Origin of the sequence: Bradyrhizobium sp. CCBAU 45394, from assembly GCF_028128655.1 — a bacterium.
GTDB lineage: Bacteria > Pseudomonadota > Alphaproteobacteria > Rhizobiales > Xanthobacteraceae > Bradyrhizobium > Bradyrhizobium diazoefficiens.
The window spans coordinates 168,752-226,422 of the sequence record NZ_LBIX01000174.1 but is presented as its reverse complement, the minus strand read 5'-3'; the positions used below and the strand labels follow the sequence as shown (position 1 = coordinate 226,422).

The window sequence follows — 57,671 nt, the reverse complement described above, 5'->3', positions numbered from 1 at the left end:
GGCGCATCGCGGCCGAACTGCTGCTGGCGCGCCTGTCGGGCACGCAGCTTGCCGAACAGCGGCTCGCCGTCGACCTGTCCCTGATCGAGCGCGGCAGCGTCTGAGGATTGCGGCTTACGCGACGCTCTTGAGGTCCTGCTGGATCGCAGCCAGCAAGGATTCCAGCGCTGCGCTGTTCACCGGCCTCGCCTCGGCCATCTCGGGCTGTACATTGGCAGACTGGACGCCGGCGGGCTGCGCAGCTTTGAGCGGACGCTTCGGGAACGGCGGCGGTGTCGGCATCGCGGGCCGGGTCAAATCGCCCTCGTCCTCGGCATGGACGAACTTGCCATGGATGACGTCGTCGCGGCGGCCCATGACGAACATGGTCGTCCAATAGCCGGCGGCCAGGAGGATTACGCAGAAAATACCAATCTCTAACATCGTAGCACCTGAAATATGCCCGATGATTCAATGCCTTCGTCCGGACGTCAATGAACCGACGGTCACACCTGCGGGTTTTGCGGGCAGGTGTGACCGATCGGTGACACTTTCTTAACCATCCGCGCCGGGGCTGTGGCGCAGGTGCAACCAAGCCGTGCAGCTAGGCCTTATCTTGCCCGACCCGCACCAGCTGCTTGCCGAAATTGGCGCCCTTCAGGAGCCCCATGAAGGCACCGGGGGCGCTCTCCAGGCCCTCGGTGACGAACTCCTTGTATTTCACCTTGCCGTCGCGGACCCAGGTGGACATGTCGCGCAGGAAGTCGCCATGGCGCGCGGCGAAGTCGGAGACGATGAAGCCGCGGAAGGTCAGCCGCTTGGTCAGGGTCGCGCGCATCATGCTGGCGGCCCATTTCGGCGGCTTGGCCTCGGTGTCGTTGTAATGGGCGATCAGGCCGCAGACCGGCACGCGCGCGAACGGATTGAGCAGCGGGAACACCGCTTCGAACACGGCGCCGCCGACATTCTCGAAATAGACGTCGATCCCCTTCGGGCAGGCGTCCTTCAGCTTGGCCGCAAGATTGGGATCGCGGTGATCGATGCAGGCATCGAAGCCGAGCTCCCTCACCACGTAGTCGCATTTGTCCTTGCCACCCGCAATTCCGACCGCCCGCGCGCCCTTGATCTTGGCGATCTGGCCGACGGCGGAGCCGACCGCACCGGAGGCACCGGCGACGACGACGGTCTCGCCTTCCTGCGGCTTGCCGATGTCGAGCAGGCCGGTATAGGCGGTCATGCCGGGCATGCCGAGCACGCCGATCGAGGTCGAGATCGGACCGAGCTTGGGATCCACCTTGATCAGGCCCTTGCCGCTGGAGATCGCGTGCGTCTGCCATCCGGTACGGGCTCGCACGATGTCGCCTGCCGCGAAATCAGGATTGTTCGACGCCGCGACCTCGCTAACCGCCTCGCCCTCCATCACGCCGTCGATCGGCACCGGCGCGGCATAGGACGGACCGTCACTCATGCGGCCGCGCATATAGGGATCGAGCGACAGCCAGATCGTGCGCAGCAGGACTTCGCCCTGCCCCGGTGTCGGGACAGCGAATTCCTCAATGCGGAAATCGGACGGCTTGGGTTCGCCGACGGGACGCGCGGCGAGAACGATGCGTTTTGCTTGGGACATCATGGCTTCCTCCTGAATGCTTGTTGCAGTCATTTAGGAGGTAGGTGGGAATGAAGCAAATCCCACACTCGCTGTCATCGCCCGCGAAAGCGGGCGATCCAGTAGTCCAGGGGCGGCTGTGATTGAACCGAGAAGCCGCGGCGTACTGGATTCCCCGCATTCGCGGGGAATGACACCGTCATTGAGGCGAGCGCGCAAACCACTCATTGTCATTCCGGGGCGATGCGAAGCATCGAACCCGGAATCTCGAGATTCCGGGTTGCGCTTCGCGCCCCCGGAATGACGGCAGAAGCGACTAACCCCCGCCCGGATAGTTCGGGCTCTCGCGGGTAATCGTGACGTCGTGGACGTGGCTTTCGCGCAGGCCTGCACCGGTGATGCGGACGAACTGCGCCTTGTCGTGCAGCTCCTTCATGTCCTTTGCGCCGACATAGCCCATCGCGGCGCGCAGGCCGCCGGCGAGCTGGTGCATGACGTGGCCGACCGCGCCCTTGTAGGGTACCTGGCCCTCGATGCCTTCAGGCACGAGCTTGAGCGTGTCCTTGATGTCCTGCTGGAAGTAGCGGTCGGCAGATCCCCGCGCCATCGCGCCGACCGAACCCATGCCGCGATAGGCCTTGTAGGAACGGCCCTGCCACAGGAAGACTTCGCCGGGCGTCTCGTCGGTGCCGGCGAGCAGCGAGCCGACCATCGCGATGTCTGCGCCGGCGGCAAGCGCCTTCGCAAGGTCGCCGGAATACTTGATGCCGCCGTCGGCGATGACCGGGATGTCGGACTTCTTCGCAGCCTCCACCGCATCCATGATCGCGGTGAGCTGCGGAACGCCGACGCCGGCGACGATGCGGGTGGTGCAGATCGAGCCGGGGCCGATGCCGACCTTGATGCAGTCCGCGCCAGCATCGATCAGCGCCTGCGCGCCTTCGGAGGTCGCGACGTTGCCGGCGACGACCTGCACAGAGTTGGACAGGCGCTTGATCCGGTTCACCGCATGCAGCACGTGACGGGAATGGCCGTGCGCGGTGTCGACGACGACGAGGTCGACGCCGGCGTCGATCAGCCGCTCGGTGCGCTCGAAGCCGGTGTCGCCGACGGTGGTGGCGGCGGCGACGCGCAGGCGGCCCTGCGCGTCCTTGCAGGCGAGCGGATGGGCCACCGCCTTTTCCATGTCCTTCACGGTGACGAGGCCGACGCAGCGATATTGCTCGTCGACCACGAGCAATTTCTCGATGCGATGCTGGTGCAGCATCCGCCGCGCCTCGTCCTGGCTGACATTCTCGCGCACCGTGACGAGGCCTTCATGCGTCATCAGCTCGGAGACTTTTTGCCGGCGGTCGGTGGCGAACCGCACGTCGCGGTTGGTGAGGATGCCGACCAGCTTGCCCGGCGTGGACTTGCCTGCGCCGGTGACGACGGGAATGCCGGAGATGCCGTGATCGCTCATCAGCTTGAGCGCATCGTCGAGCGTCGCCTCGGGGCTGATGGTGAGCGGGTTCACCACCATGCCCGACTCGTAGCGCTTGACCTGGCGTACCTGGGCCGCCTGCCCTTCGGGATCGAAATTGCGGTGGATGACGCCGAGGCCGCCGGCCTGCGCCATGGCGATCGCCATGCGGGCCTCGGTGACGGTGTCCATGGCGGAGGCCATGATCGGGATGTTGAGCGGAATGGCGCGGGTGACGCGGGAGCGGATGTCGACCTCGCCCGGCATGACGTCCGAGAGGCCTGGCTTCAACAGCACGTCGTCGAACGTAAGGGCTTCGCGGATGCCTTGAACTTGCACCGTGGCCATCTGCCAACTCCTTCCTGCGGCCCTGCCGCAAATAGCTATGGATGAGCGCCGCCCTCGGCGTACCTTGCGGCATCGCCGGAGAATCGGAGCCCATCGGTGGGGTTGACGCGGGTCGATAGCACGGCCGCGTGACGAATCAAAGCAAATCGAGCCGCTGGCCAGCCATGCACAGGCTGTTTACCCAAATTCAGCGGGGATAGCCGGGCGGCGGCCACCCCTCGTCATTCCGGGGCGCGACCAAGGGCGCGCCCCGGAATGACGAGGGAGCGAGTGCAACCGCCGTCGAGGGTCACATGGTTATTACCCAGGATTTAGGTGCCATGCGTTGATCCGCAATGGTCGCCGCCGGGCGGCGGTGTTAAGCCGCAAGCCTCGCCCTTCCTTCCGATTTTCGTTACCAATCCGTCATGGTCGACAAGCAACGCGTCATTCCGCTGATCGTGGCCACTGCTCTCTTTATGGAGAACATGGACTCGACGGTGATCGCCACCTCGCTGCCGGCGATCGCGGCCGACATCGGCACCAGCCCGCTGACGCTGAAGCTCGCGATCACCTCCTATCTGCTGTCGCTCGCGGTGTTCATCCCGGCGAGCGGCTGGACCGCGGACCGGTTCGGCGCGCGGATGGTGTTCGCGATCGCGGTCGGCGTCTTCATGGTCGGCTCGGTCGGCTGCGCGCTCTCGACCTCGGTCACCGATTTCGTGTTCGCGCGCATCCTCCAGGGCATGGGCGGAGCGATGATGACGCCGGTCGGGCGCCTCGTGCTGCTGCGCTCGGTGGACAAGAGCGCGCTGGTCAATGCGATGGCCTGGGTGACGGTCCCTGCCCTTATAGGCCCTGTGATCGGCCCGCCGCTCGGCGGTTTCATCACGACCTACGCGTCCTGGCACTGGATCTTCCTGATCAACATCCCGATAGGGCTGCTCGGCATCTTCATGGCCCTGCGCTTCATCGATCCCATCAAGAGCGAGGAACGCGAGCCGTTCGACCTCTACGGCATGGTGCTCGCGGGGATCGGGCTCGCCGGCATCGCCTTCGGCCTGTCGGTGGCCGGCCTCAACCTGCTGCCCTGGAGCACGGTCGCCGCGCTGATCGCCGGCGGCGCGATCTCGATGACGCTCTATGTCATTCATGCCCGGCGCACGGGATCGCCGGTGCTGGACTTCTCGCTGCTGACCTTGCCGACGCTGCGTGCGGCCGTGCTCGGCGGCTTCCTGTTCCGGCTCGGCATCGGCGCGCTGCCGTTCCTGCTGCCGCTCCTGATGCAGATCGGCTTCGGCCTGTCGCCGTTCCATTCGGGCCTCGTCACCTTTGCCTCCTCGCTCGGCGCCATGGGCATGAAGACGCTGGCGGCGCGGATCATCCGCACCTTCGGCTTCCGCAATCTGATGACGGTGAACGCGATCGTCAGCGCGTTCTTTCTCGGCGTCTGCGCGCTGTTCACGGTGACGACGCCGCTGCTGATCATCATGGTGATCCTGGTGGTCGGCGGCTTCTTCCGCTCGCTCGAGTTCACCGCGATCAACACGGTGGCCTATGCCGAGGTCGAGACTGGGCAGATGAGCCGCGCCACCACGCTCGTCAGCGTCAACCAGCAGCTCGCGGTCTCCGCCGGCGTCGCCGTCGGCGCAGCGTCCGTGGAGACGACGATGTGGCTCAGCCATGTCAGCGAGCTCAACGCCACCGTGTTCGCGCCGGCCTTCGTCGTGGTCGCGCTGACCTCGGCGGCGTCGAGCTGGTTCTTCTGGCAGATGCCCGCTGATGCCGGCCACGAGATCTCCGGCCGCAAGGCGACCGAAATCGCGAGCCGCAAGGGCGCCGGCAAGGGCGCGGCCAAGGCCGCCGTGAAGGCAGCGACGGAGGATACGCAGGACGTGCGCGACCAGCGGCTGGGGTAAAAAACGCGCTCCGTCATTCCGGGGTGATGCCACGGGACCGCGCAAGCGCGGCCCGGAGCATCGAGCCCGGAATCCATTGTCCCGCAAGAGTCCTGGGAGAAATGGATTCCGGGCTCGCCTCTTCGAGGCGCCCCGGAATGACGGAGTTCGTTGCTACGCCTTCGCCCCGCCGCGAAACCCGGTCGCCAGCACGTAACGTTCCGACGAATCCTGCCGGCTCGCCGCCGGCTTCACATGGCGCACTGTGGCGAAGTCGCGCTTGAGTTGGGCGAGCAGATCGGCATCGGCGCCGCTCTGGAACGTCTTGGCGAGGAAGGTGCCACCGGGCTTGAGCACGTCGCACGCAAACGCCGCCGCGGTCTCGATCAGGCCGACGATGCGGAGCTGGTCGGTCTTGCGGTGACCGGTGGTGTTGGCGGCCATGTCGGACATCACGACATCGGCGCCGCCCCCCAGCATCGCGGTAAGCTTTGCCGGCGCGTCATTGTCCATGAAGTCGAGCTGCGCGAACTCGACGCCGGCAATCTCGGGCATCTCCAAAAGGTCGATCGCAACGACCTTGCCCTTGCCGTCCACCGAACCGACGCGCTTGGCGGCGATCTGGCTCCAGCCGCCCGGCGCGGCCCCCAGATCGACCACGGCCATGCCGTGCTTCAGCAGCCGAAACTTGTCGTCGATCTCGAGCAGCTTGAATGCCGCACGCGAGCGATAGCCCGCCGCCTTGGCTTTCGCCACATAGGGATCATTGAGTTGCCGCTCCAGCCACAGCTTCGACGACAATTTGCGCTTGCCGCCGGTCTTGACCTGGACGTGCAAGCGGCCGGTGGTGTCCTTGGCCATCTCACCAGCTCCTGAGCGCGCCGTCCTCGCGCATCATCTCGACCAGCATGCCTTCGCGCAGGCCGCGGTCGGCGACGCGCAGGCGCGGCAGCGGAAAGGCGCGGCGGATCGCGTCGAGGATGGCGCAGCCCGCAAGCACGAGATCGGCGCGCTCGACGCTGATGCAGCTGTTGTTCGCGCGCTCCTCGTAGCTCATGCCGAGCAGCTTGTTGATGGTCGCGGTGATGTCGGAATCGTTCATCCAGATGCTGTCGATGCGGCGGCGGTCGTAGCGCGCCAGATTGAGATGGATGCCGGCGAGCGTCGTCACCGTGCCTGAGGTGCCTAGCAGGTGCATGTCGGCGAAATCGACGCCGTGCTGTTCGGCGAACGGCGCGACGTGGTGTGCGACCTCCCGCTCCATCGCGGCGTAGATCTCCGGCGTCACGTCGCGGCCGCCGAACTGCTCGGCGAGCGTGACCACGCCGAACGGGATCGACATCCAGGCCTTGATGCGCGGCTCCGGATTTTCCGGATCGCGCTCGATCCGCACCAGTTCGGTCGAGCCGCCGCCGATGTCGAACAGGATCGCGCCGCGCCCCCTGGGGTCGACCAGCGGCGAGCAGCCGAGCACGGCGAGCGAGGCCTCGGTCTCGCGGTCGATCACCTCGAGCTCGATGCCGGTCTCGGCCGCGACGCGGCTGCGAAAGCCCTCAGCGTTCGAGGCCGCGCGGCAGGCTTCGGTCGCGATCAGCCGCAGCCGGCGCGCTTTCCGCAAGTTGATCTTGTCGCGGCAGATGCTGAGCGCCGCGATGGCGCGCTCGATCGCGGCCTCGCTGATGGAACCGGTCGCCGAGACCCCCTCGCCGAGCCGGATGATGCGCGAGAAGGAATCGACCACGCGAAAGCCGTCGCTGGTCGGACTGGCGATCAGGAGCCTGCAATTGTTGGTTCCGAGGTCCAGCGCCGCGTAGACGCCGGTTCCCGGCGCTTGCGCGGCGACGGCCGGTTCAGTGGCCAACGCCACCGCCGCCATCGACCCCTCGAGCTCACCGTGCGGCCCATGGCCGTCGCGGAGCCGCGTGTGGTCATTCATACAAACTGTCTTTCCGCGGCCCGCTGGGCCGAGCTGGAATTGCTTTTTTCGCCTGAAACATTAGCAGCGCGGCAGGCCTGCGCAACAACGCATCACATGGCACCATGCCCATTCGTGCGTTGTCGTGAACGGGACCGTGGGTTATTTTTGAGGGGTCCGGCCCCCCCAAGCGCCCCCCAAAACGCGCAATGGCCGGCTTTTCAGGTCAATTCCATGCAAGAACACACCAAATCGTCCACGCTCGAAAACGCTATTGCACTGCAAAAATACGGCGTCGGGCAGCCCGTCCGCCGCAAGGAGGACGACACGCTGGTGCGCGGCAAGGGCCGCTACACCGACGATTTCAACCTGCCCGGCCAAGCCTACGCCGTGGTGGTCCGCTCGACCCACGCCCATGGAATCATCCGTGGCATCGGCCTCGATGCCGCCAAGGCGATGCCGGGCGTGCTGGGGGTCTGGACCGGGACGGACCTCGATGCCGCCGGCTACGGCCCCTTCACCTGCGGCCTGCCGCTAAAGAGCCGTGACGGCTCGCCCCTGCTCCAGACCAACCGCCAGCCGCTGGCGACCGACAAGGTTCGCTTCGTCGGCGATCCCGTCGCCTTCGTGGTGGCGGAGACATTGGCCCAGGCGCGCGATGCGGCCGAGGCGGTCGAGCTCGATATCGAGCCGCTGCCGGCTGTGACCGACCCCGAGGAGGCCGCCAAGCCCGGCGCGCCGCAGCTCTACGACCACATCCCGAACAACGTCGCGCTCGACTACCATTATGGCGACATGGAGCAGGTGAACGCGGCCTTCGCCAGCGCCGCTCACGTCACCAAGATCGACATCGAGAACACCCGCGTCGCCGTGGTCTCGATGGAGCCGCGCGTCGGGCTCGCCTCCTACGACAAGAAGGCCGAGCGCTACACGCTCCAGGTTCCGATGCAGGGTGTCGCCGGCAACCGCGCCAACCTCGCCAAGAACCTGAAAGTGCCGAACGAGAAGGTGCGCATTCTCACTGCCAATGTCGGCGGCTCCTTCGGCATGAAGAACATCAACTACCCCGAATACATGTGCATCCTGTACGCGGCCAAGGCGCTGGGACGGCCGGTGAAGTGGTTGGACGAGCGTTCGACCAGCTTCCTGTCCGACAGCCACGGCCGCGCGCAAAAAATCCATGCCGAGCTCGCGCTCGACGCCGAGGGGCACTTCCTCGCGGCCAAGCTCGAAGGCTACGGCAATCTCGGCGCCTACATCACCGGCGTTGCGCCGGGCCCGCTCTCGCTCAACACCGGCAAGAACTTTTCCAGCGTCTACCGCACGCCGCTGATGGGCATCGACATCAAGACGGTGCTGACCAATACCACGCTGATGGGCGCCTATCGCGGCGCCGGCCGGCCCGAGGCGAACTACTACATGGAGCGGCTGATCGACCGCGCCGCCGACGAGATGGGCATCAACCGGCTGACGATGCGCAAGCGCAACTTCATCAAGCCGACCCAGATGCCGTTCCCGGCGTCCTCCGGCGTCACCTATGACAGCGGCGACTTCCAGGCCGTCTTCAACAAGGCGCTCGAAATCTCCGACCACGAGAATTTCGCCAAGCGCAAGAAGGAGAGCAAGAAGGCCGGCAAGCTGCGCGGCATCGCCGTCGGCTCCTATCTCGAGGTCACGGCGCCGCCGAGCCCCGAGCTCGGCAAGATCGTGTTCGATCCCGACGGCAGCGTGCAGCTCATCACCGGCACGCTCGACTACGGCCAGGGCCACGCCACTCCGTTCGCGCAGGTTCTGTGCGAGCAGCTCGGCGTGCCCTTCGAGAGCGTCAAGCTCGTGCAGGGCGACAGCGACATCGTCCACGCCGGCAACGGCACCGGCGGCTCGCGCTCGATCACCGCGAGCGGCATGGCGATCGTGGGAGCCGCCAAGCTCGTGATCGAGAAGGGCAAGCGCGCCGCCGCGCACATGCTGGAGGCGTCCGAAGCCGACATCGAGTTCGAAGGCGGCAGCTTCACCATCGCCGGCACCGACCGCAGCATCGACATCATGGAGCTCGCCAAGAAGCTGCATGACGGCAAGGTGCCGGACGGCGTGCCTGATAGCCTCGACGTCGATCACACCAGCGAGCCGGTGCCCTCTGCCTTCCCGAACGGCTGCCACGTCGCCGAGGTCGAAATCGATCCCGATACCGGCGTGGTGCAGATCGTGCGCTACAGCGCGGTGAACGATTTCGGCACGGTGATCAACCCGCTGCTGGTCGCAGGCCAGCTCCATGGCGGCGTCGTCCAGGGCATTGGACAGGCGCTGATGGAGCACGTCCGCTACGACGAGAGCGGCCAGCCGATCACGGGCTCGCTGATGGACTACGCCCTCCCCCGCGCCGAGGACGTGCCGTTCATGACGGTCGGCGATCACCCGGTGCCGGCCACGACCAATCCGCTCGGCAGCAAGGGCTGCGGCGAAGCCGGCTGCGCCGGCAGCCTGTCGACCGTGGTGAACGCCGTGCTCGATGCGCTCTCCGACCACGGCATCAAGCACATCGACATGCCGCTGACGCCGGAGCGCGTGTGGCGTGCGATCCAGGATGCGAAGGGCAAGGCGGCGTAGGAGTTGTTTGTCGTTCCGGGGCGATGCGAAGCATCGAACCCGGAACCTCGAGATTCCGGGTTCGGTCCTGCGGACCGCCCCGGAATGACGACGCTGGATGTTACGCCGCAGCCTCCTCGCGCGGCTGGTAGATCGCGGTGTGCTGGCAATGCGCCAGCGGTGTCGTGCCGTTGGCGACGACCAGCGCGTCGAGCTCGACGAAGCGGTGGCCCTTCTTCTCGTAGTTCGCGGTGACCTTGGCCCGCGCAACGATCTCGTCGCCGGCACGCGCGGGCGACAGCAGCTGCATGCGGCTGCCGACGTGGATCCACGGGCCCAAAATGGTATTGTCGACGAGGACGCGATTCATCACGCGCTGGATCAGGCCGGGATGGCCGAGCCCCTCTCGCGCGAAGATCGGATCGGTTTCCCTGATATCGGCGAGATAGTCCGCGGCGGCCTGCCCGATCCATCGGCGCGGCTCTGTGCCAAGCCATTTGCCGGTCTCGAACGTCGCCGGGCTGACCGGCTTGCGCTCGGCGACCGCGGGGACCGCGCGATAGTCGCTCAAATCCACCGCAGGCGCAGCCGCCGGCAGCGAAGCCGTCCCGGTGGCGCAGAGCTCGGTACGGCTGAACACCTCGATCGTGAGCAGGCCGTTGTGCTCGGTCGCATCGACATCGGCGCTCTCGCCGTCATAGACCGGCTTGATGAAGCGGGCCTCCACCAGTCCGCGGGTGAGGAAATCGCGGCCCCAGCGCGCCAGCGGCACATGCATCATGTAGGCGAAGACGTCGACGCCGGGCACCAGCCCGCCCGAGAAGCCGAAGCGGCGCGCCACCTTGTCGTCATGCATCTTGTTCTCGGATTGTTTGGCGGTGTTGTAGGCCTCGACGCGGTAGGTTTCGAGCCGGTTCGGCATGGCTGGCCTTCCCCAAAATTCCTGTTGTTTCGGATCGATCGTAGGCCCCGGGGAACACCGGTCAATCCCCTCGCCTTTGCGGCCCGAATGGGGTACCACCCCGCCAATGACTGACACGCCCACCCGCATCTATGTCGACGCCGACGCCTGTCCGGTGAAGGACGAAATCTACCGCGTCGCGCTCCGGCACGGCGTGCCCGTAAGCGTGGTGGCCGGCAACTTCATCCGCGTGCCGCAGGACCCCTTGATCGAGCGCATCGCGGCGGGAGCCGGCATGGATGCCGCTGACGACTGGATCGCCGAACGCGCCAGGCCCGGCGACGTCGTCGTCACCTCCGACATTCCGCTCGCCAGCCGCTGCGTGAAGGCGGGCGCCGACGTGATCGCGCCGAACGGCAAACCGTTCACCGAAGAGTCGATCGGGATGACGCTGGCGGTACGTAATCTGATGACGGATTTGCGCTCGGCAGGCGAAGTCACCGGCGGCCCGCGATCGTTCGCGCCGCGCGACCGTTCGACGTTCCTCTCGGCGCTCGACCAGACGCTGCGCCGGATCCAGCGGCGCCGCACCGATGCGGCCGCAACGAGCCAGAATTCAAGTCAGGTCTGACGATGGCGCCGCCGCTGATCCAACTCAAGGACATCAAGCTGACGTTTGGCGGCACGCCGCTCTTGAACGGCGTCGAGCTCAACGTTGCGACTGGCGAGCGGGTCTGCCTGATCGGCCGCAACGGCTCGGGCAAATCGACATTGCTGAAGATCGCAGCCGGCCTGGTCGAGCCCGACGGCGGCACGCGCTTCGTGCAGCCGGGCGCCACGATCCGCTATCTGCCGCAGGAGCCTGACTTCGGCGACCACAAGACCACGCTCGCCTATGTCGAGGCGGGACTTGCGCCCGGCGACGACCAGCATCAGGCGCGCTATCTGCTCGAGCAGCTCGGGCTGACCGGCGACGAGAACCCGCACAACCTCTCCGGCGGCGAAGCTCGCCGCGCGGCGCTCGCGTGTGTGCTTGCGCCCTCGCCCGACATCCTGCTGCTGGACGAGCCGACCAACCATCTCGATCTCTCCACCATCGAGTGGCTGGAGCAGGAGCTCGACAGCCGCCGCAGCGCGCTGGTGCTGATCAGCCACGACCGCCGCTTCCTCACCAACCTCTCGCGCTCGACCGCCTGGCTTGACCGCGGCCGGATCAAGCAGATCGACCGCGGTTTTGCCTCGTTCGAAGCCTGGCGCGACGAGGTGCTGGCGGAGGAAGAGCGCGACCAGCACAAGCTCGACCGCAAGATCGTCGACGAGGAGCACTGGCTGCGCCACGGCGTCTCCGGCCGGCGCAAGCGCAACGTCAAGCGGCTTGCCAATCTGCACACGCTGCGCGACCAGCGCCGCAACTATCGCGGCACCGCCGGCAGCGCCAATCTCGCAGCCGCCGAGGCCGAGCAGTCCGGCAAGCTGGTGATCGAAGCCAAGGGCATCACCAAGGCCTATGGCGAGCGCAAGATCGTCGACAATTTCTCCACCCGCATCCAGCGCGGCGACCGGCTCGGCATCATCGGGCCGAACGGCGCCGGCAAGACCACGCTGGTCAATCTGCTCACCGGCGGCATGCAGCCTGACAGCGGCACCGTGCGGCTCGGGGCCAATCTGGAGATGGCAACCCTCGACCAGCACCGTGAAAGCCTCGACCCCAAATCGACGCTGGCGGAGGCGCTGACCGGCGGCCGTGGCGACCAGATCATGGTCGGCGGCAAGCCGAAGCATGTCGTCGGCTACATGAAGGACTTTCTGTTCGCGCAGGAGCAGCGCGGCACGCCGCTGGAAGTGCTCTCGGGCGGCGAACGCGGCCGGCTGATGCTGGCGCGCGCACTGGCCAAGCCCTCGAACCTGCTGGTGCTGGACGAGCCAACCAACGATCTCGACCTCGAAACGCTGGACGTGCTCGAGGACATGCTCGGCGACTACGAGGGCACCGTCATCCTGATCAGCCATGACCGCGACTTCCTCGACCGCGTCGTCACCTCCGTGATCGCGCCTGAGGGCAACGGCAAATGGATCGAATACGCCGGCGGCTACAGCGATATGCTGGCGCAGCGCGGCGCGGACTTGAAGCGCGAGACGGCGAAGGCGCAAGCCCCCGCGGAGAAGAAAGAGGAGCGGATCGCTATTCCCGCTGCCGCGCCAAAGCGGCGATTGAGCTTCAACGAGAAGCACGCGCTGGAAACACTTCCGAAGAAGATGGAGACGTTGCAGGCCGACATCGCCAAGCTGCAACGCGTGCTCGACGATCCCAACCTCTACACCAAGGATCGCAAGACATTCGACGACACCTCCGCCGCCATCGCCAAGGCGCATGACGAATTGTCCGCCGCCGAAGAGCGCTGGCTCGAACTGGAAATGCTCCGCGAAGAAATCGAACAGGCTTGAACCGTAGGATGGGTAGAGCGAAGCGAAACCCATCGACACTTGCCCGGTTGCTGCAAATGATGGGTTTCGCTGCGCTCTACCCATCCTACAGGACCGAATATAGAGACATCACATGACCACTCCTCTCGCCGCCAAGATCGCCCGTGAATACGGCACCCCCTGCGCCGTCATCGACATGGACAAGGTCGAGCGCAACATCGCGCGGATCCAGAAAGCCTGCGACGAGGCCGGCGTCGCCAATCGTCCCCACATCAAGACGCACAAGAACCCAACGATTGCGAAGATGCAGATCGCGGCCGGCGCCAAGGGCATCACCTGCCAGAAGCTCGGCGAGGCGGAGATCATGGCCAATGCCGGCATCGACGACATCCTGATCAGCTACAATCTGCTCGGCGAAGAGAAGATGGCGCGGCTCGGCGCGCTGCAGGCGAAGGCGAACATGACGGTTGCCGCCGACAATTCGACCGTGGTTGCCGGTTTGCCCAAGGCGGCCGCAGCGTCAGGCCGTCCGCTCTCGGTGGTGGTCGAATGCGATACGGGCCGCAAGCGCGCCGGCGTCGAGACGCCGGCCGAGGCGATTGCGCTGGCGCGCGAGATCGCAGGGTCCAAGGGGCTCGCGTTCGCCGGCTTCATGCTCTATCCGACCGAGACCGGCTGGGCCGACGCGCAGAAATTCTACGACGAGGCGCTGGCCGGCGTGCGCGCGCACGGGCTGGATGCAAAGATCGTCTCCACCGGAGGCACGCCGAACCTCGTCAACATCGGCAAGCTCAAGGGCGGCACCGAGCATCGCTTCGGCACTTATATCTACAACGACCGCATGCAGGTCGCGGCCGGCTCCGCCACCTGGGACGACTGCGCGCTGCACATCTATTCGACCGTGGTGAGCCGCGCCGCGCCGGAGCGCGGCATTCTGGACGCCGGCTCGAAGACGCTGACGACGGACACCGGCGGGCTGGACGGCCACGGCCTGATCCTGGAGCACCCCGAAGCCAAGATCGCGCGCTTTGCCGAAGAGCACGGCTTCCTCGATCTCTCCCGCAGCAACACACGCCCGAACGTCGGCGACGTCGTGCGGATCATTCCCAATCATGTCTGCGTCGTCGTCAACATGATGGACGAGGTCGTGATGGTGCGTGGCGAGGAGATCATCGGCACGCTGCCGGTGGCGGCGCGGGGGAAGCTGCGCTAACTCCCGATCAGCGCCTGGAGCTCCCGGTCCAGTCCATCGCGGAACAGCTTGATCGGCCGCTCCAGACGGCCGGCGGGCGCACGATGGACCATCCAGGCGCGCACGGCGGGTTTGAAGTCGCGCGCCACCACCGGCTTGAGCTTGTCGCGAAACGCGCTGCGTTTTAGGGCGATCGGAGTGACCAACCCGACGCCGAGGCCGCGCGACACCAGCGACAGGCGGAGCTCGCTGTCCAGCGCCTCCACGGCGATGCTGAACGGCAGATGCTCGGCGTCGAATTTTCGTTTCAGCGTGTCGCGAAAGCCGCAACCGTCCTGGTTGATCACCCACGACAGCTGCGACAGCCGTTCAAGATCGACGATGCGCGGGATCTTCATGTCGCGCGCAACGACGAACACGACGGGCTGCGCGCCGAGATCGTCGGCGGCGAGATCGGAAGGCGGGACCGCGCCGTCGGGCAGACAGATCGCGGCCGCATCGAGCTCGTTGCGGCAGACACGTTCGAGCTGGTTCGGCGACCAGCCGGAGACGACACGCACGGCCAGCGCGGGAAATTCGGCACGCACCGCGTCGAGCGGTCCGGTCAGCCCCGGCTCCGAGAGGAACGGCGTCAGGCCGAGCCGGAATTCGCCGCGCACCACGCCGTCATTGGCGACCCCTGATTTGAGATCGTCCAGCATCCGGAGCAGGCGCCGGCCCTGCTCATACGCTTCATGGCCCGCCGCTGTCGGTTTCAGCGGCTTGGAGAGCCGGTCCAGAAGCTTCGCCCCCAGCATCTCCTCGAGGTTCTGGATACGCCGCGTCACGCCGGGCTGCGTGAGATTGAGGCGCGCCGAGGCCGCCACGATCGATCCGGTCTCGACCACCGCAACAAACGCGACAAGGTCATGGGTATTCATAACTAACTCGCATATTCTTTATAGGCTTATTTGAATTGTAGCATATTGGACCCGCGGCTTAAAGGGACCTGCACTGAGCCCCGCGAGGTCCCATGACGATTTCAGAAACCCCCACGCTTGCGTCGCGAAACCAACTCGCCGAACGGCCCCTGATCTGGCTTGGCGCCATCACTGCCGGTGTCGTCGTCACCAACCTGTTCGCGCCGCAGATCCTGCTCGGGCAGATCGGGCGCTCCTTGTCCATGCCGGCGTGGCAGGCGGGCCTGATCAGCACGTTGACGCTGCTCGGCTATGCCCTCGGCCTGTTGCTGCTGGTGCCACTGGTCGATCTCGTCGAGAACCGGCGCGTCATCCTGCGCACGCTCGGCTGCGCTATCCTTGCCGCGCTCGCCACGGCGTTTGCGCCGAAGCCGTTCCTGCTCTTGCTTGGCACCTTCGCCCTCGGCGCCTCCTGCGCGGCGATTCAGATGATGGTTCCGCTGGTTGCGTCCATGGTGGCGCCGGAGCGGCGCGGACAGGCCATCGGTGAGGTGATGAGCGGATTGATGATCGGCATTCTGCTGTCGCGGCCTGCGGCGAGCCTGATCGCCGATCTCTGGAGCTGGCGCGCCTATTACGTCGTCTCCGCCGCCCTGATGGCGCTGCTGGCCGGCGCGCTCGGCCGCTACCTTCCAGCCCTGCAATCGCCGGCGCGCGCAAGCTACGGCGAATTGCTGCGCTCATTTCCCAGGCTGCTGCGCGAAGAGCCCGTGCTACGCGTGCGCGCCTGGACCGCATCGCTGGTCATGGCCTCCTTCACCGCCTTCTGGTCGGCGGTCGCGCTGCGACTGCCGGAGGCGCCGTTCGGCCTCGATGCCAAGGGAATTGCCGCTTTCGCGCTGATTGGCGTCGTTGGCGCCGCCGCGACGCCGATGGCCGGCCGGTGGGGGGACAAGGGATGGGCACGCTCGATGTTTGTTGCGGCCCATCTGCTCATCATCGGCTCGCTCGCGCTCTGCGCCTGGGCCGGCGCGCTGGAGTCCCGCATTGCCGCCCTCCTCGTGCTCAGTCTGGGCACCATCCTGCTCGATGTCGGCATCACCACCGACCAGACGCTCGGCCGCCGGGCAATCAACCTGTTGCGGCCCGAGGCACGCGGCCGCATCAACGGCCTGTTCGTCGCGCTGTTCTTCATCGGCGGCGGTGTCGGTGCCGCCGCGGCATCGCTGGCATGGACCCTCGGCGGCTGGACGATGGTCTGCGCGGTGGCGGCGAGTTTTGGGGTGCTCGGCCTGGTCACGGATCTCGTCAGCCGGACGGGGACGTCATGAGCGCCTCTATCAGCGAGCCTCGACAGGGTTCTATGAGCGCTTCAGGCACCCCAGCACACCCCTGCCCGCGGCAGCGCCGGTCGCGAACGACGCCTGCAGCAGATAGCCGCCGGTCGGCGCCTCCCAGTCCAGCATTTCGCCGGCGGCGAACACGCCCGGCAGCTTGCGGATCATGAAGTCCGCGTCGAGCTCGTCAAACGAAAGGCCGCCTGCAGTCGAGATCGCGCGATCGATCGGGGCAACGCCGGTGAGCTGAACCGGAATTGCGTTGATCAGGTGTGCGAGCTCGGCCGGCGAGAACGATGCCAGCGGCCGGCCGGATGCGATCGCGGCCTCCTGCATCAGGCCGATCCCGACCGGCGATACTTGCGCGGCCTTGCGCAGGAAGTTTGCGAGCGATTGCTTGCCGCGCGTACCTGACAGGCGCGTGGTCAGCGCGGCGGCGCCGAGGTCGGGCCGCAGTGCGATGGTCAGCGTCGCCTGCCCGATCCCCAGCACCGCCTCGCGCAGCTCCGCCGACAGCGCGTAGATCGCGCCGCCTTCGATGCCGCTGCGGGTGATCATCGCTTCGCCGCGCACCGTGTGTGCACCGATCGTCAGCGCCACGCCCTTGAGCGGCTGGCCCTCGAAACGGTCACGGAACAATTCGGACCAGGCGACGGTGAAGCCGGAATTGGCCGGCCGCAGCTTTGAGATGGCAATGCCGTTGGCCGCAAGGATATCGACCCAGCCGCCGTCCGACCCGAGCCGCGGCCAGCTTGCGCCGCCGAGCGCAAGGACCGTGGCATCGGCCGCAACGACGGAGGCGCCGCTCCGGGTTTGGAACAACAGCCGCCCTTCCCCATCCCACCCGGTCCAGCGATGGCGAAAGGCGAACCGTACGCCGCTGGCGTCCAGTCGCCGTAGCCAGGCGCGCAGCAATGGCGAGGCCTTGAATGCCTTCGGAAACACGCGGCCGCTGGTGCCGACAAAGGTCGGCTCGCCCAGCGCCTCGCTCCAGGCGCGTAGCGCGTCGGGTGGAAACGCTTCGATCGCGGCCTGCAGCTTCGCCGCCGCCTCGCGATAGCGCGGCATGAACTGCGGCAGAGGCTCGCTGTGAGTGAGGTTGAGCCCGCCGCGGCCCGCCATCAGGAATTTGCGGCCGGCGGATGGCATCGCGTCGTAGACGGTGACGCGCGCGCCACCCTGCGCCAGCACCTCGGCCGCCATCAGCCCGGCCGGACCTGCGCCAATGATGGCAACGTGGGATTCGGGTGCGGTCATGGTGGGAATTTAGGCCAGATTCTAGCGCCCAGCTCGTCGTTCCAGGGCGCGCCTTCTTGGGCGCGAACCCGGAATCCATTAGACGACGGATTCTGAGGCACGATGGATTCCGGGTTCGCGCTACGCGCGCCCCGGAATGACAACTCAGAGCTTGATGCCGGCCCTGGCCGCGGCCTGCGCAACATACTTCTGCGTCTGCTCGAAGGCGCCCTGCAAAGCCTTCGCCTTCGACATGTCGCTGATCTCGGCGAAATGCGCGGCGACCGCGTCCGGCGTCCATTCGGACTCCGGCAGGTTGATGCCTTCGCTCTCGACAATCTTGATCACGGCGAAGGAGCCGGCACCGGCGCCCATGATGGTGCGGGTGGGCGCATCCTCGCTCAGCATGTACTCGACCGCCGGCGTGATCGCGTTCGGCTTCATCAGTTGCAGCGCCTGCGGCGGCAGCAGCTCTTCGGTCATGCGGGTCGCCGCGGTCGGCGAGATGATGTTGACGCGGATGTTGGTCTTGCGGCCCTCTTCCGCCAGCACATTCATCAGGCCGACCATGCCGGACTTCGCCGCGCCGTAATTGGCCTGGCCGAAATTACCGTAAAGGCCGGAGGACGACGTGGTCAGCACGATGCGGCCGTAGTTGCGGTCGCGCATGCCGGCCCAGGCCGCCTTGCAGCAGTAGAAGGTGGCGACGAGGTGCACGTCGAGCACCTTCTGGAAATCGGCCGCCTCCATCTTGCCGAACGACTTGTCGCGCAGGATGCCGGCATTGGCGCACAAGAGGTCGACGCTGCCCCATTCCTTCGTGGCACGCTCGACCATCGCGGTGACCTGCTCGAAGTTCGAGACGTCGGCACCGTCGGCCATCGCGGTGCCGCCGGCTTTGCGGATCTCCTCGACCACGGCTTCCGCTGGCGACAGCGAGCCGCCGGTGCCGTCGCGCGCACCGCCGAAATCGTTGACCACGACCTTGGCGCCGCGGCTCGCCAGCCCCAGCGCATGCGCCCGTCCGAGGCCATTGCCCGCGCCGGTGACGATGGCGACGCGTCCGTCAAACCTGATTGCCATTGTGCTTCCTTTCTTCCTTCTCCCCTCGTGGGAGAAGGTGGCGCGAAGCCACCCTCTCCCACAGGGGGAGTGGGTAAGAGAGCTCCGCGAGAGATCGGACAGCTTTTGAGCAGCGTTGAAGGACCGGGTCAAGCCCGGCCAGACCTACGCGAAATAGATCAGGCCCAGCCACTCGGCGACCAGCGCGGGCTTGTCCTCGCCCTCGATCTCGACAGTGACATTGGTGCGGGACTGCAGCTCGTTCGGCTTGCGCAGCTTGGCTTCCGCCAGCACGAAACGGCCACGGACGCGCTTTCCCGAGCGCACCGGCGAGATGAAGCGCAGCTTGTCGAAGCCGTAATTGACGCCCATCGTGGTGCCGGCGATGACCGGCATCACCTCATAGGACATGATCGACAGCAGCGACATGGTCAGGAAGCCGTGCGCGATGGTGGTGCCGAACGCGGTCTCCTTCTTTGCCCGTTCAGGGTCGACGTGGATAAACTGGTGATCCTCGATCACGTCGGCATAGGTGTCGATGCGGGGCTGGTCGATCAGGTGCCATGACGACACGCCGATCTCCTTGCCGACCATGGCCTGATAGGCGTCCAGCGTAATCGGCGGCTTCTTCCAGACTTCGTTCATTGATAGCTCCAGATGGCGTCATTCCGGGCCGATGCGCAGCATCGAGCCCGGAATCCATTGTGCCACAGAGCTTGTCGCCGAATGGATTCCGGGTTCGCGGTCCGCGCGCCCCGGAATGACGAAGGTACCCACTTAACTCTCGCCCCGGGTTTTCGACAGCTCCGGAAAATCCTCCTCGCGGAATTCCCGGCCACGCAGCGGATCGCCCCGATCATCGTCGCGCTCGAGACGTCGTAGCTGCACGCGGCGGATTTTGCCAGAGATCGTCTTCGGCAGCTCGGTGACGATTTCAAGGCGGCGGATGCGCTTGAACGGCGCAAGTCGGGTGTGCAGGTGCTTGAAGATCGACAGCGCCGTCTCCGGCGTTCGCTCCGCACCCGAAGTCAGCAGCACGAACGCCTTGGGGATTGCCAGCCGGATCGGATCCGGGCTCGGCACCACGGCAGCCTCGGCGACGAGTTCATGCTCGAGCAACACGCTTTCCAGCTCGAACGGACTGATGCGGTAATCGGACGATTTGAACACGTCGTCGGAGCGGCCGACGAAGGTGAGATAACCATCTTCGTCTTCGAACACGACGTCGCCGCTGCGATAGAGTGCGCCCTCGGCACCCGAGAGCTTGCCGTCGTCGCCCTGATAGCCCTGCATCAGGCCGGCGGGACGGTTCGCCCCGAGCACCAGCGTCACCTCGCCTTCCTTCGCCGGGTTGCCGTCGGCATCGCTGACCTGCACGCGATAGCCCGGCAGCGGGCGGCCCATCGAGCCGACCTTGATGTTTTGCCCCGGCGAGTTGCCGGCAAGCGCGGTGGTCTCGGTCTGGCCGTAGCCGTCGCGGATGGTGAGGCCCCAGGCCGCCTGCACCTGGTCGATCACCTCGGGATTGAGCGGCTCGCCGGCGCCGCAGACCTCGCGCAACGCGACCTTGAACGAGGCAAGGTTCTCCTGGATGAACAGCCGCCACACCGTCGGCGGCGCGCACAGCGTGGTGACACCGCAGCGGCCGATGGTGGCGAGCAGCGCCTTCGCGTCGAAGCGCGGCTGGTTCACCACGAACACGGTGGCGCCCGCGTTCCACGGCGCGAAGAAGCAGCTCCAGGCGTGCTTGGCCCAGCCGGGCGATGAGATGTTGAGATGGACGTCGCCGGGCTTCAGCCCGATCCAGTACATGGTGGAGAGATGGCCGACGGGATAGCTGCGCTGGCTATGCAGCACCAGCTTCGGCTTTGCCGTGGTGCCCGAGGTGAAATAGAGCAGCATCGGGTCGTCGGCGTGGGTGGGGCCGTCGGGCGCGAAGCTATCCGGAGCCTCTGCCGCTTCATCGTAAGCGAGCCAGCCATCGGAGGCCGCGCCGACCACGATGCGGACGACATTCTCTGCACCGAGGCTCGCGAACTTCGCGACCTGGTCCTGCGCGGCCACCACGGCCTTCGCCTTGCCGCGATCGAGCCGGTCGCGCAGCTCGTCGGCGGTGAGCAGCGTGGTGGCGGGGATGACGACGACACCGAGCTTCATCGCAGCGAGCATGGTCTCCCACAGCGGAACCACATTGCCGAGCAGCAGCAGGAGATGGTCGCCACGCCTCAAGCCCTGCGCGCGGAGGAAGTTGGCGACCTGATTGGAGCGGCGCGACAGCGCCGCGAAGGACAATTTCGTCTGCCGGTCCTGCGCGGCATCGACGATCCAGAGCGCGGGGCGATCCTTGCTCTCCGCATTCGCCGCCAGCTCGGCGTCGAACCAGTCGAGCGCCCAGTTGAAGGGGGCCGGATCGGGCCAGCGGAAGCCTTTGACCGCTGCCTCGTAATCCGTGCGGTGTTGTAGAAGAAACGCGCGCGCTTCCTGAAATGTCGTCATGGTCCGGGCCCGTCCAATTGACCTGCGAGCGTAGCCCGGATGGAGCGAATCGCAATCCGGGGCCGGCTACGCAATTGGCAGAGCCTGTCCCGGATTTCGCTTCGCTCCATCCGGGCTACGGGCAAAGCCTCGCTATTTTCCAGCGAGGCCGCGAACGTGCTTGATAATTCCGGAAAAATCCACCCCGCCCTGCCCCGCCTTGTCGAAGGCCTGGTAAATCTCCTGCGCATGCTGCCCGAGCGGCGTCGCCGCGCCGGCGGCCTTGGCGGCATCCTGCGCCAGGGTCAGGTCCTTCACCATCAGTGCCGAGGCGAAACCCGGCTTGTAGTCGTTGTTCGCCGGAGAGGTCGGCACCGGGCCCGGAACCGGACAATAGGTCGTCAGCGACCAGCACTGGCCCGACGAGGTCGAGGCGACGTCGAACAGCGCCTGATGCGAGAGGCCGAGCTTCTCACCCAGCGCGAAGGCCTCGCTCACAGCGATCATGGAAATGCCGAGGATCATGTTGTTGCAGATCTTGGCCGCCTGGCCGGCGCCGGCGCCGCCGCAATGCACGATCTTCTTGCCCATGTTTTCGAGCACGGGCTTTGCCGCGGCGAACGCCTTGTCCTCGCCGCCGCACATGAAGGTGAGCGTCGCCCCCTTGGCGCCGCCGGTACCGCCGGACACCGGCGCATCCACCGAAAGCACGCCGTTCTTGGCGGCCAGCGCGTGTGCCTGCCGCGCGCTCTCGACGTCGATGGTGGAGGAGTCAATGATCAGCGCGCCCTTGGTCATGACAGGGACGACCTCGTTCCAGACGCCGAGCACATGCTTGCCGGCCGGCAGCATGGTGACGACGACATCGGCGCCCTTCACTGCGCCCGATGCGCTGTCGGCAATGCCGGCGCCATCGGCCTTGGCTTGCGCGCGCGAGGCCTCGACGAGGTCGAACGCGACGACCTTGTGGCCGGCCTTGACCAGATTGGCCGCCATCGGGCCGCCCATGTTGCCGAGACCGATGAATGCGATCGTGGCCATTGTCGTTTCCTCCGCTTGAGACTGTTGTTAGTTGAACTTGAGTTCGTCGGCGCCAATCTCGGCGAGATACGGCGCAAGCAATTCCGGCGTCACATCCTCGATCCGCGGCGGCGACCAGATCGGATTGCGGTCCTTGTCGATCACGGCGGCGCGTACGCCCTCGCGGAAATCGTCGCTGCGGAAGACCTCCAGCGCGGCGCGATATTCGCGCACCAGACATTCTTCCAGGCTCGACGCGGCGCGTGCCAGCCGCAGCAGCTTCAGCGTCACCACCATGCCGCGCGGCGATTTTTCGCCGAGCGTCTTCAGTGTCGCCAGAGCAAATTCGGAACCGTCGCGCTTGAGCGCGGCGACGATGTCCTCCATCCGGTCGAAGCCGAACAGCGCATCGATCATCGGCTCCTTTGCCGCGACCGGCCCGGCGGTCTCGCCGGTCGCAAAGCCGTTGATGAGCTTGCCGACCTCGGCCGCGGTTGCACCGGAGCGCAGCTTCGTCAGCGCATCCCGCAGCTCCGGCCATTTCGCCGCCGGCACCACCCAATCGGCGAACTTCGCGTGGATCGCGTCCGGCCCGTTCATGGTCTGGCCGGTCAGGCCGAAATAGGTGCCGATCTCGCCCGGCGAGCGCGACAACAGATAAGTGCCGCCGACGTCCGGGAAGAAGCCGAGCCCGACCTCGGGCATCGCGAGTTTGGTGCGATCGGTGACGACGCGGTGGCTCGCATGCGCGGAGAGCCCGACGCCGCCGCCCATCACGATGCCGTCCATGAAGGCGACATAGGGCTTTGGAAACCTCTTGATCCGGGCGTTGAGGATATATTCCTCGCGCCACAGGATCTTGCCGAGGTCGCCATGAACCTTCGAGCTTTCCCAGAGCGTGCGGATGTCGCCGCCGGCACACAGGCCGCGCTCGCCGGCGCCCTCCAGCACGATCACGGCGACGGCCGCATCGGTCTCGAAGCGGTCGAGCGCGGTCTCGATGTCGCGAAACATCTCGAGCGTCACGGCATTGATGGCCTTGGGACGGTTGAGCCTGATGACGCCGGCCGATCCCTCGACGCGGGCGACCAGATCGCCCTCTTCCGCTGCCGTCATCGCGCGCCCTCGATCAGTTTGCGCGCCACGATGAGCCGCATGATTTCATTGGTGCCTTCGAGGATCTGGTGCACGCGCAGATCGCGCACGATCTTCTCGATGCCGTATTCGCTGAGGTAGCCGTAGCCGCCGTGAAGCTGGAGCGCTTGGTTGGCGACCTCGAAGCCGACATCGGTGCCGAAGCGCTTGGCCATCGCGCAGAGCATGGTGGCGTCAGGATCCTTGCGGTCGAGCGCCGCCGCGGCCCGCCACAGGAACGTGCGCGCGGCCTCGAGCTCAATCGCCATGTCGGCAAGACGGAATTGCAGCGCCTGGAATTCGTCGAGGCGTTTTCCAAACGCCTTGCGCTCCTTCATATAGTTGCGCGCCTTGTCGAGCGCGGTCTGCGCGCCACCGAGCGAGCATGCCGTGATGTTGAGACGGCCGCCATCGAGGCCGGCCATCGCGATCTTGAAGCCGACGCCCTCCTCGCTCAGCCGGTTGGCGACCGGCACGCGGGCGTTCTCGAACATGACGGCGCGGGTCGGCTGCGCATTCCAGCCCATCTTGCGCTCGTTGGCACCGAAGGAGACTCCCGGTGTGTTGCCGTCAATGACGAGCGTCGAGATGCCGCCGGGGCCGTCGCCGCCGGTCCTGACCATCGCGACCAAAAGGTCGGTGCCGCCGGCGCCCGAGATGAACTGCTTCTGGCCGTTGAGCACATAATGGTCGCCATCGCGCACCGCGCGGGTGCGCAGCGCCGCCGCATCGGAGCCGGCGCCCGGCTCGGTCAGGCAATAGCTCGCGATCAGCTCCATGGTGCAGAGCTTCGGCAGCCATTTGTGGCGCTGGGTGTCGCTGCCGTAGGCATCGATCATCCAGGACGCCATGTTGTGGATGGAGATGAAGGCCGACGTGGTCGGACAGCCCGTCGCCAGCGCCTCGAAGATCAGCGCCGCGTCGAACCTGGTCATAGCGGAGCCACCGACATCCTCGCGGATGTAGATACCGCCCATGCCGAGCGTCGCCGCCTCGCGCATCACGTCGACGGGGAAATGCTTCTCCTCGTCCCAGCGCAGCGCGTGCGGCGCGATCTTTTCCGCCGCAAACGCCAACGCCATGTCGCGAACCGCGATCTGATCCTCGTTCAGAGCGAACTGCATGCTGGGCTGCTCATTTTTCTCGTCATTGCGAGCGAAGCGAAGCAATCCAGACTGTCTCCGCGGAAAGATCCTGGATTGCTTCGTCGCAAGAGCTCCTCGCAATGACGGCTGAGGAGATCACTTCATCAGCGGGATCGAGAACTCCGCGCCTTCCTTGACGCCGGACGGCCAGCGCGAGGTCACCGTCTTGGTCTTGGTGTAGAAGCGGACCGAGTCCGGGCCGTGCTGGTTGAGGTCGCCGAAGCCCGACTTCTTCCAGCCACCGAAGGTGTAATAGGCGATCGGCACCGGGATCGGCACGTTGATGCCGACCATGCCGACATTGACCTTGGCCGCGAAGTCGCGCGCCGCGTCGCCGTCGCGGGTGAAGATCGCAACGCCGTTGCCGTAGTCATGCTCAGATGGCAGCGCCAGCGCTTCCTTGTAGTCGTGCGCGCGCACCACCGAGAGCACCGGGCCGAAGATCTCTTCCTTGTAGATCCGCATGTCCTTGGTGACGTTGTCGAACAGCGAACCGCCGAGATAGAAGCCCTTCTCGTAGCCCTGCATCTTGAAGCCGCGGCCGTCGACGGCGAGCGTCGCGCCTTCCTTGATGCCGATGTCGATGTAGCCCTTGACCTTCTCGACCGCCTCGCGCGTCACCAGCGGACCGTAATCGGCCGACGGATCGATCGAGGTGCCGATCTTGAGGCTCTCGACGCGCGGGATCAGCTTTTCCATCAGGCGGTCGGCGGTGGACTTGCCGACGGGCACCGCGACGGAGACGGCCATGCAGCGCTCGCCGGCCGAGCCGTAGCCGGCGCCGATCAGCGCATCGACCGCCTGGTCCATGTCGGCGTCGGGCATGATGATGGCGTGGTTCTTGGCGCCGCCGAAGCACTGGCAGCGCTTGCCGGTCTGCGCGGCGCGCTCATAGATGTACTGCGCGATCGGCGTGGAGCCGACGAATCCGACGGCCTTGATGTCGGGGTCGTCGAGGATGGCGTCGACCGCTTCCTTGTCGCCGTTGACGACATTGAGGATGCCGGCCGGCAGGCCCGCTTCCATCATCAGTTCGGCGAGCAGCATCGGCACGCCGGGATCGCGCTCGGAGGGCTTGAGGATGAAGGCGTTGCCGCAGGCGATCGCGGGCGCGAACTTCCACATCGGGATCATCGCCGGGAAATTGAACGGCGTGATGCCGGCGACGACGCCGAGCGCCTGGCGCATCGAATAGATGTCGATGCCGGGGCCGGCGCCCTCGGTGTACTCGCCCTTCATCAGATGCGGGATGCCGCAGGCGAACTCGGCGACCTCGAGGCCGCGCTGGATGTCGCCCTTGGCGTCCGGCACGGTCTTGCCGTGCTCGCGGGCCAGCAGCTCGGCGAGCTTGTCGTAGTCGCGCTGGACCAGCTCGACGAATTTCATCATGACGCGGGCGCGGCGCTGCGGGTTGGTCGCGGCCCATTCCGGCTGCGCGGCGCGGGCGTTCTCCACGGCAGCGCGGACCTCGGCCTTGGACGCCAGCGCCACCTTGGCCTGCACGTCACCGGTCATCGGCTCGAAAACGTCGGCGGTGCGGCCCGAGGTACCCTTGACCTCCTTGCCGCCGATGAAATGTCCGATTGAACGCATGGAAATATCTCCTTCAGGCCAGCCTCTTCGCTTTGACAAATCCTATCGACCTGCATTTTATAGGATTCAAGTCTGATATATTGCACCATAGATGTGCGAAAATGCTGGATCAAGGCGCTATCGACTGGGACGACTTTCGCTTCGTGCTGGCCATCGTGCGGGGCGGCTCGGTTTCGGCTGCGGCAAAACAGCTCGGAGTCGACCATGCCACCGTGATCCGGCGCGTGGACCGGCTGGAGAAGCACCTGTCGGCCAAGCTGTTTGACCGGCGCAAGACCGGCTATCTCCTCACCGAGGCCGGCCAGCGCGTCGCCGACAGCGCGGAAGCGATGGAATCGACCATCGTCGCCAACCAGGAGCAGGTCGGCGGCTCCGTGGCGCGGCTGACCGGAACGGTGCGGATCGGTGCGCCCGATGGCTTCGGTACCGCCTTCCTGGCGCCGCGGCTGGCGCCCTTCGCGGACCGGTATCCCGATCTCGATCTGCAACTTGTGGCAACTGCGCGGCTGTTCAGTCTCTCCAAGCGCGAGGCCGACATCGCGATCAGCCTGACCATGCCGAAGGAGGGCCGCATCGTCGGCCGCAAGCTGCTCGACTACCGCCTCGGGCTCTATGCCGCCCCCGCCTATCTCGACCGCTTCCCGCCGATCGTCTCGCGCGAGGTGCTGCCGCAGCACCGCTTTGTCGGCTACATCGAGGAGCTCCTGTTCACGCCGGAGCTCGACTATCTGCCGCAGGTGTCGCCGCGGATTTCCGCACGCTTCCGCAGCGCCAATCTGATCGCACAGCTCAACGCCACGCTCTCGGGCTTTGGCATCGCGGTGCTGCCGCATTTCATGGCGAGCGACTATCCGCACCTTGTCGCGGTGCTGCCGGAGGAGATCTCGATCACGCGGACGTTCTGGATGCTGATGCACGCCGACAGCAAGGACCTCGCCCGGATCAGGGCCGTGGCGGACTACATCGGCGAGATCGTGGAGCGCGAGCGGGCGTTGTTTGCGGGGCGGTAAGCACCGATCCCGTAGGTGGGCAAAGCGAAGCGTGCCCACCATGCCAACTACGATCACGGAGAGACGGTGGGCACGGCGCAAGAGCGCCTTTGCCCACCCTACGGCATCTCGGCCTAACTCTGCTTCGCCTTCTTCACCGCCGCCACCTTCGGCTCACGCTTCGCACCATCCAGCGCGCTGTCCCTGCCCGCCTTCAGCACCTCGTCCGACAGTTCGCTGGAGCCGGCGATGCGCGCCAGCAGCATGGTGCCGGCCATCGTCGCCAGCGTCGCGATCGCCTGCTTGCGCGCCGCCTTGCGCGGCAGGTTCGGGATGTAGTCGGTCATCATCTCGATCATCTCGTCGAGCTTGCCGGCGAAGGCCTTTCGCGTCTTCGGGCTCTCGCGGGCGATCTCGGCGCCCAGCGCGGGAATCGAGCAGCCATGGCCGGGATTGTCGCGATGCAGCGCGGAGAGATAGGTCTCTGCGATCAGCGCCAGCCGTTTCTCGGGAGAGACCTCGCCACTGATCTTGCGCCAGTGCTCCATCGAGCGGTCCATGGCGTAGGCAAAGGCCTCGATCACCAGCGCCTCGCGGGAATCGAAATGCGCGTAGAAGCCGCCATGGGTCAGGCCCGCCTCCTTCATGAGGTCGGCGACGCCGATGCCGTGCGCACCCTTTTCGCGCAGCCGCACGGAGGCCTTCTTCACGATGCGGTCGTGGGTTTCCTGCTTGTGTTCCCGGGAATAGCGCATGCGGGTCTCATTGGATGTCGGAGATCATTTCATAACACAAGAATGGACCGGACGGTGAATTAATTCATGTTAAGATATTGCCAATCATGGAAAAGGTTGCAGTTGCATGGACTGCGAGCGCCCCCTTGCCGTCGCGGACGAACCCCTCGGTGTAGCTGGTCTGCCGTCCCAGCTTGATGATCTTGCCTTCGGCCGTGATCAGCCCGGACCGGACCGACAGCGGACGCAGGAACGTCATTTTCAGATCGAGGGTCACGGACGACTGCCCGGCCTCCAGCCGGGTCGAAATGGCGCATCCCATGGCGGTGTCGATCAGCGCCGCGGCCGTCGCGCCATGCAGAAGGCCGATGGTATTTTCGAGATCCTCGCGCGGCTCCAATTGCATCACGATCCGGCCCGGCTCGACCACCGCCATGGTGAAGCCGATCAGCTTTGCGAAGGGCGGCGGCGGCAGCCGGCCATCGCGAATGCCCAGCATGGCGTCCATGCCCGACAGGCCCATCGCCGCTTTCGCGACCGGCGCAGGGACCTGCCAGTCCACCACACGCTCGCGCCGCTGCGTGGGCGAAAACAGGTCGAGTTGATCGATGTCGGTCATGGCAGCCTCTTTGTATGACATACATCATACTATGCCACGAACTTCGCGCTGGCAACTCCGTCTCCCCGGCCCGCTTGACAAGCAACGCGTTTCGGCCCGGAAGTGACCCCGACCGGTGCGCCCGCGCACGTCCAACAAAGGTCGAGATCCCACGATGGAAATGCTCAACAACCACTGCGGCGTGACGCGCGATGCGCGCGGCGTCGTTCACGTCGCGATCTGCAACGCCGGCTCGCTCAACATCCTCGGCTCGCCCGTCACCGACGCGGTGCGCGAAGGCCTGCAACAGCTCGCCTCCGATCGCAGCATCCGCGTCGTGGTGCTGCGCGGCCAGAGCGAGAAGAGCATGATCGGCGGCGCCGACATCAAGGAGATGGCCAAGCTCGAGCAGGCATCGGCCGAAGCCTTCATCAGCCGCCTGCGCGATCTCTGCGAGGCCGTGCGCCAGTTCCCCGCCCCCGTGATCGCGCGCATGCCCGGCTGGTGCCTCGGCGGCGGGCTCGAGGTGGCGGCCGCGTGCGACTTCCGCATCGCCGCGCATGATGCGCATTTCGGCATGCCGGAGGTCCGCGTCGGCATTCCCTCGGTGATCCACGCCGCGCTGTTGCCGCGCCTGATCGGCTGGGCCCGCTCGCGCTGGCTGGTGATGACGGCAGAGAACATCGACGCGCCGACGGCGCTCGCTTGGGGCCTGGTCGACAAGGTGGCGCCCGAGGGCGGGCTGGATGCAGCCGTCGAGCACACGGTGAAGGCGCTGCTCGAATGCGGCCCCGAGGCGTTGCGGTCGCAAAAGGCGCTGCTACGGCAATGGGAGGAACTGCCGCTGACGGAGTCGGTGAACCTCAGCGTCAAGGTGTTCGGCGAGTCGTTCCTGACCGACGAGCCGACGCGCCTGATGCAGGCGTTCGTGAACAGGAAGCGGTAAGCGCTGGACGGGGTGCTTCGTTCCGCATGACGCTGTCATCGCCCGCGCGGCGGGAGATCCAGTATTCCAGAGGCTGCGGTGATTGAGCCGAGAAGCCGCGGCGTTCTGGATGCCCTCGCCTTCGCGGGGCAGACATCGTCATTGGGGGAGCGCTTTCGTTCCTAGAGTCACAGCCCCTCCTCCGATCGCAGGAGGAAATCTCATGCGAACCACAAGATTTTCTCATCCCAGCCGCCGTTGCATTTTTTGCGCCGCATCATATGATGCGCATAATCTTACTCAACCGTCATCGCAGGGAGTCCCGTCATGGCCGAAGCCGCCGATCCCGTCGTCATCGTCTCCGCCGCCCGTACCCCGCTCGGCCGCTTCATGGGCGAATTGTCGCCGCTGGCCGCGCATAAGCTTGGATCGCATGTGATCGGCGCTGCGCTGGAGCGCGCCAAGCTCGCGCCTGAGAAGGTCGATGAGGTCTTCATGGGCTGCGTGCTGCCCGCAGGACAAGGCCAGGCCCCGGCACGCCAGGCTGCCCGTGCGGCCGGCCTGCCCGATGCGACCGGCGCCACCACGGTCAATAAGGTCTGCGGCTCCGGCATGAAGGCGACCATGCTGGCGCACGACATCATCCGCGCCGACTCCGCCGAGATCGTCGTCTCCGGCGGCATGGAGAGCATGAGCAACGCGCCCTATCTTCTCGCCAAGGCACGCGGAGGCTATCGCGTCGGCCATGACCGCATCATCGACCACATGATGATGGACGGGCTGGAGGACGCCTACGAGACCGGACGATCCATGGGCGATTTCGGCGAGGCCACGGCAGAGGCCTACCAGTTCACCCGCAAGGACCAGGACGCCTATGCGATGGAGACGCTCAGCCGCGCCCGCAGGGCGGTCGAGGGCGGCGCGTTCAAGGCCGAGATCGCGCCGATCACGCTGACCGAGAAGGCTGGCCCACGCGTCATCGCCAATGACGAGCATCCGCTGAAGGTCGATCCGGCCAAGATTCCCGGACTGAAGCCGGCGTTCCGCGCCAATGGCACGATCACGCCGGCCGCCTCCTCCGCCAATGCCGACGGTGCCGCCGCGCTGGTGCTGACGAAGCGGTCGCTGGCCGATCGCAACGGCCTTCCGGCGCTTGCCGTGATCAAGGGCCACGCCACCCACAGCCAGGAGCCGCAATGGTTCACCACGGCGCCGATCCCTGCGATCCGCAAGCTGCTCGACAAGATCGGCTGGAGCGCCGGTGACGTCGACCTGTTCGAGATCAACGAGGCTTTCGCCGTGGTGGCGATGGCGGCGCAGCGCGATCTCGGCATTCCCCGCGACAAGCTGAACATCAACGGCGGCGCCTGCGCGCTCGGCCATCCGATCGGCGCCACCGGCGCGCGGCTGATCGTGACGCTGCTGCATGCGCTCGAGGCGCAGAACCTCAAGCGCGGCGTCGCCGCGCTCTGCATCGGTGGCGGCGAAGCCACGGCCATCGCGGTGGAGCGGCTGCCGCACTAGTCGTTATGTCCGAAATTGAGGGAAGTCTGACATTTTAGACTTCCGACGAATATGCCAGATTATAACGATGACGCGTGTCCCGGGAGGGACCGCCAACCATGATTGAGGCCCAATGATCTCGAACTGGCTCGCGGCAAGGCTCAGCCGCCGCAATATCCACTACGGCTGGGTGATGGTCGGCGTGACCTTCCTGGCCGCGCTGATCAGCGCCGGCACGGTCGGTGCGCCCGGCGTGTTCATCGTTCCCCTGCAAAAGGAGTTCGGCTGGAGCACGGCGGAGATTTCTTCCGCGCTGTCGATCCGCTTCATCCTGTTCGGGCTGATGGCGCCATTCGCCGCCGCCCTGCTCAACCGCTACGGCCTGCGCAACGTCACGCTCACGGCGCAGCTGATCGTGGTCTCGGCGCTGGTCGCATCGCTTGGCATGACCGAGGTCTGGCAGCTCATAGCCCTGTGGGGCGTCGTGATCGGTATCGGCACCGGCATGACCGCGCTGGTGCTGGGAGCCACCATCGCCACGCGCTGGTTCGCGGCGCGACGCGGCCTCGTCGTCGGCATCATGACCGCGAGCGTCGCCACCGGTCAGCTCGTGTTCCTGCCGCTGCTTGCAAGCCTCACCGAACGCTTCGGCTGGCGACTGGCACTCGGCTTCGTCTGCATCATGCTCGGCGTTTCCGCACTCGCGGTCCTGCTCGCGATGCGCGACCGTCCGAGCGATCTGGGCCTGCGCCCGTTCGGCGACGAGGGCACCGAGCCCCTGCCCGCGCCGCCCGTCAACAATGGCTCGATCACGGCGGTAGCGCTCGGCACGCTGCGCGATGCCTCGAAGTCGAGCGCGTTCTGGATCCTGTTTGCGACCTTCTTCGTCTGCGGCGCCTCGACCAACGGCCTCGTCCAGGTCCACCTGATCCCGATGTGCCTCGATTTCGGCATCCCGCAGGTGCAGGCCGCAAGCCTGCTGGCTGCGATGGGTATTTTCGACTTCTTCGGCACCATCTTCTCGGGCTGGCTGTCGGACCGTTACGACAATCGCTGGCTGCTGTTCTGGTACTACGGCCTGCGCGGTCTCTCGCTGATCTTCCTGCCCTTCAGCGATTTCTCGTTCTACGGCCTATCGATCTTCGCGATGTTCTACGGCCTCGACTGGATCGCCACCGTGCCGCCGACGGTGCGCCTCACCGCGCAGAAGTTCGGCCCAGAGCGCGCCAATCTGGTGTTCGGCTGGATCTTCGCCGGGCATCAGCTCGGCGCCGGCACCGCGGCCTTCGGGGCGGGCCTGTCGCGGACGCTGCTCCAGAGCTACCTGCCCGCCTTCTTCATCGCCGGCGCGCTCTGCGTGTTCGCCTCGCTGATCGTGCTGGCGCTGTCGCGGCAGCCGAAGCCGAAGACGCAACCCGCAATGGCGTAAGCTGCCCTAGTACCGGATCGTGGTGGTGACGCCGAAGACTGCGGCGTCACCGATCCGCGAAGTCCCGCTCGGATCGTTCGGAATGGGGACGCCGCCCGAGGGGCGGAACACGTACTGGAAATACGGCGCCACCAGCCAGCCCGGCTTGATATGCGCCTCGTAGATCATCTCGATCAGGGTCTCGTTGCTGCGCACCGGGCTCTGCACGCCGGTGAAGGCCTGCGTATCGAGATCGAGCGTGCGGGCGGTATTCGAAATCCGCATATAGGCCATCGCCACGCCGAAGCGGTCGAGCGGACGGCCTGGCGTGAAGCCGACGAAGCCGATGCCGCCGTCGAGATAGAGGTCGATCAGATTGCGGTCCGGCGGGCTGTAGGCGATGCGGCCGAACGCGGTGATGCCCGGGATCGAAGCTGACGTGGTGTTGTCCTTCACCTCCGGCGGCCGGTACAGCACCTGCTCGATCACCGCGAAGATGCCGTAGTTGCCGCGAAGCTTTGCCGGAACGCCGCTTCCGGAGGGATCGGCGATCGACAGTCCCTCCGCGGTAAACCGCTGGCTGTCGAACGAGCCATAGTGCTTCCAGGCGCCCGGCGTAAAATTGCCGGCGAGCGAGCGGCCGCCGATATCGATGTCGTAGTTGAAGCGGACCTGCCCGATCACCCAGGGCGGATCGTTGACGCGGAATGCGAGGCCGTGATGATCGCGAATCTGCGGATCGGCGTCGCCCGGACCGGACGGATCGCCGTTGAACACCGCACCAAACGCGGTGATCTGGTCTGACAGCGCCGCCTTGATGCGAATGCCGGGCACCGCGATCGGCGGGGCCGGGCCGCCGGCCGGAAGGTTGCTCGCCTTGATCGCCGGCCAGCCGAAGGTGCCGTTGATGAAGAGGTCGTCGGTCTGGCTGTCGAAGAACTCGACATCCGCGGCCTGCTGGCCGGCCCTGATGTTCAGCCTGTCGCCAAAAAAGCTCTGCTCGAAATAGGCGTTGTAGAGCCGCTGGTCCGGCAGCGCCTCGATCTCGCTGATGGTGGCGAGGTTCTGCACGTAGTTGCGCGAGAGCCCGCGGCCGTAGATCACGAAGGCGTTGGCGTAGAAGCGGCCGCCGCTCCAGCCGACGAGCTTGTCCAGATCGGCATCGACCGAGAGATCGAGGCGGCCGAAATGGATCGCGCCGCGCGCAACACCGCCGGACACATTGCCGATGTTGTCGGCGATATAGGTGGCGCCGAAATTCAGGCCCTTGTTGGCGAGCCCGTCATGCCATTCGTTGAACCATTTTGGCGCCAGCCATTCCGCCGCGCTTTCGTCCTTGGCGCCGGCGCGCGCGCCCGTGCTCGCCAAGGTGCACGCCAGCGCAATTGCAGCCATGCTTCGCAGCAGAGAGCTATCGGCAGTCGCGTTCACGGCTGGGTACGCTACTTGAAAATGCCCGTGCGCCGCATGAACAAATAGGCCGCGCCGACCGACGAGGCCATCAGCGCCGCCGCCCAGAGGAATCCGGTCTCGACGTCGGTGAGCGGCAGGCCCTTGGTGTTCATGCCGAAGATGCCGGTGATCAGCGTCGGCGGCAGCAGCAGCGACGTCACGATGGAGAGCGTGTGGAGGTGGTGGTTGCTCTCCTCCTCGTTCTTGAAGCGCAGCTCCTCCTCGAGCAGCCGGCTGCGCTCGCGCAGCTCGACGATGTCGTGATCGAGGCCATCGAGCCGCTGCGCCAGCTTGCCGGCGTGGATCCGCAAGCCCGGCGAGAGATGGTCCGTGTTCTTCTGGTCGAGCCGGTGAAACAGCACGCGCAGGCCGGTGAGCTGACGATGCAGCCTGACGCAGGTGCGGCGCAGCCGGCCGAGATTGCGGCGCATCTCCGGCTTGGCATCGTCGGCGAGGATCCGTTCCTCGATGCCGTCGATCTCCTGCCCGAGCTTGTCGGCCATCCGATCAAGCGTGTCGGCGACCTCGTCCACGATCTTTTCCAGGAGATGGGCGACGTTGTCGACGCGGTAGCCGCCTTCGAGCACCCGGCGCGTCGCATCCGCCGAGCACAGCGCCTGCTGGCGGCCGCTGACCAGCAGGTGCTCGGTCATGGCGAAGCGCAGGAACGCGGTCTCCTCCGTGGCGCTGTCGATGTCGCGCACGAGGTCGGAGAACACGCCGTAGACGCAGTGGTCGATGACATGGAGCTGCTGGAACGTGTCGTTGGACAGCAGCAGCTCGCGCGCAAGCGGCGGCAGCGTCGATGCCGCAATCCACGGCCGCGCCCGCGCATCGGTCAGGTTGAAATGCAGCCAGAGCCGGCCGTCATGGCTGAACTCGATCGGCCGGTCGATCGGCAGCGCCTCGGCGCTGCCGTCGCTGTGCAGGCGGAACGCCCAGACCAGGCCCGGAATGGCAGGCTCAGCCCCCGATATCGCGCTGACAAGCTTTGCCGGCTCAGCCATGGTCGCCCCAACCGTCAACAAATGCCCCGTCTCCGGAAGATGGCTGACGGCATCGTCCGGATCCACGCGGGTACTCAATTACGCCTTTGTTACAGTTTGATGATGGCGCCGCCCTACTCCGCGGCCAGCCCCGTCGCGGCCGCCGCCTCGGCTTCCCTGATATAGTCGTGCACGACGCGGCCGAACGGCAACGTCAGATCGGCGATGTAGTGATGCGCGCCGCACGCACAATCTCAAGGTCCTGCTCTACAAGGCCCTGGCGAAGCTGCCGGAGGAACAACTGAGCGAGGAAGAGCGCAAGTTGAAAGCGAGCCTGTGCCACATACCCGAGATCGCGATCCTGCATCTGATCTACCAGCAGAAGGCCTATGAGGGCGACGCCAAGGACCACGAATTCTCGGGCACCTCGATGCGCGAGCACTGGCAGAGCGGCTTTGAGGACACCAAGCGCACGCTGAAGTGGCGCGACTGGATCAAGATGCCCGAGCAAGGCATGGGGCTGGTGGTGCACGACGTGCACCGGGAGACGGAGAGCGCGTAAGGGGCACTGGAGCGGGGGCGCAAACAAAAACCGCGAAAACAACCCCATGCACAGTAGCCGAGGCACGGCGGATCAATGACTTACGCGTCCGCAAGGCGATTTGACTCGTCGGGCAAGACACCGGCATGATGTGATCATGGCGGGATACACAAGTCGCCGATGCCCTGCCCGACATTGTTGCAGGAAGCCTTGCTCAAAGCGTCGCGACGCGCGGGTTGACGACCGTATACCCCCGCAAGGAACGCGCGTGCATTCTTGTTGCGTGTCCGCCCGAGTTGGCGTCATACGCCATCCAGAGGTCTCCCCCGAGGTGCTGCTCCAGGACGAACACGTGGCCGCGTCGTGCCGCCACCATTCCCGGCGCTGGCGATGTACGCGGAAAACGTAGCCAGTTAGCCGCGAGATTCAATTCCGGCACCATGCGACCAAACACGCGCAGGGCTGCGCCGCAACCGCAGAAGGATGAAGGGCAACCGGCCGGTCGGCCGCCGACGATCCGATCGCCAGTGACATTCGCCGCCGGAACGGCATTGCCAGCGGCGACCATTGTGAGTTGTCTTGAATGGGGCGTCTGTGACGAGTAACTGGAAACGCGCTCGCGGCGCGTTTGCGAAGACGAGAAGTCGCAGGGCATGATGACATTGCACTCGGGCGCGTGATCAATGCGGTAGGGTCGTGCTTCCGAAGCAATAGAGCTGACGGCAACAAAGAGACACGCAGAAAGAACTAGCTTGAACATCGCAGGACTCCAAATTGAAAGGTCCTGCCCCGGTCGACGAGCAACTGATAACAGTTTGGCTGAAATGGGCCTAAAGAGCGGCCGAAAATGGCTGCATTTGCGGGCGGCCCTCTTCAATCCCCATAAGCCACACGTTGCGACCGATATGATTAACCCGCAGAGTACGAACTCTTGCCTTGCCAGCACCAAGCGGTGGCCTCGCGCCAGATGCCACGTGCACCTATCGGACCGTTTGACACGTCGGACAGCGGCATCACGCCAGCATTGCCCGCCTGCATCCCGGTTAACCGGCGCCGCGTCGCGACGCTAGCAGGTCTTCTGCTGCAGATGCTGGACGCATGTGCACGTCGTCGTCGCCGGATACTTCACGTCGTAGTATGGGAAGCTCGAGTTGGCCGGGCTGTTGGTCGAGCAGCGCGGGAACAGGTAATAGCTGTCGGTCAGCTGCACGGTGCCGGCGATCGTATAGCCGAGGTTGGGCGTGTAGTCATAGGCCACCTCGCTCAGGATGAGCGAGATGTTGGCGTTGTTGGGATTCTTCGGATCGGTGGCGGTGAACTGGGACAAGGTCATCTGCTGACCCACGGTTCGCGCTGCCCCCGATTTGGTCGACGTGCTCCATTGCACCGTCGCATTGCCCTTGCTGTCGGTCGAGACTCCGGAGACCGTGATCGTCATCAGGGAGGTACTGCCGCTCTTGACGGCATAAGGCGCCATGATGGCGGTCGAAGCGGCAAGGATGCCGGTCATCTGGGACGCTGTGACCTGGGTGTTCTGCGAAACCATGTCCGCAACACTGTGCGCGGTCGCGGAGACCTTGACGTTCATGGCCAACCCGTTCCCGAGCTCGACGCCGCCGATATAGAGCAGCAGCATGAACGGGCTCACGATGGCGAACTCCGTCGCCGCAACGCCGCGAGCGTCGGTCCACAGGTCCCGTGCGCGAAACGACAGGCCGGCGATCATCAGTCAGCTCCCTGGCTCATTCTGGAACGCGGCGGACGCCATGATCAGCCGGTTGCCGTTGGAAAGATTCGACAGATTGAAACCGAGTGGCCCGAGCATGACAGGCCAGACATACATCACCCGGAGGACGACGATATCGCCGGAGTCGCCGGGATTGAACTGCCAGGTGTTGGTGACCGCACCCGTAGCGTCGAAGGTCAGGGAGGGCATGGCCGTGTTCGCGGAAGTCCACGACGTGGCGACCTGCATGTCCACCATGATGCCGCTGCAGTTGAACAAGATCACGATCTGGTCGCAGACCTTCTGCTTGAATGCGGACTGCGTCATCTGCGCGGACTGAACCTGTCCCGTCATGACCAGGCGCGCCGATTGACGCACCACGGATTCGAGCAATTCCTGCGCAAAGAAAACGATGAACGTCTGAATGAGCGCAATGATGAGGGCGAGGAACGGCGCGGCGACGAGCGCGAATTCGACGGCCGTGGCACCCCTGCTGTCCCGGGCGAAAGCTGCGCAGCGACCGCCGCGCCTCGTTCTCGTTGTAGCCTTTGGACCAGTCATGGCGCTTGCTCTACTGCACGAGGCTGGCAGTGCTTGACGCCACCTTGATGAAGAGGTTCGTCAGCGCGTCGGAAATGTCGCCACCGGTTTGGACGGAGGCATAGAAGCCAGGCGAGGCGCATGATTGCAGTTTTTGCGCGATGGTCCCGGTCAAGGAAGTAGGCTCGTTGTACGGGTCCACCCAGCTCATGTACCAGCTGTTCGTGACCGGGATATTGGGGGTCTTAAGTTGCAAGTATTCCGTGTAGAGGACAGCGATCTTAATGCCCCGGTTCTTGATGGTCGTGCAGATCGTCGTGTCGAGCGGCTGCTGGCATCGATTGTTGGAGGCGAGGCTCGCGTTGGGGCAAGTCGAAGCGCCCGAGACGATCTTGTCCTCCACGCCGTCGGTGACAAGGAACACCACTTCCTGCGGCGTATCTCCCGACGCGTTGCTCCCAAGCCCGGGAGTGGGCATGACGTCGTTGAGGCTTTTAAGCGCGCCGGCGATATCTGTGCCATTGTCGGTCTTGCAGTTGGTCGTCACAACGACGCAGTTCTGGTAGGCGACCGGCATCAGCGCGATGTTGGAAACCTGGGTTCCGGCGCTGGTCGGGGTGGTCAGTGTGGCCAGTGCGTTCAAACCCAAATCGAACGTATAGAGCGCCGCTTTGTAGGTGGTGTTGTTCAACGCCGACATGCACTGCATGACGCCGCCCGAAACGCCCGACTGCGGGCAGTTCGACCAGCTATTCAGCAACTGGTTGACGGCACTCGTCACGAGATCGATCCGCAAGGTGATATTTCTTTGTCGCGCGATCGCGAGGTTATCCTTGGTCCCGCCGTCGTGAGCGATATTGGTTTCATGACAGGCGAAGCCGCAGTTCTGCGAGCCCCCTGCCGACTGGTACGCGGGGGCGGTGTATTTGATGAGATTGCTGATGTCGGTCGTGGTCGCGCCGATCCCCATGGACGGCGAGTCATCCATCAGCAGATAGAAATTCATGTTGGGCGCGCTCGACGCCCTCGCCGTCGCGGAACCGGCGACCTGCCAGGTCTGCTTGCCGAGAACGCCGGGGAAATTGTTCGTGGACTGCGCGGTGTAGGAAACCGTGATGGTTCGCGCGAGACCGGAATCGACGATAGTGACCGTCGGTGTCGGAACCGCGGACAGTCCGGGAAGATTCGCCTTCGCTGCGAAGACGGCTTCCGCGGTCGCCTTGACGACGGTGGTGTCGCTCTGCGTCAGCATCGCCGGCCTCACGGCCGCGATCGCGGCCGCGTCGGCAGCTGCGTTCAATTGCTCCCGCTTGCGCAGGGCCAGCGTATAGTCGAGCGCCATGCCCAGTAGAAAGATCGTGGGGACCATCATCAGCGCGAAGATGATGGCGACGTTGGCCTTCCTGTCTCTCGCGAAACGAAGCATTGCGCTGCGGAGCATGAGTTTCATCCTGGCTGCCGTCGCTACGGCAGCGGCCCTTCCCCTGAAATCGACGGAAAAGACTGCCGGGTTTCGATCCCGGCGCTCGCCGTCATGGGCGGAATATGCGGAGGGCTCCCTTAATCAAGACTTACGAGCAATCCACAACATGGGCTGCAACAGGTTGGATGTATCATATTGAGAAGGCATCATTAACGTCGGTTAAACGCGATCGCAGACACCCGCGGGTAAGCGGTAACAGGTGCCCCCTACGCCCGTTGCGGCCTCACGACCGGCGCTATCAGGCACGGCCGCGCGCCGTCTCCAGGCAGATCGCAAGCGGCGGAAAACCCGTCCCGCTCTTGGCAAGGGGGGGCCTGTCGGTCCGATTCGGGACTTTCGCGCCTCTGTGACGCGCCGGGCCGCCTACGGCCTGATCGTCATGTTCTCCGGCGGTCCGGCTTTTCGCAGCGGCTCGGCCAGCCTTGCGAACTCGCAGAGCAACGATCTCGTCTTCCTGGGATCGATGATCTCCTCGACCCAGAACTTCTCGGCCGAGCGGAACGGCGAGCGCAGCTTGTTCAGCCGCTCCTCGATCTCCCTCAGCTTCGCCGCCTTGTCCTCGGCCGCATCGATGTCGGCGCGGTAGGCCGCTTCAATGCCGCCTTCGAGCGGAAGCGAGCCCCAATAGGCCGACGGCCAAGCGTAGCGGATCGAGAAGCGGTCGGCCGGCTGATGCACCACGCCGGCGACGCCGAACGCGTTACGCAGGATCACGGTGCACCAGGGCACGGTGGTCTGGTTGACCGCGGCCATGACGCGGACGCCGTGGCGGATGGTCGCCGCCTTCTCGGCATCGAGCCCGATCATGAAGCCGGGGCAGTCCATGAGATAGACGATCGGCAGATGGAAGGTTTCGGCGAAATCGACCCAGCGCACCACCTTCTGGCACGCATCCGCCGTCCAGGAGCCGCCATAGTGAAAACTGTCGCTGGCAAGCAGCAGCACCGCCCTGCCCTCGAGCCGCGCGAGGCCGACGATGATTGGTTTGCCGAAATTCTTCGCGACCTCGAAGAACGAGCCCTTGTCGACAACGGACTCGATGATCGGCCGCATCTTGTAGACCTGCTTGCGGTTGCGCGGCACCGCGTTCATCAGCGCTTCCTCGGTACGCTCGGGATTGTCGGTGCAGGGCAAGGTCGGCGGCAGCTCGTAGACCGACGACGGCAGATAGGACAGGAAGCGCCGCGCGCAGGCGAACGCCTCTTCCTCGGTGTCGACGGCATGGTCAATCGCGCCGGCGCGGGTCTGGATGTCGGCGCCGCCGAGCTCCTCCTTCGAGAGGTCCTGTCCCAGCGCCTTCACCACAGGCGGCCCCGCGACGAACATCGCGGACTTTCGGGTCATGATGGAATAGTGGCTGGCGGCGAGGCGCGCGGCACCGAGCCCTGCAACCGAACCGAGGCCGAGCGCGACCACCGGCACCTGCGACAGGTTTTCCGTCGTGAAGCGATACCAGCGCGTGCCGCCGATGCCACCCGGCAGGTTCGCCGCGCCCTTGGTCTCGATGGTCTTGACCGAGCCGCCGCCGCCGGAGCCTTCGATGATGCGGACGATGGGCAGACGGAAGTCGTGCGCCATCTCCTCCGCCATCAGCGGTTTCGCGGAGATCGATGCATCCGCCGAGCCGCCGCGCACGGTGAAATCGTCGCCGACTACGACCACCGTGCGGCCGTCCACGCGCGCGCGGCCGAACACGCAGTTCGCCGGCGTCAACTTCTGCAACTCGCCGCTGGAATCGTACTCACCGATGCCGGAGACGGCACCGATCTCGTGAAAGCTGCCTTTGTCGATCAGCTTGTCGATGCGCTCCCGAACAGTCAGCCGGCCCTGGTCATGCTGTCGCTTGACCTTGTCAACGCCGCCCATCTCCCGCGCGAAGGCTTCGCGCCGGGCGAGCTCGTCGAGTTCCGGCTTCCAGGTCATTCACTCCCTCCGAATTGATCGGCTTGTTATTGTTGTGCACGGCCATTGCGACCGGTTTGCGCGAGATACGGTTGTTGAAGACGTCGCCTTCCGCACCCTCGAGCAGGCTGCCCAGCGATCGGCCCAGCGCGAGCATCAGCGGCGCGACTTCCGCATGCAGACGCTGCTCGTCGTACATCGCAGACAGAAGGCCGATCGTGATGACGACGAAGGTCTGGTACTGCGGCGACCAGATCGGCACCGCGAGGCCGTTGATGTGCGGGCTCCAGAGGCCGCAGGCCGTGACATAGCCGCGCTCGCGCAGCGATTGCCGGTTGGCTTCGATGCGAGGCTTCAGGATCTTGGCCGCCTCGGGAGCTTCGCGCTCCATGTCCGCAATGAAGGCATCGCCGACCTCGGGCGCCAGCGCCGCGGTGTAGGCTGCGCCTGCCGCGGTCGAGGCCATCGAGATGCGGCTGCCGGTGCCTTCATGCAGGCCGAGCGCAGTCGCGGATCGCGCGAACTGGAGATAGACGAGATGGAAGCGATCGGGGACCACGAAGCCGACCGTCCCCGGCAGTTGCTCAGCGACCTCTTGCAGGCGTTGCCGGATCATGCTGCGCAGCTGCGCGCCCTTCATCATCGAGGCGCTCATCGCCACCGCGCTCGGGCCGATGCGATATTTCTGGTCGCGCGGCAGATAGACGAGCTGGCCCATGCGCGTCAGCGTGTGCGTGAGCCGCGACACCGTCGAGCGCGGCAGGCCGCAGCGATTTGAAATCTCGAGATTGCCGAGCCGCGCCTCGTGGCCCTCGAAGCATCGCAACACATCGAACGCGCGCGACACCACCTGGATGACATCACCCTCACCGGCTTCGCCAGCGAGCGCACCTTGCCTACTCAACCGCTCCGAACGTCGTCCCATGTTCCCTACCATCTGTTCCGCTGTGCGGAATTAAATTCCACTTGCAGACGACGCTACCTCAGGCATTTTGCGACGACAACAAAAAGGCGATGGCATGCCAGAAATTAAGATCGTCACGGAGGTCGCTGGACGTATCTGCGCAACTCCCGTGCAAGTTGGAGGAACCGTTGCGGATGGTGACGACGTTGTGGTGGTCGAGGCGATGAAGATGGAGATCCCGGTACCCTCGCCTGCTTCTGGCACGATCACATCGCTTCTCGTCAAACTCGACGACGTCGTCGCCGAGGGACAGGCCATCGCTATCGTCGCGAGCTGAAGCGCATGCGCATCGCCTGACGTGGTTGCGCAATCTTTTTGTGGCCATCCTTCGAGACGCCCGCTTTTGGCAGGCTCATCGGGATGAGGCCGGTTTTCGCAGCAAATCACACATCCTCATGGTGAGGAGCGCCGCTCACGGCGCGTCTCGAACCATGGCCGAGCGATGCGCTATCGCCGTCAGTGGCCCGCGACAATCTGTCAGACCTCCGCTTCACCTCCGCGGTACGACGTTGCCATCGCCTGATACGGATGACATGATCTTTTCAAGCAAGAAGGTCTTCGCGAACCAAGCGAGGATGTTGGGAGGAAAACATGCTTCGTGGGCTGCTCGTGCTCGCGCCTGCCTTGGTTGCGGGCATTTCTTTTGCGTCTACACGCTATGCGTCGGCCGAAGACATCAAGCTGCCGCCGACATTGACGTTCACCGCCTATGACACCGGCACTGCCGGCTTCAATATCGCGGTCGGCGTCGGCAAGATGATGAAGGACAAGTACAGCACCGACGTGCGCGTGCTCCCCGCAGGCAACGACGTCGCGCGGCTGGCGCCGCTGCGCGCCAAGCGTGCCGCGGCGGCGGCGATGGGATCGGGCACCTATTTCGCGCAGGAAGGCGTGTTCGAGTTCGGCAGCAAAGAATGGGGGCCGCAGTCGCTTCAGATCCTGCTCTCGAGCGTCGATTGCAATTGCGGTTCGCTTGGCGTCGCAGCCGATACCGGCGTGAAAGATCTGAAAGACCTGAAAGGCAAGCGCGTCGGATTCGTCGTGGGCTCGCCCGCGCTGAACCAGAACTCGCTCGCGGTGCTCGCCTTCGCCGGGTTGACGCAGAAGGACGTCAAGGTCGTCGAGTTCGCCAGCTACGGTGCGATGTGGAAGGGCCTGATCAACAACGACACTGACGCGGCCTTCGGCACCACCATCACCGGCCCCGCCAAGGAAGCCGAGACCTCGCCGCGCGGCCTGATCTGGCCGTCGCTGCCGGCCAAGGACAAGGAGGGCTGGGCGCGGATGCAGAAGGTCGGCTCGTTCTTCTTCCCGCAAGTCGCGACCTGCGGCGCCGGCATCTCGCCGGACAAGCCGATCGAGCTCGGCAACTATCCCTACCCGATCTTCGTGACCTACGCCTCGCAAGCACCCGACCAGGTCTACGCGATCACCAAGGCGATGATCGTGAACTACGACGCCTACAAGGACTCCGCGCCCGGCGCCGGCGGTCTCGCCGCCGACCGCCAGACCAGGAACTGGGTGGTGCCGGTGCATCCCGGCGCGGTGAAGGCGCTGAAGGAAGCCGGGCAATGGAGCGACGCGCAGGACGCGCACAACAGCAAGCTGATCAAGCGGCAGGAGGTGCTCGCAGCCGCCTGGGCGGACTACGGCAAGTCCAGTCCGCCGTCCGACGACAAGGCGTTCCTCGACGGCTGGATGAAGGCGCGCGCCACAGCACTTGCGAAAGCCGACATGCCGAACGGGTTCGAGGACTAATCCACAGCGGTTAACTGCCTACGATCGGGGTCGATCATGTCGTCTGCTTCAGTTTCCACGGCCCCCAAGGACGAGGCCAAGCGGGTCGTGTTCGACGATCCGCACGGCGCCGCCGGCAACATGCAGGAAGCCGAGGTGACGCGCGTGCGCACGTTGCGCGGCGCCTGGCGCTGGACGCTGGTTACTGCGACCGCGGCGACCATCCTGCTCTGCATCAACCAGCAGTTCTCGCTGCGCTTCTTCATCGGCTACACCCAGCTCAACACGGAGTATTTCTATCTCCTGATCGCCTTGATGCTGCCCTTCACCTTCCTGATCTTCCCGGGAACCGAGCGCGCGCCGCTCGACCGCATTCCCTGGTACGACCTCGTCTTCTTCGTCTTGACCTTCGCGGCCGCGCTGCTGTTGATGTCGAACGTGCGCAAGGCGGCGGAGGCCGGCTGGGAATTCGGCGGCGCGCCGAACGGCGTGATCGCCGCAGGCCTCGTGATGTGGGTGATGCTGTTGGAGGCGCTGCGCCGCACCGGCGGCTGGAGCCTGCTGCTGAGCGTGTTTCCCTTCACCGTCTATCCGCTGTTCGCCGAATCCGGCTGGTTAGGTCCGTTCCGCGGCACGCAATCGACGCTGGAGCAGGCCACCGCCTATCACGTGCTGTCGGGCGAGAGCCTGCTCGGCATTCCCATCCAGGCCTTTGCCGACACCGTGATCGGCTTCCTCGTGTTCGGCACCGCGCTGATGATGACGGGGGCCGGCAAATTCTTCATCAACCTCGCCTTCGCGCTGTGCGGCACGTTCCGCGGCGGCGCGGCGAAGGTCTGCATCTTTGCCAGCGGCCTGCTCGGCATGATGTCGGGCTCGATCATCTCCAACGTGCTCACCGCGGGCACCATGACCATCCCCGTGATGAAGAAGAGCGGCTTTCGCGCCTCTTATGCCGGCGCGATCGAGGCCTGCGCCTCCACGGGCGCGGTGCTGGCGCCGCCGGTGATGGGCGCGACCGCCTTCGTGATCGCGCAGTTCCTCAATGTCAGCTACGCCGACGTCGCGGTCGCCGCGATCATTCCGGCGGCGCTCTATTACGTCGGCCTGTTCATGCAGGTCGACGCCTACGCGGCGCGCCACGGTCTCAAGGGCATTCCGCGCGCCGAGCTGCCGCGGATCATGGATACGATCAAGGACGGCTGGTACTACGTCTTCGTCATCGCGCTCCTGATCGTGATGCTGCTCTACTTCAAGCGCGAGAGCCACGCACCGTTCTACGCCACCGCGCTGCTGCTGGTGCTCAACCAGTTCTTCTCCAAGGACACACGCTGGACGCTCGCAACGATCGGCAAATTCCTCGAGGTCAACGGCCGTACCTTCGTCGAGCTGGTCGGCATCCTCGCCGGCTGCGGCCTCCTGATCGGCGCATTCTCGATGACCGGCGTGGTGTCGAGCCTCGCCAATGACCTGCTGCATATTGCCGGCGACAATCCCTTCCTGCTGCTCGGCATGTGCGCCCTCACCAGCCTCATTCTCGGCCTCGGACTGACGACGACGGCCTGCTACATCTTCCTCGCCATCCTGGTCGCGCCGGCGCTGGAGAAGCTCGGGCTGAACAGGATGGCGGTGCACATGTTCATCTTCTACTGGGGCATGCTGTCGTCGATCACGCCGCCGGTTGCGATCGCCTCTTTCGCCGCCGCGGGCATCGCCGGCTCGCCCGCGATGAAGACGGGCTGGGAATCGATGTGGGTCGGCAGCATCATCTACTTCATCCCGTTCTTCTTCGTGCTCAATCCGGCGCTGGTGCTGCAGGGGTCGAGCCCCTATCTCGCCGGCCTCGGCCTGATGGCACTGGCCGCGTTCGGCACGCTGTTCATCTGCGGCGGCATCCAGGGCTACCAGCCCTTCGTCGGCGACCTCCGCGGCGCAGGCGCGCTGGAATGGCCGATCCGCGTGCTGCTGGTGATCGGCGGATTCGTGGTGGCGACCCCCGGCGGCGGAATCATGCCGCTGTCGCAGATGCAGGTCACCATGCTGGGCCTTGCGATCCTCGCGCCAACGATTTTGATCGCCCTGCTGTTGATCCGACGGCAAGGGCCGATACCGGACGGGTTGCGCGTGCCCTGATTGCGTTGCACAAGGAGGCGATGACACCGCCGCCCGCCTCCGCCTGGACCCGCTCGAAGCCGCCCTTGCTGCGGTTTCTCGACACCTGCCTCAACGAATTCTCCGCCGAAACCTCCGGCGCGGTGGCCGATTACATTCCGGAGCTGGGCAAGGCCGACCCTGCCTATTTTGGCATCAGCCTCGCCACGCTGGACGGCCATGTCTACGAGGTCGGCGACTCCAGGGTGTCCTTCACCATCCAGTCGATGTCAAAGCCGTTCGTGTTCGCGCTGGCGCTGGATCTTTTGGGCGCCGGCCGCGTCGAGAGCGCGATCGGCGTCGAGCCGTCGGGCGATCCCTTCAACTCGATCCGGCTCAATTCCGACAACCACCCGTTCAACCCGATGGTCAATGCCGGCGCGATCGCGTGCACCGGACTGATCTACGACAGCAAGGGCGCGGAGGCCTTCGAGCAGATCCGCCTTGCGCTCAGCCGCTTCGCCGGGCGCGATCTCGCCGTGGACGAGGCCGTCTACAGCTCGGAGAGCCAGACCGGCGACCGCAACCGCGCCATCGGCTATCTCCTGAAGACCAATGCGGTGATCTCGGACAACGTCGCCGCCGTGCTCGACGTCTATTTCCGGCAATGCGCGGTGCTGGTCACGGCGCGCGACATCGCGGTGATGGCGGCAACGCTCGCCAATCGCGGCATCAATCCGGTGACCGGCGAGCAGGTGATGAGCGCTTACGCGATCTCGCGCACGCTGTCGGTGATGACGTCTTCCGGCATGTACGACTATGCCGGCGAATGGATCTACCGCATCGGCATTCCCGCCAAGAGCGGCGTCGGCGGCGGCATTCTGGCGGCGCTCCCAGCCCGGCTCGGGCTCGGCAGCTATTCGCCGAAACTCGACAAGCACGGCAACAGCGTACGCGGCATCAAGGTCTGCGAGGCGCTGTCCTCGCATTACGACCTGCACATGCTCAACCGCAGCGACGACGCGCGCAACGCCGTCATCGCCGACTACGACATCGGCAAGAGCCCGTCGCGGCGCGTGCGCCGCGCGCAGGAGCGAGAGATCCTGGCCGCGCACGAGCAGGAGGTGCGGATCATCGAGCTGGTCGGCACGCTGTCGCTGTCGGCGGTCGACTACGTGTCGCGGCGGCTCGCGGGCCGGCCACGGCCGCAATTCGTGATCTTCGACCTTCACCGCGTCACCTCCACCACGCGCGCCGGCGCGCGGCTCGTGGCCGAGGCTTTCGAGGAGTTCGCCGCGCTGAACGTCACGGTGGTGCTATCGGGCGTCAGGCGTGCCTCGAAGGAGTGGAATAGCCTGCGAGAGTGGACCGCGGAGCTGAAGAACGTCCGCGACTTCTACCTGCTCGACACCGCGATCGAATGGGCCGAAGACCAGATCGTCTACCGCTATGGCGGTTCGATCGATTTCCACGAGACCACCGAGCTTGCCGAGCAGCCGCTGCTGGAAGGTCTCAGCGCGGACGAGCTGGCGGAGCTCGGCGCGATCTGCACCATCAGGACCTATCAGTCCGGCGCAAAGATCCTCACGACAGGCGATCCCGCCGATGCCCTGTTCTTCCTGCGCAGCGGCGCGGTGCATGTCACGCTGCCCGACGGCGTGCGGCTGGCGACGCTCACTGCCGGCATGGCGTTCGGCGAGATGGCGCTGCTCGAGCAAACCCGCTCGGCCGACGTCTTCGCCGACATGGCGGCGACAGCCTTCGAAGCCCCGCTGAAGGATTTTGAGCGCTTCCGCGAGCAGCACCCGCGCGCCTCCGAGCGCATCATGCGCAACCTGGCGCAGCTGCTTGCCGATCGCCTGATTGTCGCCAACGCCAAGGTGGATATTTTGACGTCGACCTGAGCGACGCCGGTATGGCTTATCGGCTTGCCGCCTCGCTGATCCGCCGCCTGATCTTGGCGGCGCTAGCCTTGAGCAATTCGGATGGCTGCTGGCCGGTCGCGGCGCACAGGCAGGCCCAGTAGTAGATGACATCGCCGAGCTCTTCGACGAGACCCGCCTTGTCGAGCCAGTCATCGCGCAGCAGCTTCTTGATGTGGTCGGCGACCTCACCCGATTCACCGGCGAGGCCGAGCCCGAGATAGGACAGCCGCTCGTTCGACGGATGCTCATCGACTTTCGCAACGCTTGCGGCCCAGGCCGCATATTCATCGATCGTCATCGGCATCCCTCGCCCCGGCTTTCGGATCAGCCAACCACTTCCGTGACCGGCTGAAGATCGATCTCGAACGTCTCCAGGAATTTCGACGTCATGATGTAGAAGCCGACCGAGAGCTGCAGCTCGACCAGCGCGGCCGGCGTCAGCCTCGATGCGATCGCCCTGAAGGTCGCGTCCGTCGGCTTGTTCAGCTTGACGATCTCGTCGGTGAAGGCGAGCGCGGCGCGTTGCACCTCATTGAAGCAGCTCGCGGCCTGCCAGTTCTCCAGCGCCTCGTTCTGCTCGTCGGTGACGCCGACATTCTTGCCGATGCGCTTGTGGGCGACGATCTCGTACGGCGCCTCGCACAGGATGCCGGTGCGCGTGATGGCGAGCTCGCGCACGACCGGATCGAGCTCGCCCTTGTGGCGGATGGCCCCGCCGAGCCGGCAATACTGCTCAAAATAGCTCGGCGAATGCGACATCATCCGGAAGATGTTGGCGTGGCGGTTCTTGTCGAGGATTTCGCGGGTGCGATCGGACGCCTTGGACGGGTCGCTGTAGTTGATACGGGCCATCAGTCACCTTGGGTCTTGGTCTTGTTGTCGTTTTTCGGAGTTCCCAAGACTAATCTTGCGCTGACGCAAGCGCAACATCATCGCGCATCGCGTCATCGCTACGCGGTTGACGCTTTCGGCGCCTGGAACGGCGTGGAATCGGCAAAGCGGCGGACGATATTGGTCACCAGCAGGGCCGCCACGTTGTTGTAGCCGTCAACCGGCAACGCACCGATGAAATTCATCGAGCCGACGGAAAAGACCGCGCCGCCATTCGGCGTCTCGAAGAAGGTCAGGTCGGAACGGATGATCTCCTCGCGCGACGCCGGCCAGGTGTGGTCGTAGCGCTCTTCATTGACCGGCTGATAGGTCGGATCGGTAAGTACGGCCCGGCCGATGATGATCGCATGATGCGGCGTGCCGAGGCGCGTGTCGGCGCGGTCGAGCTCGTGGCCTGCGGCGCCACCGCCCATGAAGCCGCGCTCGCCGAGCTTGGCGCCCGGCCTTGCCAGATCCTCGATGCCCTCGCGCATGAATGCGACGCGCGGATCGAGAATGCCGTCGAGGAAGGTGTAGGGGAAGCCCATGTACTCCCCTTGCGTACTGAAGCCGACGCCGACCAGCGCCTGCGGCGGGCGGCCGAGCCGTCGCCAGAGGCCGCCATAGGACCCGTCGAAAGCATGATAGCTCTCGCCGGGGAGCGTTTCCCAGAGCCGGATGCCGCCCTCGGCGCGTCGCAGCTCGAAAGCCCAGGTACCCGTCGCGTGCGGCACCACTTTCCAGTAGAAGCCGTTGCCGCCGAGATACATAAAGCGGCCGCCATTGCCGATATAAGCACCGAGCGCATCGAGCGTCTCGTGCGTGTGGTACTCCGGATGCTGGCCGGTCAGAACCACGGAATATTTCGACAGCAGATCGACGCCTTCGGCATGGACGTCGTGATCGGTGATGACTTCGAAGTCGATGCCCTTGCGGGTCAGAAGATCGGTGATGGCGCTGTCGGCGGAGATCCAGTACAGGCCGGAACCGTAGTCGCTGGGATCGACGAGGTGGATCTGGTTCACGCGCTTGTCGATCAGCGGCCGGCGCATGGTCGACATCACCACGCCGCTGCCGTCCGAATGGAAGTTGTAGGGCGACACGCCGTATTCGGGATGGCCGTCCGGCGCCTGCGCCAGCGCGCCCCAGGCCAGTGACCGCTCCGTGATCAGGGCTTGCCTGCCCTTCTTCTGATACTGACTATAGACCGTGTAACTGAAGGTCGGGGCGAGGAATGCCACCTTGGCCTGCGATCCCGGTATGCGGGCGCGGACATAGAAGACGATGTTGTCGCGCGCGCCGTCCTTTTCCAGGTGCAGCGCATAGACGCCGCTCTTCCAGTCGTCCGGCACGGTGAAGGTCAGCGACGGCTGCCAGCCGGAATCGCCGATATCGTCGTCGTGGAAATGGATCGCGCCCCAGAGCTTCGGCTCCTCTGTCCAGCGATGCGTCACGCCGCCTGTCCAGCGCGATCCCGTCATCGCGCGCGTCGGCAAATTGATGCAAACGCCGTGCGCCCTGGAAGGACCGATATCGGTCGCAATGTCGGTCGGAATGCCGATGGAAAAATCCCATTCGGCGACGGCCGGGGCCGCGGCTCCAGAGCCTTGCACGGCGATGACGCCCTCAAGGCCCGCACCGCCATCGGTGATGCGCGGCCGTTCGATCTTGCCGTTGAAATGGTGGACTGCGCCTTGCCCTGCGCGCTCCGCCGCAATCGCGACGGCCCCCATGCCGGCCAACGCGGTGCGCGGCGCGCCCAGCGTTTTCGTCGCGCGCTCGTCGCGGTCGAGCCTGATCTTGCGGGGGGCCTGTGCGATCGCCAGCGATCCGGTCACCGGGTCGAACAGACACGCGATATCGTGCCACGCCCGCTCGGTGAGCGCGATGCCGGTCTCGACCTCGAATGTTGTCTCGCCAACGACAAGCCGCGCAGAAGCGCCCGCCTTGCCGACGCCAAGCGTCAGCGCGCCGCCAGCGCCCGCCCAGTTCAGCACGGCCTGCCTGCCCGCGGCGAGCAGGGTCGGCCAGACGGTCGCGGCAAAGGCGATCGGACCTGTCGGCAACGCCAGTGCTGATACATCGACCCATGAGCCCTTTGCGATGGTCTGCTCGATGCCATCGTGCTGGCCTTCGAGATCCCACTTGACCGGAATCTCGCGATAGCCGGGCCCCTTCGGGTTCGGGTCGCCACAGATCACGCGCGCGATCCGCGCCGAGTAGCGGCCGCCGCCCTTGACCGCGATCATGAAGTTGATGGCGTCGCCGGAGCGCACGCTCCAGCGGTCCGCATAGCCGGTGATCGGAAGCATCGAAAATCCCTCTTCAGGCGCCGCGCACGTTCCAGAACAACGGCAGGCCCTTGAGCATGCCCGTCAGGCTCTTCTTGTAAGCGGTCGGCTGATAGAAGACACCAAGCGGAACATAGGGAACGTCGATAAAGCACTGCTTCTGCATCTCGACGCCGATCCTGGCCTGCGCGGCGGCATCGGGAGCGGCGAACCAGGCATCCCGCAGCTGTTCCAGCTTCTCGCTCTTCGCCCAGCCGAACGTTGCCTTGTCGCCGCTGCCGCGGATGAAGTTATGCGCCGAAGGATTCAGCTGCGTGACGCCCGCGGAATAGGTGCAGAAGGCGCTGTATCCGCCCTTGTCCGGCGTCTCGCGGTTGCCCATGCGCCGCAGCATCGAGCCCCAGTCCATCGCCGCGTAGTCGAGATTGAAACCGAGCTTGCGGAACAGATCGGCCGCGACTTCGCTCATCTGCCCGATCACAGGGAAATCGCCCGGCGCCATCAGCAGCACTTTCTCGCCCTTGTAGCCGGCGTCCTTGATCGCCTTGGCCGCGGCGGCGATATCCCGGGGGCCGGTCAGCGCTTCCATGCCGGCATCGTTCGCCATGTTGCCGCCGGGCGCGAAGAAGCCGATTTTGTCCCGCCAGAGACTGCTGTCCTCTCCCGCGACCGCGGACATGAACTCCTTCTGGCTGATGGCGGAGAGCACCGCGCGACGGATGGCCGGGTTGTCGAAGGGCGGCTGCGTGTGGTTGAAGCGCAGCACGCCGACATTGCCGATCGGGTCGAGCAGTTCGACATTCAGCGCCTTGTTGCCCTTCAGCTTCGGCAACAGGTCGACGATGGGCTGATCCCACCAGTCGATCTCACCCTGCTGAAGTGCGGCCGCCGCCGTCGCGGGATCCGGGATGACCTGCCACTCGACCCGGTCGAAATGCGCGATCTTCGGACCGGCCAGCAAGCTCGGCGTCCCCTCGGGGCGCGGCACGTAGCCGTCGAAACGCGTGTAGACCAGACGCGCGCCGGGCACGTGCTGATCGGCCTGGAACTTGAACGGACCGGAGCCGATCAGCTCCTTGACCGGCGTCACGCTGTCCGTCTGTGCAAGACGTTCCGGCATGATGAAGGCGACGATGGCGCCCACTTTGCCGAGCGCTTCCGGCAGCAGCGGAAACGGCGACTTGAGACGCCAGCGCACGGTCTTGTCATCAGGCGCCGAGACTTCGTCGACCAGGTTGAAGAGTGAATTGCCGAAAGCATCGCGCGAGGCCCAGCGTTTCAGGCTCGCCACCACGTCGCGTCCGCGCACAGGCTCACCGTCGTGGAATTTCAAGCCATCCCGCAACGTCATCGTCCAGAGCTTGCCGTCGTTCTCCACGGTATGGCCGGCGACCATCTGCGGCTGAACCTGGAATTTCTCATCGACGCCGTAGAGGGTGTCCCAGATCAGGAAGCCGTGGTTCCGGTTGACCAGACCGGTGGTGATCATCGGATCGAGAATTGCGGCATCGGCCTGCGGCACGAAGCGCAGCACGCGCGAGCCTTGCGCGCGGGCCAGCCGCGGCATTGGAAAAGTCGAGCCCAAGGCGACGCCAAGACCGGCGCCCAGTGTGGATCGGAGCAGGTCTCGACGGCGCATGCTATGGTCTCCTCAACGGGTTACGCAGATGGACGTTTCTCGGCAAGCTTCGCTTCGGCGCTGAACAAGGTCCGACCGAAAAGGTCGAGCGCCTCGTCAACCCCGGCTTCGTCGATGATCAGCGGCGGACAGAATCCGATCGTGTCGCCCATCGCGCGGATGATCAGGCCATTCTCGATCGCGAGGGTGTCGAACATCGCGCCGACCTTCAACGCGGGATCGAAGGCCTGCCGCGTCGCGGGGTCGGCGACGAGTTCGACCCCGATCATCAGTCCCTCGCCGCGCACCTGCCCGACGATGCGCGAATCCCGCGCGATCTGCTCCAGCCCGGCGCGGAGCCGGCTGCCCATGCGGCGGACATGCGGGACCACATCCATCTCGTGATAGATCTTCAGCGTTTCGAGCGCGATGGCCGCGCCGACCGGGTGCCCGGAATTGGTGAAACCGTGGCCGAACAGCTCGCCGCCCTTGTTCATCTCGCTGAGCGCATCCCGGATCGGACGTCCCAGCAACACGGCGGACATCGGGAAGTAGGACGAGGTGATGCCCTTGGCGAGCGCCACCATGTCCGGCTTCATGCCGACCGTCTCGCAGCCGAACCAGTTGCCGGTGCGGCCGAAGCCGCAGACCACCTCGTCGCCAAGCACCAGGATGTCGTGACGGCGCAGCACCGCCTCGATCTCAGCGAAATATCCCTTCGGCGGCACGACGATGCCGCCGCCGGCGTTGATCGGCTCGGCGATGAAGGCAGCGATCGTGTCGGGCCCCTCGGCCATGATCAGCGCTTCGAGATCGGCGGCGAGGCGATCGACGAACGCCGCCTCGCTCTCGCCCGGCCTGGTGCCGCGATAAGCATCCGGGCAATGCGTGTGCAGGAAACCGTCGAGCGGGAGGCCGAATTCACGGTGCATGCGCGGCAGGCCGCACATCGAAGCCGCAACGATCGTCGAGCCATGGAAACCGCGGTCGCGGGCGATGATCTTCCGTTTCCCGGGCTTGCCACGAACCGCGTGATACACCCAGGCGAGCTTCACCATCGTCTCGGTGGCTTCCGAGCCTGAGGTTGCGAAATAGGCCTGCGCATCCGGGATCGGCGAGATTTCGACCAGCTTCTCGGCGAGATCGATCGTGTTATCCGGCGTCTTGTGATTGAAGCTGTGATAGAAGCCGAACTTGTCGTAAGCCGCCGCTGCGGCGGTCTTGAGGCGCTTCTCGGAAAAGCCGAGCGAGGTGCACCAGAGCCCGGCCATCGCTTCCAGATAACGCTTGCCGCTCGCGTCATAGACATGGACGCCCTCGCCGCGCGCCATGATCAGCGGTCCGATTTCTGCATGACGCTGTGGGTTGGTCTGCGAGTGCAGATGGAACGCGATGTCGCGCGCGTCGGCTGAATTGGGCTTGCTGTCGAACACGCGCGCAGCCTCCATCGTCCCACCGACGGAGCATTCCCAACCCCGGTCGCGCGGAAACTGGTCAGTCCAAATTGGTCTGACCAGCTTGGCTTTCGCGCGGCAGCTTGTCAAACTCAAATAAAGAGCTGATGAGCACGAAGATGTTGCACGATCCCCCGTCCAAGCCTGAGCGCAGCTTCGAGATCGTCGCCCGGCGCATTGCTGCGATGATCCAGGCGAGTTACCGGATCGGCCAGCGCCTGCCGGCAGAGCGCGATCTCGCGAAGACCTTTGGCGTGTCGCGGCCGACGGTGCGCGAGGCCATCCTGTCGCTGGCGATGGCCGGCATGCTGAAGGTGCGCAGCAACAGCGGCGTCTATGTGATCAGTCGTCAGGAAGCACCCGACGTGCACGCGCTCGAAGGTTTCGGGCCGTTCGAGAATCTGGAAGCGCGCCAGCTCATCGAGCCGCAGATCGCGGCGATCGCGGCGCAGCGCGGCACCGAAGCCACCTTCGCGCAGCTCGCCGAAGCGCTCGCCATGATGCGCTGGGAACACGCGCAGGGACGCGAGGCCGACACGTCGGACCACCGCTTCCACATGGTGCTGGCCGAAGCAACGGGGAACGGCGCGCTGGTGTCGATCAGCGACTCCTTGTGGCGCGCGCAGACGGAGTCGGGAATCTGGCAGGAGATTCACAACCACATGCAGATGGAGGATTACCGTCCCATGTGGCGCAGGGATCACGAGGCCATCTTCGAAGCCGTGCAAGCGCGGAACCCGCGCAAGGCGAGCCTCGCGATGACGCGTCACCTCACCAACATCAGGGATGCGCTGATGGAGGCTTCGAATGCCAGATCGATGGCCACGACCAAGGTGCCCGCGAATTCTCCCAAGAAGGCCCGATGAAACTTTTTGCGATTGAAGCAAGTTTCCGCAAACCCTGTGCCGCGCGACCGCAAGAGCAACATTATCGAGTCAAAATCCCGCCGCATTGCTGATCGACCTTGGCACAGTCGATATTCGCCGCGTGGGGACAAATCGCGGTGAGTACTCGCAAGGGGTGTTCCGAGTAAAAACAATTGGCCGTCGGGTGCGCTAGCCGCGCAACGATGAGTCACGCCCAAGTCTAGGGAGAAAAGGCATGAAGGAAGCCACCAAGGGGGCGGCCTCGGGAGCGCTCGCGCATATGCTGGCGGTGACGGCGATGCTCGTCATCGCCAGCATCTTGTTCTACGGGCGCTAGTAAGAGTTGTAAGCGTTGTAAGAGTTTTCGTCGTTCCGGGGTGGCCCTCGCACAGGCCAGGCCCAGAATACCCGTTCCAGGCTCGGTCTTCCGGACCGCCCCCGAATGACGAAATCCCGCTATTTGCTTTTGGTGAAGAACGGCACGAGCTTCCCGGCGAACGGCTTGAAGCTCGCATTGACCTCGTCGCCGATGGCGAGGTCGGTCTCGCCGTGGGCCATCATGCGAAAACCCTCGGCACAATCGACCAGCAGGATGTTGTAGGGCACGTGCGCGCGCGTCTCGGGCGTGGCGGCGCGGCAGACCAGCGAGGTCGCATAGACCCTGCCCTTGCCGCTGGCGCGCTGCTCGGATGGGCCGGACGCACCGCAGGCCGCGCAGAAGGCGCGATGGAAATACTGCACGTGACCGCATGCGCCGCAGGTCTGAAAGGTGATGGCCCGTTCGCCCGTGGTCCAGTCGGCCAGACGCTCGCTCATCGCACCCGCTCCAGGAACATGCTGACATGGGACGACAGCACGCCGCCGTCGCCGTGCAGGAGCGCGATCGAGGCATCGCGCACCTGGCGATTCGCCGCGCGCCCCGTCATCTGCAAATGCGCCTCGACCAGATGCGCCATCGCACCGCCGACGCCGCAATGGCCGTAGCTGAGCAGACCGCCATGGGTGTTGAGCGGCATCGCGCCGTCGCGGCCATAATGGCCAGAGCGTACGCGGGCCGCCGCTTCACCGCGGCCGGCGAGGCCGAGATCCTCCAGCAGCATCGCAAGCGTGATCGTAAAACTGTCGTAGATCGCGGCGTAGCGCACGTTGGAGATCGCAAGGCCGGTGGCCTCCCTGGCGCGTGCGATCGAGATTTCGGCGCCGAGCTCGCTCAAGCCGGGCGCGGCCGTGACGTGCTGATGGGTATGGGCCTGGGCGCAGCCGCGGATGCGCACGCCGGCCTCGCCTGTCCGCTCGCGGCTGATGACGAAGGCCGCGCCGCCGTCCGACACCGGACAGCAGTCGAGCAGCTTCAACGGCATCGCCACCGGCTTCGAGGCCATGACGTCGGCGACCGTGATGGGATCGCGGAATTGCGCGCCGGGATGGGTGCAGGCGTGGGCCCGCATCAGCACCGCGAATTCAGCGAGGTCCTCTTCGCTCACGCCATATTCGTGCATGTACCTGCTAGCAACGAGGCCGTAATAGGCGGGAATGGTCGGGCCGAGCGGCACCTCGTAGTCGGGATGGCCGACCTGCGCCAGCGCCTGGATCGAAGCGTCGCGGCTCTGTCCGGTGAGGCGGTTTTCGCCGGCGACGACAAGAACGTGCTTTGCGACTCCGGCCTCGACCAGGTGATGCGCGAGCATCGTCATCGCGAGGCCCGTTGCGCCGCCGACCTGCACGGCATGGGCGTAGGACGGGCGAATGCCGAAATGCTCGGCGAAGACGGTGGCGAGCATGATGTGCGGGGAGACGGTGGAGTAGCCGCAGAGGATGCCGTCGATGTCGGTGCGCTTCAGCCCGGCATCGTCGAGCGCGGCTTGCGCGGCCTTGCTCATCAGGTCGAGCGAGGACGAGCCTTGGTGCTTGCCGAAGGGCGTGAGGCCGACGCCGGTGATGAAGCTCATGGTGTCTCCCCGATGTCATTCCGGGGCGCGACGTTAGGCGCGAGCTCCGGTGCGCAATTGCGCACCTGAGAATCCATACTCCCGATGGTGGTTATGGATTTCGGGCTCGCGACTTCGTCGCGCCCCGGAATGACGGATGAGAGAGTTGTCGCCATCTCTTCCCCCTACTCCGGCGAGGAGCGCGTCACGCCGTCACGGACCATGGCCGCGATCTCCTCGGCGGAATAACCGATCTCCTTCAGTATCTCCGCGCCGTGCTCGTTGAGACGCGGCGCAAGCCTGATGGTCTCTGCTTCGGTCTCCGACCAGCTCGCCGTCACCTTCATGCTGCGGATCGGGCCTTCGGTCGGATGGTTCACGACCGGGAAGAAGCCGGTCGCCTCGAGATGCTCGTCGTGCAGCATCGAGGCAAGGTCGTGCATCGGCATGACCGGCACGTCGGCCTTGGTCAGCAGGTCGATCCATTCGGCTGTCGTGCGCGTCTCGAAGATGCGGGCGAGCTCGGCATAGACGACGTCGATATTGCCGGCGCGGCCGGCAAAGGTCGCGAATTTGGGGTCGGCGCGCAGATCGTCGCGACCCGTCGCCTTGAAGAAGTTCTCCCACTGCTTGTCGTTGTAGACGATGACACTGAGATAGCCGTCCGACGTCTTGTAGGGCCTGCGGTCGCGCGAGAGGTGGCGGGCATAGCCGCCCTTGTCGAGCGGCGGCTCGAAGGTGAGCCCGCCCATGTGGTCGCCCATGACGAAGCCGGCCATGGTCTCGAACATCGGAATATCGACGCGCTGGCCGCGCCCGGTGCGGTCGCGGTGCACGAGGCTGGCGCAGATCGCGCCGACGGCAGTGAGGCCGACGATGCGGTCGACCAGCGCGTTGGGCACGTAGCGCGGCACGCCGTCGCCCGTCTGCGCCATCAGCGCCGGCAGCG

48 protein-coding genes and 2 pseudogenes (2 of these 50 running past the window's edge) are annotated in these 57,671 nt (G+C 65.4%); 17 read left to right on the top strand and 33 right to left on the bottom strand.

What is annotated here, in order from left to right; translation table 11 throughout:
- Positions 1-104: the final stretch of a LacI family DNA-binding transcriptional regulator gene (locus tag WN73_RS34305; RefSeq protein WP_028170999.1), read on the top strand. It extends 961 nt beyond the left edge of the window; 104 of the gene's 1,065 nt are visible here — the last part of the coding sequence; its start codon lies off the left edge, out of view; its stop codon occupies positions 102-104.
- 10 nt (positions 105-114) lie between these two features.
- Here WN73_RS34305 and WN73_RS34300 read toward each other — a convergent pair whose 3' ends face one another.
- The 3 genes from WN73_RS34300 to guaB form a co-directional block, all read right to left on the bottom strand.
- On the bottom strand, positions 115-423 hold the full coding sequence (locus tag WN73_RS34300; RefSeq protein ID WP_060911673.1) for a hypothetical protein: 309 nt from the start codon (positions 421-423) through the stop codon (positions 115-117).
- A 160-nt stretch (positions 424-583) separates the two neighbouring features.
- Positions 584-1,606, bottom strand: a complete 1,023-nt coding sequence (locus WN73_RS34295; protein ID WP_271556814.1) for an NADP-dependent oxidoreductase — start codon at positions 1,604-1,606, stop codon at positions 584-586.
- Between the two features lie 295 nt (positions 1,607-1,901).
- Positions 1,902-3,395, bottom strand: a complete 1,494-nt coding sequence (gene guaB, locus WN73_RS34290; RefSeq protein WP_271556645.1) for an IMP dehydrogenase — start codon at positions 3,393-3,395, stop codon at positions 1,902-1,904.
- A gap of 407 nt (positions 3,396-3,802) precedes the next feature.
- Here guaB and WN73_RS34285 point away from each other — a divergent pair, with 407 nt between their 5' ends.
- Positions 3,803-5,293 (top strand): MFS transporter, encoded by a 1,491-nt coding sequence (locus WN73_RS34285; RefSeq protein WP_011086748.1) that lies wholly within the window; start codon positions 3,803-3,805, stop codon positions 5,291-5,293.
- A gap of 153 nt (positions 5,294-5,446) precedes the next feature.
- On the opposite strand, the gene WN73_RS34280 is transcribed toward WN73_RS34285, so the two are convergent.
- Entirely contained in the window at positions 5,447-6,133 is a 687-nt protein-coding gene (locus WN73_RS34280; RefSeq protein ID WP_011086747.1) for an RlmE family RNA methyltransferase, read from the bottom strand.
- 1 nt (position 6,134) lies between these two features.
- Positions 6,135-7,208, bottom strand: coding sequence for a Ppx/GppA phosphatase family protein (locus tag WN73_RS34275; protein WP_271556640.1), 1,074 nt, complete (start codon positions 7,206-7,208; stop codon positions 6,135-6,137).
- Between the two features lie 213 nt (positions 7,209-7,421).
- Between WN73_RS34275 and WN73_RS34270 the strand changes: the two genes are divergently transcribed.
- Positions 7,422-9,794: a xanthine dehydrogenase family protein molybdopterin-binding subunit gene (locus tag WN73_RS34270; protein WP_271556638.1), complete on the top strand. Its 2,373-nt coding sequence runs from the start codon at positions 7,422-7,424 to the stop codon at positions 9,792-9,794.
- 100 nt (positions 9,795-9,894) lie between these two features.
- Here WN73_RS34270 and WN73_RS34265 read toward each other — a convergent pair whose 3' ends face one another.
- Positions 9,895-10,695, bottom strand: coding sequence for a hypothetical protein (locus WN73_RS34265; protein WP_038966887.1), 801 nt, complete (start codon positions 10,693-10,695; stop codon positions 9,895-9,897).
- A 106-nt stretch (positions 10,696-10,801) separates the two neighbouring features.
- Between WN73_RS34265 and WN73_RS34260 the strand changes: the two genes are divergently transcribed.
- From WN73_RS34260 to WN73_RS34250, 3 genes are all read left to right on the top strand, one after another.
- Complete coding sequence (locus WN73_RS34260; protein ID WP_271556634.1) at positions 10,802-11,305, top strand: YaiI/YqxD family protein; 504 nt, start codon at positions 10,802-10,804, stop codon at positions 11,303-11,305.
- Between the two features lie 2 nt (positions 11,306-11,307).
- A complete protein-coding gene (locus WN73_RS34255; protein WP_271556632.1) occupies positions 11,308-13,119 on the top strand; it encodes an ABC-F family ATP-binding cassette domain-containing protein in 1,812 nt (603 codons plus the stop codon).
- Positions 13,120-13,231: 112 nt separating this feature from the next.
- A complete protein-coding gene (locus WN73_RS34250) occupies positions 13,232-14,311 on the top strand; it encodes a D-TA family PLP-dependent enzyme (RefSeq protein WP_271556630.1) in 1,080 nt (359 codons plus the stop codon).
- Here the strand turns inward: WN73_RS34250 and WN73_RS34245 are convergent.
- Positions 14,308-15,210: a LysR family transcriptional regulator gene (locus WN73_RS34245; protein ID WP_271556628.1), complete on the bottom strand. Its 903-nt coding sequence runs from the start codon at positions 15,208-15,210 to the stop codon at positions 14,308-14,310. The genes WN73_RS34250 and WN73_RS34245 overlap by 4 nt on opposite strands.
- A gap of 92 nt (positions 15,211-15,302) precedes the next feature.
- Between WN73_RS34245 and WN73_RS34240 the strand changes: the two genes are divergently transcribed.
- Complete coding sequence (locus WN73_RS34240; RefSeq protein ID WP_271556627.1) at positions 15,303-16,520, top strand: MFS transporter; 1,218 nt, start codon at positions 15,303-15,305, stop codon at positions 16,518-16,520.
- A gap of 30 nt (positions 16,521-16,550) precedes the next feature.
- Here the strand turns inward: WN73_RS34240 and WN73_RS34235 are convergent, their stop codons facing one another.
- The 8 genes and pseudogenes from WN73_RS34235 to WN73_RS34200 form a co-directional block, all read right to left on the bottom strand.
- Positions 16,551-17,783, bottom strand: coding sequence for an NAD(P)/FAD-dependent oxidoreductase (locus WN73_RS34235; protein ID WP_271556625.1), 1,233 nt, complete (start codon positions 17,781-17,783; stop codon positions 16,551-16,553).
- Between the two features lie 144 nt (positions 17,784-17,927).
- Complete coding sequence (locus WN73_RS34230) at positions 17,928-18,845, bottom strand: SDR family NAD(P)-dependent oxidoreductase (RefSeq protein ID WP_271556623.1); 918 nt, start codon at positions 18,843-18,845, stop codon at positions 17,928-17,930.
- A 144-nt stretch (positions 18,846-18,989) separates the two neighbouring features.
- The gene (locus tag WN73_RS34225) at positions 18,990-19,469 is read right to left on the bottom strand and encodes a MaoC family dehydratase (RefSeq protein WP_011086736.1); all 480 of its coding nucleotides are present in this window, start codon (positions 19,467-19,469) and stop codon (positions 18,990-18,992) included.
- Between the two features lie 132 nt (positions 19,470-19,601).
- Positions 19,602-21,320, bottom strand: coding sequence for an AMP-binding protein (locus tag WN73_RS34220; RefSeq protein ID WP_271556621.1), 1,719 nt, complete (start codon positions 21,318-21,320; stop codon positions 19,602-19,604).
- Positions 21,321-21,452: 132 nt separating this feature from the next.
- Positions 21,453-22,346: pseudogene (gene mmsB, locus WN73_RS34215) on the bottom strand (3-hydroxyisobutyrate dehydrogenase); the annotation flags it as partial.
- A 21-nt stretch (positions 22,347-22,367) separates the two neighbouring features.
- Positions 22,368-23,435: an enoyl-CoA hydratase/isomerase family protein gene (locus tag WN73_RS34210; RefSeq protein ID WP_011086733.1), complete on the bottom strand. Its 1,068-nt coding sequence runs from the start codon at positions 23,433-23,435 to the stop codon at positions 22,368-22,370.
- Complete coding sequence (locus WN73_RS34205; RefSeq protein ID WP_011086732.1) at positions 23,432-24,577, bottom strand: isobutyryl-CoA dehydrogenase; 1,146 nt, start codon at positions 24,575-24,577, stop codon at positions 23,432-23,434. Before WN73_RS34205 ends, WN73_RS34210 begins: the two co-directional genes overlap by 4 nt.
- A 117-nt stretch (positions 24,578-24,694) precedes the next feature.
- Positions 24,695-26,191, bottom strand: coding sequence for a CoA-acylating methylmalonate-semialdehyde dehydrogenase (locus tag WN73_RS34200; protein ID WP_027543112.1), 1,497 nt, complete (start codon positions 26,189-26,191; stop codon positions 24,695-24,697).
- A 101-nt stretch (positions 26,192-26,292) separates the two neighbouring features.
- Between WN73_RS34200 and WN73_RS34195 the strand changes: the two genes are divergently transcribed.
- Entirely contained in the window at positions 26,293-27,201 is a 909-nt protein-coding gene (locus WN73_RS34195; RefSeq protein WP_271556616.1) for a LysR family transcriptional regulator, read from the top strand.
- Between the two features lie 113 nt (positions 27,202-27,314).
- Here the strand turns inward: WN73_RS34195 and WN73_RS34190 are convergent, their stop codons facing one another.
- Positions 27,315-27,935 carry a TetR/AcrR family transcriptional regulator gene (locus WN73_RS34190; protein WP_028170985.1) on the bottom strand — a complete coding sequence of 207 codons (621 nt, stop codon included), beginning with the start codon at positions 27,933-27,935 and terminating at the stop codon, positions 27,315-27,317.
- A gap of 64 nt (positions 27,936-27,999) precedes the next feature.
- Complete coding sequence (locus tag WN73_RS34185; RefSeq protein WP_028170984.1) at positions 28,000-28,533, bottom strand: PaaI family thioesterase; 534 nt, start codon at positions 28,531-28,533, stop codon at positions 28,000-28,002.
- A 154-nt stretch (positions 28,534-28,687) separates the two neighbouring features.
- Here WN73_RS34185 and WN73_RS34180 point away from each other — a divergent pair, with 154 nt between their 5' ends.
- From WN73_RS34180 to WN73_RS34170, 3 genes are all read left to right on the top strand, one after another.
- Positions 28,688-29,458, top strand: coding sequence for an enoyl-CoA hydratase (locus WN73_RS34180; protein WP_271556613.1), 771 nt, complete (start codon positions 28,688-28,690; stop codon positions 29,456-29,458).
- A gap of 306 nt (positions 29,459-29,764) precedes the next feature.
- Entirely contained in the window at positions 29,765-30,961 is a 1,197-nt protein-coding gene (locus WN73_RS34175; RefSeq protein ID WP_271556611.1) for an acetyl-CoA C-acyltransferase, read from the top strand.
- 112 nt (positions 30,962-31,073) lie between these two features.
- Complete coding sequence (locus WN73_RS34170) at positions 31,074-32,369, top strand: MFS transporter (RefSeq protein WP_271556609.1); 1,296 nt, start codon at positions 31,074-31,076, stop codon at positions 32,367-32,369.
- Positions 32,370-32,375: 6 nt separating this feature from the next.
- Here WN73_RS34170 and WN73_RS34165 read toward each other — a convergent pair whose 3' ends face one another.
- Complete coding sequence (locus tag WN73_RS34165; RefSeq protein WP_271556607.1) at positions 32,376-33,743, bottom strand: carbohydrate porin; 1,368 nt, start codon at positions 33,741-33,743, stop codon at positions 32,376-32,378.
- 47 nt (positions 33,744-33,790) lie between these two features.
- Positions 33,791-34,807, bottom strand: a complete 1,017-nt coding sequence (locus WN73_RS34160; RefSeq protein ID WP_271556605.1) for a transporter — start codon at positions 34,805-34,807, stop codon at positions 33,791-33,793.
- Between the two features lie 217 nt (positions 34,808-35,024).
- Here WN73_RS34160 and WN73_RS34155 point away from each other — a divergent pair.
- Positions 35,025-35,348 (top strand): annotated as a pseudogene (locus tag WN73_RS34155) (DUF3734 domain-containing protein); the annotation flags it as partial.
- Positions 35,349-35,541: 193 nt separating this feature from the next.
- Here the strand turns inward: WN73_RS34155 and WN73_RS34150 are convergent.
- The 6 genes from WN73_RS34150 to WN73_RS34125 all read right to left on the bottom strand — a co-directional run bounded on the left by WN73_RS34150 (position 35,542) and on the right by WN73_RS34125 (position 41,903).
- Positions 35,542-36,087: a hypothetical protein gene (locus WN73_RS34150; RefSeq protein WP_271556603.1), complete on the bottom strand. Its 546-nt coding sequence runs from the start codon at positions 36,085-36,087 to the stop codon at positions 35,542-35,544.
- A 306-nt stretch (positions 36,088-36,393) separates the two neighbouring features.
- Complete coding sequence (locus WN73_RS34145; protein WP_271556601.1) at positions 36,394-37,053, bottom strand: TadE/TadG family type IV pilus assembly protein; 660 nt, start codon at positions 37,051-37,053, stop codon at positions 36,394-36,396.
- A 3-nt stretch (positions 37,054-37,056) separates the two neighbouring features.
- Positions 37,057-37,614 (bottom strand): TadE/TadG family type IV pilus assembly protein, encoded by a 558-nt coding sequence (locus tag WN73_RS34140; RefSeq protein ID WP_011086719.1) that lies wholly within the window; start codon positions 37,612-37,614, stop codon positions 37,057-37,059.
- Positions 37,615-37,624: 10 nt separating this feature from the next.
- Positions 37,625-39,034: a TadE/TadG family type IV pilus assembly protein gene (locus WN73_RS34135; RefSeq protein ID WP_028170976.1), complete on the bottom strand. Its 1,410-nt coding sequence runs from the start codon at positions 39,032-39,034 to the stop codon at positions 37,625-37,627.
- A 405-nt stretch (positions 39,035-39,439) separates the two neighbouring features.
- On the bottom strand, positions 39,440-40,999 hold the full coding sequence (locus tag WN73_RS34130) for an acyl-CoA carboxylase subunit beta (protein ID WP_161535259.1): 1,560 nt from the start codon (positions 40,997-40,999) through the stop codon (positions 39,440-39,442).
- The gene (locus tag WN73_RS34125) at positions 40,929-41,903 is read right to left on the bottom strand and encodes an IclR family transcriptional regulator (protein ID WP_271556597.1); all 975 of its coding nucleotides are present in this window, start codon (positions 41,901-41,903) and stop codon (positions 40,929-40,931) included. The genes WN73_RS34130 and WN73_RS34125 overlap by 71 nt, the downstream gene beginning before the upstream one ends.
- Before the next feature lie 94 nt (positions 41,904-41,997).
- On the opposite strand from WN73_RS34125, the gene WN73_RS34120 reads away from it, so the two are divergent.
- From WN73_RS34120 to glsA, 4 genes are all read left to right on the top strand, one after another.
- On the top strand, positions 41,998-42,219 hold the full coding sequence (locus WN73_RS34120) for a biotin/lipoyl-containing protein (RefSeq protein ID WP_011086715.1): 222 nt from the start codon (positions 41,998-42,000) through the stop codon (positions 42,217-42,219).
- Between the two features lie 314 nt (positions 42,220-42,533).
- Positions 42,534-43,700: a TAXI family TRAP transporter solute-binding subunit gene (locus WN73_RS34115; RefSeq protein ID WP_271556594.1), complete on the top strand. Its 1,167-nt coding sequence runs from the start codon at positions 42,534-42,536 to the stop codon at positions 43,698-43,700.
- 36 nt (positions 43,701-43,736) lie between these two features.
- Complete coding sequence (locus tag WN73_RS34110; RefSeq protein WP_271556592.1) at positions 43,737-45,812, top strand: TRAP transporter permease; 2,076 nt, start codon at positions 43,737-43,739, stop codon at positions 45,810-45,812.
- A gap of 20 nt (positions 45,813-45,832) precedes the next feature.
- A complete protein-coding gene (gene glsA / locus WN73_RS34105) occupies positions 45,833-47,674 on the top strand; it encodes a glutaminase A (RefSeq protein WP_271556590.1) in 1,842 nt (613 codons plus the stop codon).
- Positions 47,675-47,690: 16 nt separating this feature from the next.
- Here glsA and WN73_RS34100 read toward each other — a convergent pair whose 3' ends face one another.
- The 5 genes from WN73_RS34100 to WN73_RS34080 form a co-directional block, all read right to left on the bottom strand.
- Positions 47,691-47,993, bottom strand: coding sequence for a nucleoside triphosphate pyrophosphohydrolase family protein (locus WN73_RS34100; RefSeq protein WP_027543134.1), 303 nt, complete (start codon positions 47,991-47,993; stop codon positions 47,691-47,693).
- Positions 47,994-48,019: 26 nt separating this feature from the next.
- A complete protein-coding gene (locus WN73_RS34095) occupies positions 48,020-48,547 on the bottom strand; it encodes a carboxymuconolactone decarboxylase family protein (protein ID WP_271556587.1) in 528 nt (175 codons plus the stop codon).
- 98 nt (positions 48,548-48,645) lie between these two features.
- Entirely contained in the window at positions 48,646-50,877 is a 2,232-nt protein-coding gene (locus WN73_RS34090; protein ID WP_271556585.1) for a N,N-dimethylformamidase beta subunit family domain-containing protein, read from the bottom strand.
- 13 nt (positions 50,878-50,890) lie between these two features.
- Positions 50,891-52,495, bottom strand: coding sequence for an ABC transporter substrate-binding protein (locus WN73_RS34085; protein WP_271556583.1), 1,605 nt, complete (start codon positions 52,493-52,495; stop codon positions 50,891-50,893).
- A gap of 20 nt (positions 52,496-52,515) precedes the next feature.
- Entirely contained in the window at positions 52,516-53,922 is a 1,407-nt protein-coding gene (locus tag WN73_RS34080) for an aspartate aminotransferase family protein (RefSeq protein WP_271556581.1), read from the bottom strand.
- A 125-nt stretch (positions 53,923-54,047) separates the two neighbouring features.
- Between WN73_RS34080 and WN73_RS34075 the strand changes: the two genes are divergently transcribed.
- Positions 54,048-54,794, top strand: a complete 747-nt coding sequence (locus WN73_RS34075; protein WP_271556579.1) for a FadR/GntR family transcriptional regulator — start codon at positions 54,048-54,050, stop codon at positions 54,792-54,794.
- Positions 54,795-55,250: 456 nt separating this feature from the next.
- Here WN73_RS34075 and WN73_RS34070 read toward each other — a convergent pair whose 3' ends face one another.
- The 3 genes from WN73_RS34070 to WN73_RS34060 all read right to left on the bottom strand — a co-directional run.
- Positions 55,251-55,610, bottom strand: coding sequence for a Zn-ribbon domain-containing OB-fold protein (locus tag WN73_RS34070; RefSeq protein WP_271556577.1), 360 nt, complete (start codon positions 55,608-55,610; stop codon positions 55,251-55,253).
- Positions 55,607-56,743 carry a thiolase family protein gene (locus tag WN73_RS34065; protein ID WP_271556575.1) on the bottom strand — a complete coding sequence of 379 codons (1,137 nt, stop codon included), beginning with the start codon at positions 56,741-56,743 and terminating at the stop codon, positions 55,607-55,609. The genes WN73_RS34070 and WN73_RS34065 overlap by 4 nt, the downstream gene beginning before the upstream one ends.
- A gap of 164 nt (positions 56,744-56,907) precedes the next feature.
- Positions 56,908-57,671: the 3' portion of a CaiB/BaiF CoA transferase family protein gene (locus tag WN73_RS34060; RefSeq protein ID WP_271556573.1), read on the bottom strand. Its footprint extends 436 nt past the window's final position; only the last 764 of its 1,200 coding nucleotides appear in the window; the start codon falls outside the window, past its right edge; the stop codon is at positions 56,908-56,910.

Coding starts and splice junctions, on each gene's coding strand:
- WN73_RS34250 (WP_271556630.1), top strand. CDS start 13,232: ATGACCACTCCTCTCGCCGCCAAGATCGCCCGTGAATACGGCACCCCC.
- WN73_RS34300 (WP_060911673.1), bottom strand. CDS start 423: ATGTTAGAGATTGGTATTTTCTGCGTAATCCTCCTGGCCGCCGGCTAT.
- WN73_RS34255 (WP_271556632.1), top strand. CDS start 11,308: ATGGCGCCGCCGCTGATCCAACTCAAGGACATCAAGCTGACGTTTGGC.
- WN73_RS34285 (WP_011086748.1), top strand. CDS start 3,803: ATGGTCGACAAGCAACGCGTCATTCCGCTGATCGTGGCCACTGCTCTC.
- WN73_RS34225 (WP_011086736.1), bottom strand. CDS start 19,469: ATGAACGAAGTCTGGAAGAAGCCGCCGATTACGCTGGACGCCTATCAG.
- WN73_RS34120 (WP_011086715.1), top strand. CDS start 41,998: ATGCCAGAAATTAAGATCGTCACGGAGGTCGCTGGACGTATCTGCGCA.
- WN73_RS34195 (WP_271556616.1), top strand. CDS start 26,293: ATGCTGGATCAAGGCGCTATCGACTGGGACGACTTTCGCTTCGTGCTG.
- WN73_RS34235 (WP_271556625.1), bottom strand. CDS start 17,783: ATGACCGCACCCGAATCCCACGTTGCCATCATTGGCGCAGGTCCGGCC.
- WN73_RS34240 (WP_271556627.1), top strand. CDS start 15,303: ATGACGATTTCAGAAACCCCCACGCTTGCGTCGCGAAACCAACTCGCC.
- WN73_RS34265 (WP_038966887.1), bottom strand. CDS start 10,695: ATGCCGAACCGGCTCGAAACCTACCGCGTCGAGGCCTACAACACCGCC.
- WN73_RS34090 (WP_271556585.1), bottom strand. CDS start 50,877: ATGCTTCCGATCACCGGCTATGCGGACCGCTGGAGCGTGCGCTCCGGC.
- WN73_RS34210 (WP_011086733.1), bottom strand. CDS start 23,435: ATGACGGCAGCGGAAGAGGGCGATCTGGTCGCCCGCGTCGAGGGATCG.
- WN73_RS34150 (WP_271556603.1), bottom strand. CDS start 36,087: ATGTTCAAGCTAGTTCTTTCTGCGTGTCTCTTTGTTGCCGTCAGCTCT.
- guaB (WP_271556645.1), bottom strand. CDS start 3,395: ATGGCCACGGTGCAAGTTCAAGGCATCCGCGAAGCCCTTACGTTCGAC.
- WN73_RS34065 (WP_271556575.1), bottom strand. CDS start 56,743: ATGAGCTTCATCACCGGCGTCGGCCTCACGCCCTTCGGCAAGCACCAA.
- WN73_RS34075 (WP_271556579.1), top strand. CDS start 54,048: ATGTTGCACGATCCCCCGTCCAAGCCTGAGCGCAGCTTCGAGATCGTC.
- WN73_RS34115 (WP_271556594.1), top strand. CDS start 42,534: ATGCTTCGTGGGCTGCTCGTGCTCGCGCCTGCCTTGGTTGCGGGCATT.
- WN73_RS34070 (WP_271556577.1), bottom strand. CDS start 55,610: ATGAGCGAGCGTCTGGCCGACTGGACCACGGGCGAACGGGCCATCACC.
- WN73_RS34185 (WP_028170984.1), bottom strand. CDS start 28,533: ATGACCGACATCGATCAACTCGACCTGTTTTCGCCCACGCAGCGGCGC.
- WN73_RS34270 (WP_271556638.1), top strand. CDS start 7,422: ATGCAAGAACACACCAAATCGTCCACGCTCGAAAACGCTATTGCACTG.
- WN73_RS34100 (WP_027543134.1), bottom strand. CDS start 47,993: ATGACGATCGATGAATATGCGGCCTGGGCCGCAAGCGTTGCGAAAGTC.
- WN73_RS34245 (WP_271556628.1), bottom strand. CDS start 15,210: ATGAATACCCATGACCTTGTCGCGTTTGTTGCGGTGGTCGAGACCGGA.
- WN73_RS34125 (WP_271556597.1), bottom strand. CDS start 41,903: ATGGGACGACGTTCGGAGCGGTTGAGTAGGCAAGGTGCGCTCGCTGGC.
- WN73_RS34080 (WP_271556581.1), bottom strand. CDS start 53,922: ATGGAGGCTGCGCGCGTGTTCGACAGCAAGCCCAATTCAGCCGACGCG.
- WN73_RS34180 (WP_271556613.1), top strand. CDS start 28,688: ATGGAAATGCTCAACAACCACTGCGGCGTGACGCGCGATGCGCGCGGC.
- WN73_RS34110 (WP_271556592.1), top strand. CDS start 43,737: ATGTCGTCTGCTTCAGTTTCCACGGCCCCCAAGGACGAGGCCAAGCGG.
- WN73_RS34275 (WP_271556640.1), bottom strand. CDS start 7,208: ATGAATGACCACACGCGGCTCCGCGACGGCCATGGGCCGCACGGTGAG.
- WN73_RS34175 (WP_271556611.1), top strand. CDS start 29,765: ATGGCCGAAGCCGCCGATCCCGTCGTCATCGTCTCCGCCGCCCGTACC.
- WN73_RS34135 (WP_028170976.1), bottom strand. CDS start 39,034: ATGCTCCGCAGCGCAATGCTTCGTTTCGCGAGAGACAGGAAGGCCAAC.
- WN73_RS34145 (WP_271556601.1), bottom strand. CDS start 37,053: ATGATCGCCGGCCTGTCGTTTCGCGCACGGGACCTGTGGACCGACGCT.
- WN73_RS34260 (WP_271556634.1), top strand. CDS start 10,802: ATGACTGACACGCCCACCCGCATCTATGTCGACGCCGACGCCTGTCCG.
- WN73_RS34170 (WP_271556609.1), top strand. CDS start 31,074: ATGATCTCGAACTGGCTCGCGGCAAGGCTCAGCCGCCGCAATATCCAC.
- WN73_RS34085 (WP_271556583.1), bottom strand. CDS start 52,495: ATGCGCCGTCGAGACCTGCTCCGATCCACACTGGGCGCCGGTCTTGGC.
- WN73_RS34200 (WP_027543112.1), bottom strand. CDS start 26,191: ATGCGTTCAATCGGACATTTCATCGGCGGCAAGGAGGTCAAGGGTACC.
- WN73_RS34220 (WP_271556621.1), bottom strand. CDS start 21,320: ATGACGACATTTCAGGAAGCGCGCGCGTTTCTTCTACAACACCGCACG.
- WN73_RS34095 (WP_271556587.1), bottom strand. CDS start 48,547: ATGGCCCGTATCAACTACAGCGACCCGTCCAAGGCGTCCGATCGCACC.
- WN73_RS34190 (WP_028170985.1), bottom strand. CDS start 27,935: ATGCGCTATTCCCGGGAACACAAGCAGGAAACCCACGACCGCATCGTG.
- WN73_RS34130 (WP_161535259.1), bottom strand. CDS start 40,999: ATGACCTGGAAGCCGGAACTCGACGAGCTCGCCCGGCGCGAAGCCTTC.
- WN73_RS34230 (WP_271556623.1), bottom strand. CDS start 18,845: ATGGCAATCAGGTTTGACGGACGCGTCGCCATCGTCACCGGCGCGGGC.
- WN73_RS34160 (WP_271556605.1), bottom strand. CDS start 34,807: ATGGCTGAGCCGGCAAAGCTTGTCAGCGCGATATCGGGGGCTGAGCCT.
- WN73_RS34205 (WP_011086732.1), bottom strand. CDS start 24,577: ATGCAGTTCGCTCTGAACGAGGATCAGATCGCGGTTCGCGACATGGCG.
- WN73_RS34140 (WP_011086719.1), bottom strand. CDS start 37,614: ATGACTGGTCCAAAGGCTACAACGAGAACGAGGCGCGGCGGTCGCTGC.
- WN73_RS34280 (WP_011086747.1), bottom strand. CDS start 6,133: ATGGCCAAGGACACCACCGGCCGCTTGCACGTCCAGGTCAAGACCGGC.
- WN73_RS34165 (WP_271556607.1), bottom strand. CDS start 33,743: ATGGCTGCAATTGCGCTGGCGTGCACCTTGGCGAGCACGGGCGCGCGC.
- glsA (WP_271556590.1), top strand. CDS start 45,833: ATGACACCGCCGCCCGCCTCCGCCTGGACCCGCTCGAAGCCGCCCTTG.
- WN73_RS34295 (WP_271556814.1), bottom strand. CDS start 1,606: ATGTCCCAAGCAAAACGCATCGTTCTCGCCGCGCGTCCCGTCGGCGAA.